The organism is Sphingorhabdus sp. (genome assembly GCF_035329025.1).
Taxonomy (GTDB): domain Bacteria; phylum Pseudomonadota; class Alphaproteobacteria; order Sphingomonadales; family Sphingomonadaceae; genus Sphingorhabdus_B.
This window is the reverse complement of the sequence record NZ_DAOLHN010000013.1, coordinates 1-57,671: the sequence shown is the minus strand read 5'-3', so window position 1 is coordinate 57,671 and position 57,671 is coordinate 1. Positions and strand designations below refer to the sequence as shown.

Sequence of the window (57,671 nt, the reverse complement as noted above, 5' to 3'; positions counted from 1 at the left end):
GCATGGCGACACACTATCACGCGACCTATGTCTATCCCTATTGGGCCCCGAGCCTGAATTTCATCGGCACCATCGGTGCGCACCGTTTCTATAGCTGGAAAGGCAGTGCCGGGCGCCCGTCTGCATTCTTCCGCAGCCATGCAGGCCGTGAACCTTTCCCGGGGCCGAAACCGCGCGCTTGGAACGCCGAAGTTACGCCCTTGCTCGATCCGATCGAATTGCAAAAACAATATGAACGCGAATTTGCGGCTGTTCGCCTAAAGGCCGAAGCCGAAGCTATCGCGGCGGCCAAAGCCGGACTGTCAGGCGGATCAAACGTTGCGGCGGCCTATTCCGACATAACGCCCTATCGCCCTGCCCAAGCTAAAAACTATAATGCTCCCGACTATTCGGCAGATGCCCACGCCAGGGGTGGTGATGATGCCTATGCCGGTGGCAAGCTGCCGACCAATGGCGATGTAAAAAGCGAGTATCAGGCAAGCGGCAGCTGGAAGAAGCAACCCAGCGGCATCTGATTTCAATAAGTCAGTCCAGTTTCTGGCTGATCCGCAAGGTCGCGCGCAAACCGCCTTCACTCCGATTTTCCAGAGTAACATCGCCGCCATGCGCCCGGGCAATGGCGCGCGCAATGGTCAATCCAAGGCCAGAACCACCAGACGCCCGGTTGCGCGAGCTTTCAGCCCGCGCAAAGGGTTCAAACAGGTCGGTCAGTTGTTCATGCGCAAGACCCGGTCCTTGGTCATCTATCGTAATCGACAACTGATTTCCGTCGCACACGGTCACAATCTGCGCCTTGCCGCCATATTGCAGCGCGTTGCCCATCAAATTGCGTAGCGCTCTGCGCAACAGGACAGGGCGGACTGCGGCACGGCATTTTTCCATGCTCTCGACTACCGTCAACGAGCCCTCGCCGTCCAGTTCGTCAGCCACCATTTCAACGAGTGCGCTGACGTCCGTGAGTACCAGCGCCTCAGCCGATTTGCCGAGGCGGGCGAGAATCAGGATATCGTCGAGAATGTGGACCATCTCGTCCACCGTCGCCGCCATTTTCGTGCGTTCATCCTCGTCCTCGACAGATTCGATACGCACACGCAGCGATGCCAGCGGCGTCTTCAGGTCGTGCCCAATCGCACCCAACATCACGTCCTTTTCGGTCAACATCGCATTCACACGCTGCTCGGCCGTATTGAAACTGTCGATCAAACTACGGATGTCGTCGGGACCTTGCGGCTCAAGCGGCGGCGCGCCGCTCGCCAACCCCGCATGCTCGAGACGCAGGTTGAGTTGACGCAGCGGTTTGGAAATCTGGCGAATGACGAGCAACAACGGGATCATCACGCCGAGGTAGATCAGCCCGGTCTCGATAAGAAGCGCCAGCGGTGGAAGAATGTTGCGCGTCCTTACCCGCGCGGCCGAGTGGAGCCAGTTACCATCGGCCAGCTTGACGCTGAGCAGAGCCACTTCTCCTCGACTGGAATTTGCACGCCATTTATGTTCAGGAGCACTACGATAAGTATGAGGCCTGGGTTTAAGATCGTCCGGCAGCGCAGAGGCCGGTCCAACAGACAAACGCACCGACTGGATTTCCGGATAGACAGATTGCAAATGCATGGCGAGGCGCTCAGCCAATTCTTCCGTGCTATGAAATCCCGGCGTATTCAGCGGCCCCTTCGCTCGAATGATCCTGACCGAGGGTCGACCTCCCAAACGATTAACCGGCTCAACCGAACCAAAATCAAGCCTGTTGGATGCGACTGCGACCATCAGGGAAGATGCCTCAACTACAGCCCGACCCTTGAGCATTTGGTATCGCATCGCAGTGTTAATTCCCTGCACCAGCAACAAGCCAAATGCAGTTATCAGTATGATCCTGCCGGTCATACTGCGCGGAAAAAAGCGAAGCCCCCCAAACATCGTCAACTCCGCTGGACTTCGACCGAGAAGCGGTAGCCACCGCCCCAGATCGTTTTGATATATTTGGGATCCTTGCTGTCTGGTTCTAGCTTGCGCCGCAACCGACTAACCTGATTGTCAATCGCACGATCAAACGGCCCGGCAATGCGGCCCTTGGTAAGGTCGAGTAGCTGGTCACGATTGAGCACCTGACCCGCCCGCTCCACCAGCGCCTCCAGCAGCCGGTACTCGCCCGATGACAAAGGCACGAGCGCGCCATGCGGATCGAACAATTGCTGCTCTGCAGTCTTCAGCTGCCAGCCATCAAACGCCCAGATGGTGCCCCCATTGCCGTTGGCAACCGGTGCGCCGTTGGTGCGACGGAGAGCGACCTTGATGCGCGCCACCAGTTCGCGGGGAGAGAATGGTTTGACGACATAATCGTCCGCACCGATTTCAAGGCCGACAATGCGGTCGGCCTCTTCAGAGCGTGCGGTAAGCAGTATCACCGGTGGCCCGCCATTTTCCGCAATGTAACGGGTAAGGCTCAAACCATCCTCACCCGGCATCATAATATCGAGCAGGACAACATCGATATCATAGCCTTTGAGCGCTTCGCGTGCACTCGCCGCATTGCCCGCCTCGGTCACGCGATAGCCCTGTTTCTCCAGATAGCGCGCCAACGGGTCACGGATCGACAGTTCGTCGTCGACCAACAGGATATGGGGGCGGGTCTTGGGCATCGGCTGTTACTATCGCGCCAATCTGCAAAGGGGAAGCTGGGCGGCATCATAGGGGTGAAGCCGCCCCGCCAGGGGGAAGGAAGCTTAGTTTGTGGCAGCAGATTTCATCTGTTCGCGCATCGCGCTGCGCATGGCACCATGCTCGGCATTCGAAATCTGTCCGTCCTTGTTGGTGTCTACTTTGGCGAAATGAGCATCAACCGCTGCGGTCATTTCCGCCTTGGTGATGGTCTTGTCGCCATTGGTGTCGGCCATTTTGAGCATCTTCATGCCGCCGCCATGACGGCCACCGTGATGGGCACGACCTTCGTGATGACGCCCCATCTTGCCTTCACCGCGTTCGCCACGTTCGCCACGTTCGCCACGTTCGTCACGTTCTGCCATGCGTGCAGCATGGGCGGCAGTGAATTCAGCTTCGCTGATGCTGCCATTCTTGTCAGTGTCCATTTCGCTAAACTTGGCCTTGTGCTTGGCTTCACGGTCGGCAGCATTGATCTGGCCGTCGGCGTTGACATCCATTTTGGTGAAATGGGTGTTTGCCATCGCGGTCACTTCAGCCTTGCTGAGCGAACCGTCACCATTGGCGTCGGCTTTGCCCATTGGGCCGGGCGCTGCAAAGGCAACCGCTGCGGCGATTGCGGCAGTCGCAACTGCGCCGCCGCCAATGAGGAATTTCTTTTTCATGTCACTTGACCTTCGTGTCTGTCCATAGAGCCGCTATGGCCGGTTGCCTGCTATTTAGGAAACAAAGGTCGCAGAACTATCCGACGCGCGCACGAATTTGTCGCAATTGGTAACGGCCGCAGAAGCGGCTGGGGTCGGCAGAACTGTTGGTAAAGTTGGAGCGGGTAAGGGGAATCGAACCCCTCTAGCTAGCTTGGAAGGCTAGTGCATTACCACTATGCTATACCCGCCCGCTCCGATGGCGGCGCTAATGCCATTGCGGCGCGCGCCGGTCAATAGATATGCAGCAAATGAAAAGCCCCGCAGCGATCGCGCGCTGCAGGGCTTTTCACCATATCGGTCTCAATGCTTTTTGTCGGCCCAGATGGTGCGGTACGACAGATAGCACAGTGCAGTGAAGATGATCAGGAAGATCAGCGACGCCCAGCCCGCAGTCTTGCGTGCTTCCATCTTCGGTTCGGCTGTCCAGGTCAGGAAGGCTGCAACGTCCTTTGCCATCTGGTCCTTGGTCGCCTTGGTGCCATCGTCGAAGGTCACCTGGTCGTCGCCGGTCAGCGGCGGGGCCATTGCAAGGTTCAGGTTGGCGAAATAAGGATTGTAATGCAGTCCGGTGCCCGGGCGGTTTTCCTTGGGCAGATTTGCCGGAACAGCCGCATAGCCCGTTAGCAGCGAATAGACATAAGCGGGGCCATTGTGGCGCGCCTTGGTCATCAGCGAAAGATCCGGCGGAAGCGCGTTGTTGTTGGCGGCACGCGCTGCAGTTTCATTCGCATAGGGCGAAGGAATCTTGTCCGAAGGCAGGCCCGGGCGAGTGGTTGGTTCACCGGTTTCCGGATTGATCGAGGGAACCTCGGTCTTCCAGCCTTTGGCAATCGCCTTTACTTCGTCTTCGCTATAGCCAAGGTCTTCGAAGTTGCGGAAAGCAACCTGATTGAGGCTGTGGCAAGCCGAGCAAACTTCGGCATACACCTTCAGGCCGCGCTGCAACTGCGCCTTGTCATAGGAACCGAAGGGGCCGTCATGTTTGAACGACACCTTTTTCGGATGTTTGTGGAATTGCGATTCTACAGTCGGCGCAACAGGCTCGGTAACTGCAGTATAGGCACCCGTGACGAACGAGATCAGCAGCATTCCGCTGAAGAACAAGCCGACCAGACCAGCGATAAGACGGACCATGATGCTATTCTTTCCCTGTTAGGCAGCAGCAGTTTCGAGCGGTTTGCCGGTGACCGCTTCGGTGATCGAGTTCGGCAGCGGCGCGGTCTTTTCAATTCGCGACACGATCGGCAGGATGATCAGGAAGTGCGCGAAATAATAGGCCGCGGCAAGCTGGCTGAGCATCACATAAGGTTCCTCAGCCGGCATCACGCCGCAATAGCCGAGGATCACGATGCACGGGATCAGACCAAACCAGAAGAACTTCCGGAACAGCGGACGATAATGGCCCGAGCGCACCGGCGAGGTATCAAGCCAGGGCAGGAAGAACAGCAGCAGGATCGAACCGAACATCGCAAGAACGCCCATCAACTTCGCCGGGATGATCACGATACCGGTAAAGGGGATCGCAAAGTCCACAGTGAAGGCGCGCAGGATCGCGTAAAACGGCCAGTAATACCATTCAGGAACGATGTGCGCAGGCGTCGACATTGGGTTCGCCGGAATATAATTGTCCGGATGGCCCAGCATGTTCGGCGCAAAGAAGGTGACGAGCACAAAGGCAATCAGGAACAGGCCAAGACCGAAACCGTCCTTTGCCGTGTAATAGGGATGGAAAGGAACTGTGTCGCTTTCCGCCTTCACCGCAACACCGGTGGGGTTTGACGAACCGGGGATGTGCAGCGCCCATACGTGCAGGATGATGGCACCCAGAATGACGAACGGCAGCAGATAGTGCAGCGAGAAGAAGCGGTTGAGCGCGGCCTGATCAGGCGCAAATCCGCCTAGCAGCCACTGGCGCAACGGCTCACCCACGACCGGAATGGCCGAGAAGAAACCGGTGATAACCTGCGCACCCCAGAAGCTCATCTGGCCCCAAGGAAGCACGTAGCCCATGAAGCCGGTGGCCATCATCAGCAGGAAGATTACAACGCCGAGCAACCACACCATTTCGCGCGGGGCCTTGTACGAACCATAGAAAAGCCCGCGGAATATGTGGATGTAGACCACAATGAAGAAGAAACTTGCGCCGTTCATGTGCGCATAGCGGATAAACCAGCCGCCATTCACGTCACGCATGATATGTTCGACGCTGTTAAAAGCGCCATCGATGCTGGCATAATAATGCATGGCGAGGATGATGCCGGTGATGATCTGGATCATCAACGCAACGCCCGAAAGCACACCGAAGTTCCAGAAATAGTTCAGGTTACGCGGAACCGGATAGCCGCCGCCGATGGCGTTATAAACAAAGCGGGGGAGCGGCAGGCGTTCATCGACCCACTGCATCACCGGATGCTGAGGCTTATATTCGTTGGCCCAGGGGAAACTCATTTCGGTGCGCTCCTCAACCGATTTTCACGACTGTGTCGGAAATGAATGCGAATTCGGGAACCTGCAGGTTCAGCGGTGCCGGACCCTTGCGGATGCGACCGGCGGTATCATAGTGCGAACCGTGGCAGGGGCAGAAATAGCCGCCAAATTCGCCCTTCACTTCACCCGCCGCAGCGCCCAGCGGCACGCAACCAAGATGCGTGCAGACGCCCATGGTGACCAGCCAGTTTTCCTTGCCCGGCTTGGTGCGTTCGGCCAGCGTCTGCGGATCGCGCAGCGTGCCGACGGCAACCTTGTTTGCATCAGCAACTTCGGCCGGGGTCAGGTTACGGATGAAAACCGGTTGCTTGCGCCAGCTGGTCTTGATCGCCTGACCGGGCTCGATTGCGGCCAGGTCAACCTCGATCGAGGCAAGCGCGCGGACATCGGCACTGGCCCCCATCTGGTTCAAAAGCGGCAAGGCAACTGCGGCGGCACCAACGCCTGCCCAGCTCACTGCGGCAATGTGAATGAAATCCCGACGGCGAACGCCATCTTCGGCAACTGTTTCTGTCATGCTTTCCGCCTGTTCGACCGTAGCCATGTTTCGCCCTCAAACTCCGCTTTGGAGCGGCAGACTGCCGCGCGGTTAACCCCTATATTCTTGTCATTCTTGCACAGTCTGGCTTGCAGGCCAACTGTGATTCCGCGGCCTCATAGACGCGTTGCGCCCGATTTGCCAACCGGGAAATTGGCCAATATGTGTCATTCGCCTGTGTATAAGTTGCAAAAAACGGAACCTGCCTTGAAAATTGCCCTCTACCAGCCCGACATCGCCGGAAATGTCGGCACGATTTTGCGCCTGAGTGCCTGCCTTGGTGTGCCCTGTGCAATCATCGAGCCGTGCGGCTTCCCCTTTTCGGACAAGGCGCTGAAACGGGCGGGCATGGATTATGCCGAAGCCGTCGAGGTAGAGCGTTTTGCCGACTGGCAGGCATTTGCCCAATCCGCAAAAGTCGAAGGCCGGCGAATAGCGCTGATGAGCAGCAAGGGCTCGACTTCGCTGTACGAAACCGAATTTCTACCCGGTGACATTTTGCTGTTCGGCTCGGAAAGCGCCGGCGTACCCAATGATGTGCATGCCGCATGCGACCTGCGCATACGGATTCCGATGCAAGCCGGATTTCGCTCCTTGAATGTTGCTGTTTCGGCTGGCATCGCGCTTTCGGAAGCCCTGCGCCAAACGGGGCAATTGCCTATGGAGAAGACGCCATGACGTTGACCCTCGACGTCCAGCAACAAACAGCACGCGAATGGTTCGAAACGCTGCGAAACCGCATTTGCGCGGAATTTGAGGCCATCGAGCGCGAGGCCGGATCCGATGCCAGCTTTGAATATCTGGCTTGGGAACGCACCGATCATGACGGCTCGCCCGGCGGCGGCGGCGTGCGTGGGGTGATGAAGGGTAAGGTCTTTGAAAAGGTCGGGGTCAATGTCTCAACCGTCGGCGGTGCCTTTAACCCCGATTTCGCCCAGACCATCCACGGTGCTGCGGAAGACCCCAATTTTTTTGCAACCGGTATCAGCTTGGTCGCGCATATGGCCAATCCGCATGTGCCGGCCGTGCACATGAACACCCGCTTCCTCGCGACCACCAAACGCTGGTTCGGTGGCGGGGCCGACCTTAACCCGCCCATCGCCTATGACGAGGACACCGAAGAGTTCCACGCCCGCCTGCGCGCCGCTTGCGCGCCTTATGGTCCGGATGTCTATGAACGTTACAAGCAGTGGGCCGACGATTATTTCTGGATTCCGCATCGCCAGGTGCATCGCGGCGTTGGCGGGATATTCTACGACCATCTCGAATGCGACAATGACACGATGTTCGAACGCAACTTCGCCTTCACCCGCGATGTTGGTGAGGCCTTTCTCGACATTTACCCCAAGATCGTCCGCAAGCGGATGGGGCAGGAATTTAGCGAGGCCGAAAAGCAGGCGCAGCGCATCTGGCGCGGTCGCTATGCAGAGTTCAACCTTGTCTATGACCGCGGAACCACCTTCGGCCTCAAGACCGGCGGTAACGTCGACGCGATTTTGATGAGCCTGCCGCCCGAAGTGGTTTGGGAATAGCGGCTTGGCCTACTCCCCGATTCCCGACGGCGATATAGCCGCCATCGTGACTTCGCTCGAGATGACGGCGCGCCCACCCTTGCGCCCCATGCCGGCGGGCGAATTGCGGCTCGAACGGTGGGAAGCCCCTGCCCTCGAAAAATACCGCCTGCTCTACCGCCGCGTGGGGGAGCCTTGGCTGTGGTTCTCACGACTGGTGATGGCGGATGAAGAGCTCGCAGCTATCATCCACAATCCCGATGTCATGATCTGGGCCGTGACCGACCGGCGCGGGATCGAAGTCGGGATTTTGGAACTCGACTTTCGCGAGGCGGGGCAATGCGAGCTCGCCTTTTTCGGCCTTATCCCTGCTCTCAATGGCAAAGGCCATGGGCGCTGGCTGATGGCGATGGCGCTGCAGGCCGCGTGGGCGCGCAAGGGTGTGGAGCGACTTTGGGTGCACACCTGCACGCTCGACGCACCCGGCGCGTTGGGTTTCTATATAAAGAGCGGCTTTTTCCCCTATCAGCGCCAGCTCGAAACCTTCCCAGACCCCCGCCTCTCCGGGCACCTGCCGCGCGAGGCTGCACCGCAAATTCCGATTATCGAGTAAACAATGCCCCCTTTAACAACACCGTAGTGCTGAGCTTGTCGAAGTACGCCCAAAGGTTTACGCGAAACTGGGAAGCGCCCTTCGACAAGCTCAGGGCTACGGTAAATTTTCGAACAAGGCTCTTTCATGCTCCACTATGAAGACATCGTCGTCGGCACCAAATCCAGCTATGGAAAATATGAGGTCACGCGCGAGGAAGTGATCGAATTCGCCACCAAATATGATCCGCAACCCTTTCACTTGAGCGACGAGGCGGCCGCACAAACCTATTTCGGCCGCCTGTCTGCAAGTGGCTGGCACACCGGCTCAATGGCAATGCGGATGATGGTCGACAACATGAAGGTGAACCAGCAGGCAGGGCTTGGCTCCCCCGGCATCGACGAACTGCGCTGGCTGAAACCGGTCTATCCCGGGGACACGCTGCGCGTCGAGCATGAAATCCTCTCCAAACGCCGCTCAAAATCGCGCCCCGAAATGGGTAGCTTTGTCGGTCGCACCACAGTGTTTAATCAGGACGATGTTGCGGTGATGGCGATGGTTTCGACCGGATTGATCCGGGTGCGGCGTCCGGAGATCATGGAAGATTGACAAATTTAGCGCAATTTTATATACGCTGCTTATGGCACAGATGAATGTCTCGCTACCGGAAGGCCTGAAAAGTTGGGCCGAAGCTCGCGTTTCCGAAGGGCTTTACAGCAGCACCAGCGACCTGATCCGCGATCTTTTACGCCGTGAGCAGGAATTTGTGACAAAGCGGGAACGGCTGCAGGCTGCCATCGACGAAGGCCTCGCCTCGCCTCCTACCGGCAAGAGCATCGAGGATATTGTCGAAGCGGGATTTGCGCGGCTTGCTTGAAATCGAAATCCTGGAACGTGCGCAGGACGATATTTTCAACATCATCGAATTTGGCTCGGCAGAACATGGCGAGGCGGAAGCGCGCGACTATGTGGGCAAGATTGCCGCGCGGATCAATTGGCTGAGCGCGAATCCCGGGTTGGGGCCGGTTCATAGCGAGTTGCGCGGCGGTGTCCGGTCATTCCGGCAGGGACAACACCGGATTTACTATCAGTCCAGCGCCAGAAAACTGACCGTGGTCCGGATATTGCATCTTTCTATGGATATCAGGATTCAGTTTGAGTGAGGCATGGCTTGGCGGTGTCTCGACATGTTCGCTGGGATCATTATAGAACTTTCAATCAGCGGACGCATGTAAGGCTGGCAATGGGCAACCCCGAACTTGACCTATTACGGCCAGCCGAGTTTGCCCGATTGCGTTCTGGAATAAGGTTTGAAAAACCGCACGTCTTACACTTAACTCGTTCCATACCTTCAAGTTCACCAACGACCGTCATCACTTTCTCCCAAACAATTTCTCGACATCCCCCAACGCCAATTTCACCCAAGTCGGTCGGCCATGATTGCACTGGCCCGAATGCGGGGTGACTTCCATTTCGCGCAGAAGTGCGTTCATTTCAGCAACGCTCAACACGCGGCCAGCCCTTACCGATCCGTGGCAGGCCATGGTTGCAGCGACCAAGTCGAGGCGTTCTTTGAGGCTGATCGCCTCATCATAGGCGGCCAAATCGTCGGCGAGGTCACGAACAAGGGCTTGAGCGTCCTGCGTCCCCAACAGCGCAGGCACGCTGCGCACCAACATCGCGGCAGGGCCGAAGCGTTCGATTTCCAGACCCAGATCGGCGAACTCGGCTAGCCGCGCTTCCAACCGGTCGCAGGCAGTTTCTTCGAGTTCGACCACTTCGGGCACCAGCAGGCCCTGCGTCGCCACCCTGCCCTGCGCCGTCGCCGCGCGCATCCGTTCGAGCACCAAACGTTCATGCGCGGCATGCTGGTCGACAATGACAAGGCCGTCCTCCGCCTCCGCCACGATATAGGTCGCCGCCACCTGTCCACGCGCCACGCCGAGCGGATGGCGGACAGCTTGGGGGACGGCTTCGGTCGATGGCTCGGCACGGCCCATCAACGGGGCCAGTTCTTCTCCCTGAATAGCCGCCAGATAGGCAAAGCTCGACCGCGCTTCAGATAGTCCGCCAAAAGCGGGGCGGCGGGCATAATTGCCCTGATAGGCGGTTGGCGGTGCGGCGAAGATATCGCCCTGCGCGGTGCGCACAGGTTCCTGCTGCCAGTTGGCCAGCGCGGCCTCTGCAGGGCGTTGCACACTGCGGAAGCCTGCCTGATCGATAGCATGGCGAAGGCCCGACACTATCATCCCGCGCACCAGCGCCGGGTCGCGAAAACGCACCTCGGTCTTTGCCGGGTGGACGTTCACATCAACCTCGTTGGGAGGCAAATCGAGGAACAGCGCGACCACGGCATGGCGATCACGCGCCAGCATTTCGGCATAGGCACCCCGCACCGCGCCGACCAGCAACCGGTCTTTCACCGGACGCCCGTTGACGAAGAGATATTGATGATCGGCAACCCCGCGATTGAAGGTGGGCAGAGAGGCAATGCCGCCCAAACTGATCCCTTCGCGCTGGAAATCGAGGGCGACGCTGTTCTCGGCCAGTTCAGGTGCGGTCAGCGCTGCCACCCGTTCGGGACGGCCCATATCCGGCTGCACCGAAAGCGTCCGCCGCCCATCATGTTCAAGCGTGAACCCAATATCGGGCCGCGCCATGGCCAGCCGCCGCACGGCATCGAGCGCAGCGGCATATTCGGCGCGCGGGCTGCGCAAAAATTTGCGCCGCGCGGGGATGTTGGCGAAAAGATTCTCGACCCGCACCCGCGTACCCGGCGGAATAGCGGCAGGCCCTTCCGAGACAAGTTGTCCATGATCGACGACGCGACTCCAGCCCTCTTCCCCACGCACCCGGCTTTCGACGCAGAATTTCGAAACGCTGGCAATCGACGGCAGGGCTTCGCCGCGAAAACCCATCGTCAGCACCTGATCGATATTGTCGTCGGGCAGTTTGGAGGTCGCGTGGCGTTCGAGCGCCAGTGCAATCTCGTCCGCTGTCATCCCGCAGCCATCGTCGGTCACCTCGACAAGGTCGAGGCCGCCCGCGCCCAACCGGATAGATATGTGCGACGCGCCCGCATCGATGGCGTTTTCGACCAGTTCCTTCAACGCACTGGCCGGTCTTTCCACCACTTCACCGGCTGCAATCCGGTTGATAAGCGTGTCGGGAAGCCTTCTTATTGACATCTGCGCGCACCTAGACCAAGCGCCGCGCTCAAGCGAATCCTTTCATGGTGAAGAAGCGCGATTTTGCTGTTTTGAAACACAGCAAATTCCTGTAGTGCGACGCGATTGCGCCGCGCCGTCATCAAAGGCATTTCAGCCCGCAATCCCACAAACCTCTTTCTGAGTGGAAGATTAGAGAATGTTCAAGCTTTTCCGGTTTGCCTCGCAAGACATGGCAATCGATCTCGGCACGGCGAATACCGTGGTCTATGTGCGCGGTCAGGGCATCGTCCTCAACGAGCCTTCGGTGGTCGCGATTGAAACAATCAATGGTATCAAACGCGTCAAGGCGGTTGGCGACGATGCAAAGCTGATGATGGGCAAAACCCCTGACAGCATCGAGGCAATCCGCCCCTTGCGCGACGGCGTCATCGCCGACATCGATGTGGCCGAGCAGATGATCAAGCACTTCATCCACAAGGTGCACGGCAAGCCCCGCATGTTCAGCTATCCCGAAATCGTGATCTGCGTTCCCTCGGGCTCGACCTCGGTCGAACGTCGCGCGATTCGCGACGCGGCTTCGAATGCCGGTGCCAGCGCGGTGTACCTGATTGAAGAGCCGATGGCAGCCGCAATTGGCGCCGACATGCCGGTGACCGAACCCATCGGTTCGATGGTCGTCGACATCGGCGGCGGCACGACGGAAGTCGCTGTCCTTTCGCTGCGCGGCCTTGCCTACACCACATCAGTGCGCACCGGCGGCGACAAAATGGACGAAGCCATCGTCTCCTATGTCCGCCGACATCACAACCTGCTGATCGGTGAAGCTACCGCCGAGCGCATCAAGAAAGATTTCGGCACCGCCCGCGCGCCTGCCGATGGCATTGGCCACACGATCCATATCAAGGGCCGTGACCTTGTGAACGGTGTTCCCAAGGAAATCTCGATCAACCAGGGCCAGATTGCCGAAGCCCTTTCCGAACCCATCGGCACGATCGTGGAAGGCGTGCGCATCGCGCTTGAAAACACTGCGCCCGAACTGGCTGCCGACATTGTCGATCAGGGCATCGTGCTCACCGGCGGTGGTGCATTGATGCAGGGTCTGGACGAGCATTTGCGCGACGAAACAGGCCTGCCTGTCACTGTTGCCGAAGATCCGTTGACCTGCGTCGCCATCGGCACCGGGCGCGCGATGGAAGACCCGGTCTTCCGCGGCGTCCTCCTGACCGCATAACGCAGGGACAAGGGGATGGCGCCGCCACGGCATCGGCGCCCGGGTTTTTCCCGAAGAGCGCAATATAGTCTGTTTGTTACTTATGTGCTGGCGATTGCCGGCGCGGTGGTGGCTGGCGTATTGCTGCTGATCTCGATTGCGGATCCGACCGGATTTGCCGCCTTGCGGGCCGGTGCCGCCGAAGTGACAGCGCCGGTCGCGCGGGGTTTCCACGCCGTGCGCCGCAGCATCGCCGGAATTGGCGAGAACACATCGGCCTATCTGGATGCGGCCTCACAAAATGCCGAACTGAAACGCCAGGTTGCCGCCAACCGCACCAAGCTGATTCAGGCCGACGCATTACGTGTGGAAAATCGCGAACTCAAAATTCTGCTCAATCTCAAGCAGGAAGAAGCGGACAATGTCGTAGCGATTGGCAATCTGGTCAGCAGCACCGCTTCGAGCAGTCGGCGCATCGCAATTTTATCCGTCGGGAGCAGCGATGGCGTCGCCGTCGGCTACCCCGTGCGGGCAGCGCGAGGGCTGATCGGTCGCGTGATCGAGACCAGCCCGAACACGGCAAAGATTTTGCTCCTGTCGGACGCCGAGAATGTGATCCCGGTCATTCGGGTGCCCGACGGACTGCCTGCGCTTGCGAGCGGTATGGGTGATGGCACGATCATGATTCGCCCCGTCGATCTGGGCGTGAACAATTTCAAGCGCGGCCAGATCGTTACCACGTCAGGCAGCGGCGGGCTCTATCCGCCCAATATTCCTTTCGCTACCGTCGTTCGTAAAACCAGCGATGGTGCGCTCGCCCGCCCGATTGCCAGCCCTGCCTCAAGCGAGCATGTGATCGTGTTGAAACCCTATCAGCAAGCGGCCAAAAAGGTGCTCGATGCCACGCTGCAGGCATTGCCGAAAAGCGAAGCCGACGAATGAACCAGTTGCTTGCAACAGGGCGCAAGCTGCTGGGCCCGAGCCGCGAATATGAAAGCCGCATCGATCGCGAGCAATCGCCCGCCCGCATGCTGCTTGTTCCAATCCTTTCAGTGATGGCGGGTTCAATGGCGACGTCGACTTTGCCATTGGTCGCAGGCACGCCACTACTCCCCCCCTTTGGTCTGCTCATCCTGCTTGCATGGCGCCTGATGCGGCCCGGCATGTGGCCCGCATGGATCGGTCTGCCGCTCGGGCTGTTCGACGATCTGTATAACGGTCAACCATTTGGCAGCTCGGCCTTTGTCTGGTCACTGTGCATGATTGCAATCGAACTGCTCGACTTGCGCGGTGTGTGGCGCGATCATTTGCGGGACTGGCTAATCGCATCGGCGCTGATTATGTTTGCGCTGCTTGCCGGGCTTGGCATCACCGAACTGGCCTATCAAGCGCCGGAGGTTTCCATCATCGTGCCGCAGATGTTCGTTTCGATTCTGTTTTACCCGCTTGCGGTAAGATTGTGCGCGCATCTCGATGGCTGGCGGCTGGCTACATGAACGACAAGCGCGGGCCGACAACCGGACAATTGGAATTCACCTTTTCCCGCCGCGCGCTTTTCATCGGCGGTGTGCAGGCAGCAGTCGGAGCGGTGGTCGCCACACGGATGGCCTATATCGCTGTCGCGGAGAATGAGAAATACAAGCTCGCGTCCGAAAGCAACCGCATCAACCTGACGCTCATCCCGCCACGGCGCGGCTGGTTCATCGACCGGATTGGCAAACCGATTGCAACCAATCGCGCGGATTTTCGCGTCGACATCATACCAGACCGTCTGCAAAATCGGGAACAGACGCTGGGTACGCTGACCCAGTTACTGGACCTGAAGCAGGAAGATCTGGAGCGGATCGAAAAGGAACTGAAAGAGGCGCAGGGCTTCCAACCGGTGCAGGTGGCAGCAGGACTTGATTATGAGAGCTTCGCACGAGTCAGTGTGCGCTTGCCAGACCTACCGGGCGTCAGCCCGAGACAAGGCTTTTCGCGCTTTTATCCCAGCGGGGCTGCAGTGGGCCATTTGCTCGGTTATGTTGGCACCGTCTCGGCCGAGGAATATCGGCTCGACAAAAACCCGCTGTTAATTACGCCCGGGTTCAAGGTTGGCAAGCAAGGCCTTGAAAAAACAATGGAAATGCGCCTGCGCGGCAAGCCCGGTGCCAAACGGACGGAAGTGACCGCGCGTGGCAAGATCGTCCGCGAGCTTTCCACCCGTTCCGACACGCCTGGCAAGCCTGTTCAGCTAACCATCGATATCGACTTGCACAATTATGCTGCACGCCGCCTGGGCGTTGAATCGGGATCGGTCGTGGTGATCGACTGCCTGACCGGCGATATTCTCGCTTTGGTCTCGATGCCTTGCTTTGATCCTAACAGTTTTTCCGAAGGCATTGGGCGCCTTGAATGGAAGATGCTGAATTCAGACGATCGCATACCCATGCTCAACAAGTCGCTCCAAGGGCTCTACCCTCCGGGTTCGACCCTGAAGCCGATGGCCGCCCTGGCGTTCCAACAGCAGGGAATCGATCCGGAGGAGAAAGTTGTCTGCGGCGGCGGTTACCGCCTTGGTAACCGCGTATTCAAATGCCTGGGCCGCCATGGCCCGATGGACATGCGCAGCGCGATCATGAAGAGTTGCAACACCTATTTCTATTCAATGGCCAACCGCGTCGGCTATGACGCGATCGCTCCTGTTGCCAAGCAACTAGGCTTGGGACAGGAATTCCCCCTTCCCTTTCAGTCACAACGTTACGGCACCGTTCCGGACAGCGCCTGGAAAAAGAAAAAATATGATCAGGAATGGAGCCGGTCCGACTCGCTCAACGCCGTAATTGGCCAAGGCTATGTCATCGCCAGCCCGTTCCAGCTCGCCGTGATGGCGGCGCGCATCGCGTCCGGCCGTATGCTGGAACCGGAAATCCTGCTGAAGAACCGCACCGCTGGCAAACATCTGCCGTTTCCTGAAGAACATCTGCAGGTCGCACGCGACGGAATGGACCTGGTAGTCAATGGTGCGGGAACGGCGGTACGAAGTCGGCTTGAAATCCCCGGTATCACCATGGGTGGCAAGACGGGAACCGCGCAGGTACGCGCAATCAAGGGCGGACAGCGCGGGCAAGGCGGGGCACGCCGGTTTCGCGACCACGGCCTGTTCGTTTGCTTCGCGCCCGTAGCACAACCACGCTACGCTGCTGCAGTTGTCATTGAACATGGCATGGGTGGCGCGCGCGCAGCGGCGCCGGTGGCAAAGGATGTCCTGACCTTTCTCTACGACCGTGAAAAGGCCATGGCCTCGCTCGAGGCGCTCGAAGCAGGCTGGGGCGGCGGCATTGATGAGCGCATGGCGCGCCAATATGCGGCCTTCCAGGCTGGACAGGGCGTTCCGGCTGCTGAACGGAGCGAGATGTGAACGGTATCGTTCCCGCCCCTATTGCCGCTTTACCCTGGCGTGTCATCTTCGTGCTATTCGGGCTCGCGACCTTTGGAACAGCGGTGCTTTATTCGGCAGCGGGCGGCAGCTTCAGCCCATGGGCGGGTAATCATTTTCTGCGTTTTTGCGTGCTGATGACGATGGCCGTGGTGATGTCGCGCCTGCCGCTCGATTTCTGGAAGAAGATCACTTTTCCGCTCTATATCGTGCTTTTGCTCATGCTGGTTGCGGTGGAATTGATCGGCTTTGCAGGCGGCGGGAGCCAGCGCTGGATCAATCTCGGGATCATCACTTTTCAGCCGTCCGAGCTGATGAAGCCGACTGTGGTGCTGGTTACGGCATGGTTTTTCGATCGTCTGCCACCGTCCAAAATCACAGGTTGGGACGCAATCTGGCCGGTTGCCATCATGCTGGTTGTCCCCAGCATTCTCGTCATCATCCAGCCCGATTTCGATGCGGCTTTGGCCTATATTTTCTGCGCGGCAGTGGTAGGCTTTCTTGCGGGCTGGCCTCTGATCTATTTCATCGGCGGCGGCGTTGCAGTCGCGATTCTTGCTCCTCTGGTATTTTTCTTCGGACTGCGGCCATATCAGCAGGACCGCGTTCTCATCTTCCTCAATCCAGAAAATGATCCGCTGGGCGCGGGCTATCACATCACCCAGTCGAAGATCGCGATCGGGTCGGGCGGGATTTTTGGCAAGGGTTTCGGAAACGGCACGCAAAGCCATCTCGACTATCTGCCCGAAGGCCATACCGACTTCATCTTTGCCACGATGGCGGAGGAATGGGGGCTATTAGGCGGCCTGATCATTATCGGGCTTTATGTGCTGCTGATGCGTTGGGGCCTGAAGGTCGCGATGGAAAGCACCAACCGCTATGGGCAGTTGGTCGCTGGCGGCCTCACTTGCACCATCTTCTTCTACATCATGATCAACCTGCTGATGGTCGTCGGCTTCGCTCCAGTCGCGGGGCTCCCTCTGCCCTTTGTCAGCCATGGCGGCTCCTCGATGCTGACGATGATGATCTGTGTCGGCATCATCATGTCGATTGAACGCCACCCAGGAAGGCGCGCGTTCAGCTAAGCGGACAATCCGCCGGATCGAGGCTTGACAATCACTCCGAATCCCGCCAAAGGCGCCCCTCCAGACCGGTGCGAAGGGATCTGCCCCGCACCTGAAATGGGGACGCTTAGCTCAGTTGGTAGAGCAGCTGACTCTTAATCAGCGGGTCGTGGGTTCGAACCCCTCAGCGTCTACCATTTCCACTATTTTCGGAAATCGCGAACGAAGGATAGCTGACACTACCCTTCTGCCGGCTTGCGCGCGAACAGGCCGAAACCTGCGATGATTGCGTAGCACAAGGCGGGCAAGATAAGCGCGGTTGCAAGGCTGCCCGTTGCATCGGCGATCACACCAGTGATGAGCGGGATGACCGCGCCGCCAAAGATGGCGATATTGATGATGCCCGATCCGTCTGCGGCACGCGAACCAAGCTTTTCGCAGGCGAGCGTAAAGATCGTCGGGAACATGATCGAATTCATCAAGCCAATGGCAAGCAGCGAATAGCCAGAAACTGCACCGGTCGTGCTCGTCGAGATAAGGATCAACGTGATTGCCCCGGCCGATACTGTCGCGAGAACAAGACCCGGGCTAACAACCCGCAATATGGCCGAACCGATGAAGCGACCAATCATCGCACCGCCCCAATAAAGACCGATCAGCTTGCCAGCGGCCTGTTCTTCAAGGCCAAGGACATGCGCCTGCATCAGATAGTTGACGATCAGCGAGCCGATAGCGACTTCCGCGCCGACATAGAGGAAGATGCAAGCAGCGCCATAGCCGAAGCGCGGGCGCTTAAGCAGCTGGAACCCACCCAGCAGGCTGCTCGGTTCATGCTTCTCACCCTGCAATTTGTTGCGGAACATCCAGACCACGCCAGCGACGATTGCGAGCGCTACGGCCAGACCCAGATAGCCATTGACGATCGCCTGTGTTTCCGCCGTGCGATAGGCATCAAGCTCAGCGCCCGAAAGCTGGTCGGCGCTGACCGAGGCCAGGCTGCCGAGGATCAGTATCGCGCCGAAATAAGGGAAAACCGTGGTGCCAAGCGAGTTGAACGCTTGCGCAAAAGTCAGGCGGCTATGTGCCGTCTCTGCCTTGCCGAGCAGGCTGATCAGCGGGTTGGAGACGACTTGCACAATCACGACGCCGCTTGCGAGGACGAAGAGTGCGAAAAGGAAGACGCCATAGGTCGCGGTCTGGCTTGCCGGGATGAACAACAAACATCCTGCCATCATTGTGAGCAAACCGGCAACCGCTCCGCGCATATAGCCGATGCGCTTGACCAGCGCCGCACCGGGAAGCCCGATAACCAGATAGGCGGTGAAGAAGCAGAACTGCACCAGCATCGCTTGCGTATAGTTGAGCGTGAAGAGTTCCTTCAGCTTCGGGATAATCACATCATTGAGCGAGGTGATGCCACCAAAGATGAAGAACAGCGCCATCACGAACAGGCACAGCTCGGGCGCATCGATGTGCTGGCCCTCGCTTTCGACCGGATTGCTGTCGCTGCTGCTCGCTGCTTGCGGCGCTAATGCCATAGTCCCTCTCCACTATATATTTGTTCTAGTGAACGTTCATATTGCGCATATCAGGCTGCGTCACCGTGTTTTCGTATGCATCCCGCTTTTCACGCAACTTTGTGCAATTCGCGATTTGCGCTGGCCTATATCGCGCGACAGATTTATCGACGGAACAAACCATGTCAGACATTGCTACCCTGCCCGACCTTCTCGAAAGATGCCGCGAAATTTGTGCGCAGCATGGCAATCGTCCGGATGCTTTGATCGAGATATTGCACGCGGTGCAGGCCGAGCGTGGCTATCTGGCCGACGATGCTCTCAAGGGAATAGCCCATGCGCTCAATATCTCGCGCGCCGAAATTTACGGCGTCGTCACCTTCTATCACGATTTCCGGCGTGAACCACCACCCCGGCATGTCGTCAAGCTATGCCGCGCAGAAGCGTGTCAGGCAGTCGGATCGGAGGAACTGGCGCGCCATGTAGAGGCGCGACTGACCGACAGCCCGTCCATAGCCGTCGAAGCGGTATATTGTCTCGGCAACTGCGCGCTCGGCCCTGCTGCGCTGGTTGACGGAAAATTGAAGGCGCGGCTCACTCCCGCTTCCCTCGATGCCATCTTTGCCGATCTGGAACCACAGGCATGACCGCTATTCGCATCTTCGTGCCCATCGATGCGGCGGCGCAATCGGTTGGCGCAAATGAGGTTGCTGCTGCAATTGCTTCCGAAGCTGGCAAACGCGGCATCCATATCGAACTGGTGCGCAACGGGTCGCGCGGGATGTTGTGGCTCGAACCGCTGGTGGAAGTTGCGACGGATTCAGGGCGGATCGCTTACGGACCCGTTAGCGTCGCCGATGTCGCGTCGCTGTTTGAAGCAGGCTTCCTGTCGGGCGGGCCACACGCGCTGTGCCATGGCCCGACCGAAGCAATTCCCTATTTCGCAAAGCAGGAACGGCTGAGTTTCGCCCGCTGCGGTATTATCGATCCGCTCAACCTCGCCGACTATGAAGCGCATGGCGGGCTGGCAGGATTGCGCCGCGCGCTGACGATGGCGCCGCGAGACGTTGTCGCCGAAATAACCGAGTCCGGCCTGCGCGGACGCGGCGGGGCGGGCTTTCCCACCGGCATCAAATGGAAGACCGCATTGGAGCAACCGGCAGGCCAAAAATATGTCTGCGCCAATGCCGACGAAGGCGACAGCGGCACTTTTGCTGACCGGATGCTGATGGAGGGGGACCCCTTTGCTCTGATCGAAGGCATGGCAATCGCCGGGCACGCCATTGGCGCCGATACCGGCTATATTTATATCCGCTCGGAATATCCGCACGCCGTCGCAACGATGCGCCGCGCCGCCGAGATTTGGCATGCGGCCGCACTATCTGATTTTCGTGTTGAAATCCGCGTCGGCGGCGGGGCCTATATTTGCGGCGAGGAATCCTCGATGCTGGAAAGCATTGAGGGCAAGCGCGGCCAGGTTCGCGCCAAACCGCCTATCCCTGCCATTTCAGGCCTGTTCGGAAGGCCCACTGTGGTCAACAATGTCCTCACGCTGGCAGCGGTCGACGACATATTGGCAAAGGGCGCAGCGTATTACCGAGACTTCGGCATGGGCCGCTCGCGCGGAACGCAGGCATTCCAGCTCGCCGGTGATGTGGCGCGCGGCGGGCTGGTCGAAATGGCTTTTGGCGTGACGTTGCGCGAGCTGGTGGAAGATTTCGGCGACGGCACTCGTTCGGGCAAACCGTTACGTGCGGTGCAGGCGGGTGGGCCGTTGGGGGCTTACATTCCAGCCTCTGCACTCGATGTCGAAATGGATTATGAAGCACTGGCGGCTGCAGGCGCCATGCTCGGCCATGGCGGCATCGTGCTGTTCAACGATAGCGTCGATATGGCGAAACAGGCACGTTTCGCTTTTGAATTTTGCGCAATCGAATCCTGCGGCAAATGTACACCGTGCCGCATCGGCGCGGTGCGCGGCAAGGAAGTGATGGACAAGGTGATTGCTGGCGAGGATCGCGCAAGCAATCTGGCGCTGGTCGAGGATTTGTGCGAAATTATGACCGATGGCTCGCTCTGCGCGATGGGCGGGCTGACCCCGATGCCGGTGCTGAGCGCGCTGCGCCATTTCCCCGAAGATTTCGGGCGGGAATAGAGGAGAGAGGCGTTGGCGATCCTCAAGGAAAAAGATTTCGGTACACCCGCTGCCACCTCTGCGCAGATGGTTCAGATCGAGATTGATGGCTTCCCGGTGAGCGTTCCGGAAGGCACGTCGATCATGCGCGCGGCCAATAGCCTCGACCTGCCGATCCCCAAATTATGCGCGACCGACAGCCTGAAGGCGTTCGGTTCGTGCCGCCTGTGTCTGGTCGAGATAGAAGGCCGCAAGGGCACGCCTGCATCCTGCACCACGCTTGCCGAGGAAGGCATGAAGGTTCGCACGCAAAGCGACCGGTTGGCCAAGCTCCGCAAGGGTGTGATGGAGCTATATATCTCCGACCATCCGCTCGACTGCCTGACGTGCAGCGACAATGGCGATTGCGAATTGCAGGATATGGCGGGTGCGGTGGGTCTGCGCGAGGTCCGTTATGGACATGAGGGGGAAAACCACACCCGGTCCGAAAAGGACGAGAGCAATCCCTATTTCACCTATGACATGTCCAAATGCATCGTCTGCTCCCGCTGTGTGCGGGCATGCGACGAGGTGCAGGGCACGCTGGCGCTGACCATCGAAGGGCGCGGTTTTGATTCGCGCGTCGCGGTGTCGCTGGGCGAGAATTTCTTCGACAGCGAATGCGTTTCGTGCGGTGCCTGCGTGCAGGCCTGCCCCACCGCGACGTTGCAGGAAAAGAGCGTCATCGAACTTGGCGTGCCCGACCGGACGGTGCTGACAACCTGCGCTTATTGCGGGGTCGGCTGCTCGTTCAAGGCGGAACTGAAGGGCGATCAGGTCGTCCGCATGGTACCTTTTAAGGATGGCAAGGCCAATCATGGGCATAGCTGCGTCAAGGGCCGCTTCGCCTTTGGCTATGCGACCCATCCCGACCGCATCACCAAGCCAATGATCCGCGAGGCAATCACCGATCCCTGGCGCGAGGTCAGTTGGGATGAGGCGATCGGTTTTGCAGCTGAGCGGCTGAAAGCAGCGCAGGCCCAATATGGCCGCAAAGCTATCGGCGCGATCACCTCGTCACGCTGCACCGCCGAGGAGATCTGGGTGGTGCAGAAACTGGTGCGCACCGCCTTTGCCAACAACAATGTCGATACCTGCGCACGCGTCTGCCATTCGCCGACCGGCTATGGCCTCAAACAGACCTATGGCACGTCGGCGGGTACGCAGGATTTTGACAGCGTGATGGATGCCGACGTCATCCTTGTCATCGGCGCCAACCCGACCGATGCGCATCCGGTCTTTGCCTCGCAAATGAAGCGGCGCTTGCGTCAGGGTGCGAAGCTGATCGTTGCCGACCCGCGCTCGATCGACCTTGTCCGATCGCCGCGTATCGAGGCAGCGTATCACCTACCCCTTTTGCCTGGCACCAATGTCGCATTGATCAACGCGATGGCGCATGTGATCGCAACCGAAGGCTTGCTCGATGAGGCCTTCATCAAGGACCGGTGCGACCTGCCGTCTTTCGGCGAGTGGCTCGATTTCATCCGCGGCGAAGAGAATGCACCGGACAATATAGAGGCGATTACTGGCATTCCGGCGACAGATATCCGCGCCGCGGCCCGTCTGTATGCGACCGGTGGCAATGCCGCGATTTATTATGGATTAGGTGTCACCGAACACAGCCAAGGATCGACCATGGTGATGGGCATGGCGAACCTTGCCATGGCAACCGGCAATATCGGCCGGCGCGGCGTGGGCGTGAACCCGCTGCGCGGGCAGAATAATGTGCAGGGCTCGTGCGACATGGGCAGCTTCCCGCACGAACTGCCCGACTATCGGCCGGTCAGCGACGATGCTGTGCGCAAGGTGTTTGAGGATGCCTGGGGCGTGTCGATGGATGCCGAACCCGGCTATCGCATCCCCAACATGTTCGATGAGGCCTGCGCAGGCACCTATAAAGGCATGTACATTCAGGGTGAGGATGTCGCCCAATCGGACCCCAATACCAAGCATGTCGAGGCCGCGCTGTCGGCGCTCGATATCTTAATTGTCCAGGACCTGTTCCTCAACGAAACCGCGCGGTTCGCGCATGTCTTCCTGCCCGGCACGTCCTTCCTGGAAAAGGATGGCACCTTCATCAACGCCGAACGGCGCGTGAACCGCGTGCGCCCGGCAATGAAGGAAAAGACCGGCAAGGCGGAATGGCAGATCACGCAGGAACTGGCGCAGGCGGTTGGCTATCCGATGCAGTATGAAAATGCTGCGCAGATCATGGACGAGATTGCCCAGCTCGCCCCCTCCTTCGCCAGTATCTCGTTCGAAATGCTGGACAAGGTCGGGTCAGTTCAATGGCCGTGCAACGATGCCGCGCCCGACGGTACGCCGATCATGCACGTTGACGGTTTCGTGCGCGGCAAGGGGCAGTTCGTCACCACCGAATATGTGCCGACCGAGGAGAAGACCAACCGCAAATTCCCGCTGATCCTGACAACGGGCCGCATCCTCAGCCAGTATAATGTCGGCGCGCAAACCCGGCGCACCCACAATGTCGACTGGTGGGAGGAAGATGTACTCGAAATCCATCCCTCCGACGCCGAAATGCGCGGCGTTCGCGAAGGGCAATGGGTGTCGGTGCGGTCGCGCAAGGGCGAGACGGTGGTGCGGGCGAAACTGTCCGAACGGATGCAGCCAGGCGTGGTCTATACGACCTTCCACCATCCCGAAACGGGCGCGAATGTGATCACCACCGAGCTGTCCGACTGGGCCACCAGTTGCCCGGAATATAAGGTTACCGCTGTCGAAGTTACGCCCGCCAACCATAAATCCGAATGGCAACAGGACTATGCCGCGCACGCCGACGAAATGCGGCGGATCGCACGGGTTCCGGCGGAATAGTGTTTCTTGTCAGCGTCACAGGCACGCCGCCCGCCGCCGAACATAATGTCGGCCTGAGCAACGGCACGCATTGGTCAGTACCGGAGGAAACGCCGGTCGCCTTCGTTTTTGGAGGCTGCAACTATGCAGTGATGCTGGCGACCCCAGCCGACCTGACAGACTTTGCCGTCGGTTTTTCACTGACAGAGGGTATCATCGATAGCCCTGCGGATATCATAGCGCTCGATATTCACCACTTGACCCAAGGCAGCGACCTGCGCTTGCGGTTGAACGAGCGCTGCCAGCAGCGGCTGAACTTGCGCCAGCGCCGCCGTACGCTTCCGGGCAATGCCGGATGTGGCCTGTGCGGGATCGAAAATGCCCAAGAGTTTTTCCAGCCGCTGAAACCGGTTTCGGCCACGGTGGTGCCACTCGAAGAAGCAGCTGTCGAACGTGCATTTAGCGAACTCCCTTCGCACCAGCCACTGAACGCCGCCACGCGCACCGTGCACGCAGCCGCTTGGTCCGACATTGAAGGCAACATTGTACTGGCTCGTGAGGATGTCGGACGACACAATGCGCTGGATAAATTATTGGGCGCTCTCGCATTTCAACATACCGATTTCACATCGGGCTTTGTTGTTATGTCGAGCCGCTGCTCCTACGAGATTGTCCAGAAAGCTGCACGCTTGGGCGTTACGGCAATTGCGTCCATCTCCGCACCGACGGCCTTTGCGATTCGCAAATCGCGCGAGGCCAATATCGCCATCCATGTCCGTGATGGGACCGGAACAGCCGCGATTTCCTAACGCATAAGCCTGCCTGTACAACTATCTTGCAATCGATTGCAAATGTGCATAGGCTGGCGGTGAGAGAGAGGGACTATTCGTGACAGCCATGCAAAAGCCGCACCTTTCGGTCGCGCAGATACTGCAAATGAATCTGGGCTTTTTGGGGCTGCAATTCAGCTTCGGACTTCAACAGGCGAACATGTCCCCCATCTGGGGCTATCTGGGCGCGGAGGAATCGAACTTTGCCTGGCTGGGCATTGCGGGACCGCTGACCGGTCTGATCGTCCAGCCAATTATCGGCTCGATGAGCGACCGCACCAGTTCCCGCTGGGGGCGACGCACGCCCTATTTCCTGATCGGTGCAGTGATGTGTTGTATTGGTCTGTTCTTCATGCCGCTGTCGGCGAGCATATTGATGGCCTTCTCGCTGCTCTTCCTGCTTGACGTCGGAAACAATGTGACGATGGAACCCTATCGCGCTTATGTGAATGACCGGCTGAATGCCAACCAACGCAGCTTCGGCTTTTTGAGCCAGAGCGCTTTCACCGGGCTGGCGCAATGCCTGGCCTATCTTAGCCCGACCATCCTCGTTTTCATCTTCGGCCTCAGCCGGGATGCGACGTCGGAGGGCAATATCCCGACCTTCACTCTGGTGTCTTTCTGGATCGGGGCTACGCTTTCGATCGGGACCATCCTTTGGTCGATCTTGCGCGTGCCAGAACTGCCGTTGTCCGAAGTCGAAAAGGATCGCATCGCTGCGCTTCCCAAAACCATGAGCGCGACATTGCGTGAAATTTGGGATGCGATGCGTGACATGCCCAATGCGATGCGCGCCATGGCGGTGATGAGCTTGTTTCAATGGTATGCGATGTCGGGCTATTGGGGTTATGTCACCAACTCGATCTCGCGTTCGGTCTATGGAACGGCGGACGCAAGCACGGCGGCCTATCGCGAGGCTGTGCTGACTAACGGACAGGTCGGTGCATTCTTCAACCTGATTGCCTTCATCTCAGCCCTCGCAATGGCCCCGCTGGCAAGGAAGGTCGGCGCTGGACGGTTGCATGCTGTGTGCCTGACACTCGCAGGTTTGGCTATGTTGGCCATGCCGCACAAAAGCGACAAATCGCTGTTGTTCGTCGCGGCCGTCGGCATTGGCCTTGGCTGGGGCAGCATCATGGGCAATCCCTACATCATCCTAGCGGATACAATTCCGCCCGAACGGACCGGGGTCTATATGGGCATCTTCAACATGTTCATCTGCGTACCGATGCTGGTTTTCGCCGGCACGATGACCTTTGCTTATGAACCGCTGCTTGGTGGAGACGCTCGCAATGTCCTGATTGTCTCGGGCATCTGCATGCTGCTGGCGGCAATAGCGGTTTACCGCATCAAGGAAGGTCGAGCACAACCTGCCCATCTGGCCTGAACGCAGTCCAAAACAGGTCAACTCAACTCGTTTATGCAATCGATTGTTGTAATCAAGAAGCATAGCGATTATGGCAAACGCGAAGACACCGGGAGTGGATAAATTGCAAGTTTCTCTGGCAGACATTTCGACGTCGCATTGGTGCGCCCGGCATGTCGCGGCGATTGACGATTTCAGCGATCAGACAATTCCGCAAGCGCCTGCAAATCTACCCCGGACGCTGCTCGACGGCCTGTATCTCTGGGACATGTGGCCGCTGCAACTTCCCGATGGCAGCACGGCCAAGCCGGATGGCTGGACCATATGGTTCATCCTGTCCTCGCCTGCCATTCCCGACCCGGACCTGCGCCACGGTCTTGCGCGTATCCGCCTTGTTATCGAAAAGGATGGCGAGTGGCGCGATTGTGGCAATGCGCTGCCCGATGGCTACAACCCGGGCAGCCGCGAATGGGCCGGAACGTCAGTTTTTGATCCCGAAACCGGCATGGTCACATTGTTCTACACTGCCGCCGGATATCCCGGCGAAGACCCGATCACCTTTGCACAACGTCTGTTCCAGACAAGTGGCGCTCTGGAGGTAAAAGACGGTATCGCTGCAATCACAGGTTGGAGCGAGCCGGCGGAATCCGTGGAGTCTGACGGGCGTCACTATATGATCGTCAACCAGAAGGAAGGCGTTCCCGGTTTCATCAAAGGCTTTCGCGATCCAGCCCACTTTCGCGATCCGGCGACGGAGCGCGATTACCTTCTCTTCACGGGCTCTATCCCGAACGCCAATAGCGACTGGAATGGTTGTATCGGCATTGCCGAAGCAACAGGCTCCGGTTTTTCAGGATGGCAGTTGCTGCCACCGTTGATCACGGCGGATGGCCTGAACAATGAACAGGAACGTCCGCATGTTATTGCGCAAGGCGGGCTCTATTATCTCTTCTGGTCCACGCAGCGGAAGGTGTTTGAACCGAACGGCCCCAATGGCCCCAACGGACTTTATGGCATGGTCGCCCCCAGCCTGTTTGGCCCCTATGAACCGCTCAACGGCACCGGCCTTGTGGCTGCCAATCCCGACAGCGAGCCGTTCCAATATTATAGCTGGTGGGTGATGGACGATTTGCAGGTCGCGAGCTTCGTCGATCTGGTTGGCGTCGGTACCGGCCCGATAGTCGACGATGCAGCTTGGCGGCGCGCGCATTTTGGTGGCGTCCCTGCCCCACGCTTCCGCATTTGCCTTGACGGCAACCGTGCTTGGGTCGACCAAGGCTGACTATGGCAGCCTATGGATTGATCGAAGCTGGCGGAACCAAGTTCGTACTGGGCATCGCCGATGCCGATTGCACTATACGCGCGACGCACCGCATCCCAACGACCACGCCTGATGAAACCATCGGTACGGCTGTTGATTGGTTCAAGGCGCAGGGTGAGCCACTCACCGCCATCGGCATCGGCTCGTTCGGCCCGCTCCAATTGGACAGGTCAGCAAGCAACTGGGGCCACATCACCCGCACGCCCAAACCGCATTGGGCCAATACCGATCTGGTAACGCCATTTGCCGAAAGGCTATCCTGCCCTGTAGCCATCGAGACCGATGTCAACGCAGCGGCACTGGCAGAAGCAAAATGGGGTGCCGGTGTAAATTGCAACTCGCTACTCTATCTTACCATCGGGACGGGTATCGGTGGAGGCTTTGTCAGCGGCGGTCGATTGCTGCACGGCCTGTCGCACCCCGAAATGGGCCATGTCCGCATGCCGCGCCATCCCGATGATACCGAATTCAAAGGCAGTTGCCCCTTTCACGGCGATTGCCTCGAAGGCCTTGCCAGCGGACCGGCAATCATCGCGCGCTGGGGGCGCTCGCTTTCCGAGCTCGAAGCCGGCCATCCGGGCCAAGCCATCATCGCCTGGTATCTGGCGCAGGCCATAGTCACCTTCCAGGCTGTCATGGAGCCGGAGCGCATCGTATTGGGTGGTGGCGTAACAGGTACAAAAGGACTGCTCGACCTTGTCCGTACCGAAGCAAAAGCTGCTTCTGCGGGCTATTTTGCCGGTGATCCGGAAAAAGTGATAGTTGCGCCCGGGCTGGGTGAACGGTCCGGCTTGCTCGGCGCGCTGGCCGTTGCGCTCAGCTCGACATCCTGACAACCAGCTGCGGTTCCATCACTACCGATTGCGTATCTTCGCCCGCGATGCGGCGCAGCAGCATGTCGACCAAATGGTGGGCACCTGTTGTCAGATCCTGGCTTACAGTCGAAAGACGCGGAACAGTCTGTTCGCAAATGGCAAGACCGTCATAGCCTATAACCCGGACATCGCCCGGAACCGCAAGGCCGAATTCGGACAATGCCCGCAGCGCGCTCATCGCGATGACGTCGGATGCCGCGACAATCCCTTGCGGCCGTTCGCTGACCGATCCCAGAAAGCGGGCAATATCAGGATGCGCGGCCTCAGCGACCAGATGTGCGGGTAAGACCGAAAGATTTTCGGAAAGCCCGGCTTCCGCCATGGCATCACGACACCCTTCCAAGCGCTGCCCGATTTCGAGCGCCTTGGGGTCGCCAAAAAAGGCCAGTCTGCTACACCCACGATCCATCAGATGTTTGGCCGCGATATAGCCGCCCTTGCGGTTATCCGATCCAACCGAGCAATGCACTTGCCCCTCGGTATAACCACCCCAGACCACCAATGGACGGTAGCGAGCGGCCACCCTGTCAAGCGTTGCGGCCTGATCGGACTGGCCGATAACGATAAGGCCATCGGCACGCCCCGAATCGACAAAGCGTTCGAGCCAGTTGCCATCGGTCGGGATCACGCGCGACAGGACAAGATCATAACCCTTTTCGGTCAACTCGTCAGCGAGCAGGCCGAGCATGGTGATGAAGAAAGGATCCGAAATATGCTGGCCAGTTTCATGGCCCAGCGGGATCAGCACCCCGATGGCACCGGTGCGTTGAATACGCAAATTGCGCGCCATGATATTCGGCCGAAACCCATGCTCGTCGGCCAGCGCCTGGATTTTCTCCCGCGTTTTCTTGCTGATAAGTTCGGACCCGGCGAGCGCGCGCGAAACCGTGCCGGTCGATACTCCGGCGAGTTCGGCGATATCCTTGATTGTCCGAACCTTGACCATGATTGGCTGACACCCCTCTCGCATTCCATCCTTGCCGGATAACAGCATAGAATTGCAAGGCGAATTTGCGGCATTTTTGCAACGCCAATTACAAAATACAATCGATTGCATTTTTTCATTGCAATCGATTGTTATTGTTGTATCCACCGCATGCGATCGTCGGCCAAAAAAGGCCTGCGGCGATAGGATAGGATCGATACTGGGAGGTGTTATGCGCAAGGCATATCTAAGGACATTTGCATCTGCAGCGACTCTGGGGTTGGCACTGGCCGCTCCTGCAATGGCGCAGGATGAATCAGCACCGGCTGAAGAAGAAGCCGGCATGCTCGACGAAATCGTTGTCACGGCTTCTGGCCGCGACCAGACGAAGATTGAAAGCTCAATCTCGGTCACCAGCGTCAGCGCGCAGATGATTCAGGACTTCCAGCCGAGCTCCGAAGCCGAAGTCTTCAAGCTCCTCCCCGGCATTCAGGTTCCCGGCACCTCGGGCCCCGGCGGTAACTCGAACATCGCGGTCCGCGGCCTTCCCGTGGCAACCGGTGGCGCGCCGTTTGTACAGCTTCAAGAGGACGGTCTACCTGTCGTCCTGTTCGGTGACATCCAGTTCGGTAATAACGACTATTTCACCAAGTTCGACCCGACCGTCGCCAATGTCGAAGCCGTTCGCGGCGGTTCGGCCACGACTTTTGCGTCGCAGGCACCGGGTGCGGTTATCAACTATATCAGCAACTATGGCCGCGAAGAGGGTGGCTATGTCGAGCTCAAAAAAGGCATCGACTATAACGAAACCCAGCTCAACTTCCGCTATGGCGGTTCGCTCACCGACAGCATGAATTTCCACGTTGGCGGCTTTTTCAAAAAGGGCCGTGGCCCGCTTGATGCCGGCTACAACACCAGCGAAAGCCTTCAGGTCAAAGCAAACCTCACCAAGGAATTTGATGACGGCAAAGGCTATTTCCGCCTGCTGTTCAAATATGCCGACACGCAAGAACCCAACTATACCGGCGCCCCTGCCCTCGCCCGCATTAGCGGCGGCAAGGTCACTTCGGTTGGCCCCTGGCCCGGCTTTGATGGCCGCAAGGACACCAACTATTCGAAGTATAATCAAAGCTTCCTGATCTACAACCGCGATGGCAATCTTGAGCGGGTCGACATGGATGGCATCACCACCAAGCAGAAGTCGATCGGTGGCCAGTTCCACTACGAATTCTCGGATAACTTCACCGTCGACAACAACTTCCGCTGGTCAGACATCAGCGGCGGCTTCGCTTCGCCCTTCCTTGGTGTTGCAACCCGCGCGAGCGTCCTTGGTTCGACCGTCAACGGCCGCACCGTTGCCGCGATCCGCTATGCAAGTGGGCCCAATGCGGGCCAGCTCTACACCGGCCAATATGTCGACAATAACGTCAACGTAAAAACCAACATCCGCGATCTTGGCAGCCTGGTGAATGACCTCACCCTTGCTGGCAAATTCGACACCGGCTTTGCCGAGCTGACTGCGCGCGTCGGTTATTTCTACATGGACCAGGACATTGCGATGGACTGGCACGTCAACAAATCGCTGCGCGAACTCAGCGGCAACAGCCCCTCACAGCTTGATCTGTATGACAGCGCAACGCTGACAGGCGTAGCCAACAAGATCACGCAAGAAGGTATCTCGGGTTACAACAACAACTGGGGCAGCTGCTGCGCCCGCGACTATGACCTGTCGTACACCAACACTGCGCCTTACATGCAGTTGGTTCTCGACAATGATGACTTCAACCTCGACGGCAGCGTTCGTTTTGAACGGGTGAAGGCAGCGGGCTACACAATTGGTGGCGGTTCGGAGTTCAACATCAACTCCAACGGCGTTCTCATCCCGACGATGACCGCCAATGGCGCGCGCGAAATCCTCGATTACAGCCGCAGCTACACCAGCTGGACCGTGGGCGGCTTGTGGAAGGTTTCGCCTGACCTGTCGCTCTTTGGTCGCACCTCAAAAGGTGGCCGTTTCAACAGCGACCGCCAGACGGTCAGCGGCAAATTCAATGCTGATGGCAGCCTCTGCACCCGTGCACAGGCAACCGCGCTCGCCTGCACCGACGGTGTTACGCCTTCGGTCGACTTCGTCACCCAGCACGAAATTGGCGTGAAGAACCGTGGCTCGATCGGCGGCGGTCGCTACTCGGTTGAATTCACCCTGCTGAAGGGCGATTTCAAGCGCAGCGACTTTGAACCGACCACCACTGGCATCTGCCCGGGCGGCGGCTGTGTCATTGACAACAGCTTCAAGACCAAGGGTGCGGAATTCTTCGCGACGCTGAACTTCGGTGATTTCAACTTCATCGCCAACGCAACCTACACCAAGGCGAAGCAGAAGTTCACTTCAACGCGCAACGGTACGCAGGTGGCAGGTTCGGCCAATTTCGGACGCGCGCTCGGCATCCCCGATCTCAGCTACTCGCTGACCGGTTCTTACGACTTTGCCGATATCGCAACACTGGGTGTGACTGCGGTTGGCCAATCGGGCACCTTTGACGGTACGCTCGAATATCCCGGCAAGACGGTCTTCAACACCAATTTGAAGGTCCGTCCGATGGAAAATCTCGAACTCGGCCTCAACGTCTATAACCTGTTCAACACCTATGACGCGCGCGGCAATGGTGTGGGCGTATTCCAGACGGGTACGCCTGCAGGCATCACCGGCACGCCGGTGATCGGTCAGACATTCACGGGTTCGCTGCGCTTCAGCTTCTGATCGGGGGAATGGAGGCGCGCCGGGTCGCATCGGGCGCGCTTTCGACCGTTCAAGCTTAACTCTCGCAGATTGCCTCCACGGTCTGCAGAGACATATGGGGATTGCAGCGGTTCAGCCCTTGCAATCCCCTTTTTTATTGGCGCACCGCGCGCATTTTTGAGATGAGACGGATGTGACACAACCGGACAAGGCGATACGCGAGATTTTGATCGTTGGCGGCGGCTCTGCCGGCTGGATGACGGCGGCAGCTCTGTCCAATGTGCTCACGCAAGGCTGCACCATCACGCTGATCGAATCCGAGGAGATCGGCACTGTTGGTGTCGGCGAGGCGACAATTCCGCCCATCCGCACCTTTAACCAGATGCTGGGCATCGACGAACGCGAATTCGTCCGCGAGACGCAAGGGTCGTTCAAACTCGGTATCGAATTTGTCGATTGGGGCAGCCTCGGCAACCGCTATTTCCACCCTTTCGGCCCGCATGGAAAACCCTACGACATATTGTCGGTGCACCAGCAATGGTTGCGCGATCGCGATGCGGGTGAAACAAGCAATTTCGACGATCTGAGTATGGCTTGGCATATGGCAAAGGCGGGTCGTTTCAACCTGCCCAGCCCCGACCAGCGTAACGTGTTGTCGACCTTTGACTATGCCTATCATTTCGATGCCGGACGCTATGCGCGCTTTCTGCGTGGCTATTCGGAGCAACGCGGCGTGAAACGGGTCGAGGGCAAGATTGCCGATGTCCGGTTGAACGGCGAAACCGGGTTTGTCGAGGGCGTCACGTTGGAGGATGGTCGCAAACTCGATGCCGAGCTTTTCATCGATTGCTCGGGCTTTCGCGGGCTGCTCATCGAAGGCGCGTTGCAGACAGGCTATGAGGATTGGACGCATTGGCTGCCCTGCGATCGCGCGGTCGCCATGCCCTGTGCCAAGAACGGCGAGCCCACGCCCTATACCCGGTCGACAGCGCGCAAGGCGGGCTGGCAATGGCGCATCCCGCTGCAGCACCGCACCGGCAATGGCTATGTCTATTCAAGCAAGTTCCTGTCCGACGATGCGGCGCTTGAAACTTTGTTGGCGAACCTTGATGGCGAACCGCTAGCGGACCCGAACCAGCTGCGTTTCGTCACCGGAATGCGGCGCAGATTCTGGAACCGGAATGTCATCGCCATCGGTCTTTCGAGCGGATTCATGGAACCACTGGAATCGACCAGCCTGCATCTGATCCAGGCCGGGATTTCAAAGCTGCTCGCGCTATTTCCCGATCGCGATTTCGATCCGTTGCTAATCGACGAATACAATCACATCGCAATCACCGAATTTGAACGTATCCGGGATTTCCTGATCCTGCATTACAAACTGACCGAAAGGGATGACAGCGAACTGTGGCGTTATTGCGCAGCGATGGACATTCCCGCTACGCTGCAGTTCAAAATTGACCATTTCCGCCGCTATGGCCGACACATTGCGCGCGACATGGATCTGTTCGGCGCTCCCAGCTGGCATGCGGTACATATCGGTCAGGGCAATATCCCGCAGGCCAGCGATCCGATCGGTGCCTATCGCAACGATGAAGGCCGCGAATGGCTGCGCAAATTGCGCGCGGCAATGGCGGCTGCGGCGGTGCAACAGCCGACGCACCAGCAATTTATCGACCAGCATTGCAAGGCCCCGGCGGTTTGAACAACCTAGTGCAGCGGGCTGCCGAGTTGCGCGCGACGCAGCATATGGAAGAAGCGCTGGATACAATCCGAAAAGCCGTCACTCTCAATCCCGATGATCCGCGCGCGGCTTTCGGGCTGGCGCAGATAAGCTTCGAATGCTGGCAGCCTGCGGCCGATCTGTTCGCCAAGGCACGGCAACTTGTGCCTGCAAACGCCGACATCATCCGCAACCACGCGCTCGCCTTGGCGGCAGAGGGCGAGACCAGCAGTGCGCAACTGCTGCTTGAGGAAACATTGGCAGCCACTCCCGGCTGGGTTGAGGGGCACCGCATCCTTGCCGTGCAGCGCATTACCGAAGGGGATGGAACGGATTTCGACCGTAGCTTTGTAATCGCTGCCAAGGCCGAGCCGCAAAATGTCGCTCTCTATATGGCCTGGTTCCAGTTGCACGCCCAGCGCAAGGATTGGGAACGCGCCGCGAATGTCCTGCGCGGTGCCCAAGGCCGGTTGCCGGGCAATCGCACGCTTGAACTTGCCGCTTTATATCTTGCCAGTGAATCCGGCGACGCGCGGAATGATCGCACACTGTTCGATACGGTAGCCGACGTGGCCGATCCCGGCATCGATCTGTGCAGGGTGCGCCACCATTTACGCGCAGGCGATCCGAATAGGGCAATGGCCATTGCCGAGCGCCATCTGACGGGACCAACAGCCCGCATGTTCTGGCCCTACCTCGCGTTGTGCTGGCGGCTGCTGGACGATCCGCGCGCTGCCTGGCTCGATGGCGCACCGATTTTTGCCACGGCACTCGATCTTGAATTTTCGCCGTCTGAACTCGACGAACTGGCAGAGGTTTTGCGCGGTTTGCACCGGCTAAAGGCCCCCTACCCCGATCAGTCGGTGCGTGGCGGAACGCAAACCGACCGGCAGCTTTTCTTCCACCCCCACCCCGCCATCCAGAAAACCCGACAAAAGGTGTCAGCGGCCGTGCAGTCCTTTATCGACGCATTGCCAGCGCAGGACGCAGACCATCCATTGCTCGGCCCGCTACGCAACCAACCCCTGCTGTTCGAAGGCAGTTGGTCTGTGCGATTGGCAGGCGATGGCTATCATGCCGCGCACACCCATGTGATGGGCTGGATAAGTTCGGCGCTCTATATCGTGGTGCCCGAACCGGATGTCGCAGGCCCTGCTCCCGCCGGCCATCTGGCGCTCGGTGCTCCACCGCCGGAGTTAAAGCTGGGCCTGCCGCCCTACAGGCATATCGAGCCCAAACCGGGCCGCCTTGCCCTCTTCCCGTCAACGCTGTGGCACGGCACCGAACCCTTTGCCGAAGGCGAGCGGATGACCATCGCGGTCGACATACGAATTCCCCCGATAATCAAGGCTTTTTAGCATACGTATACCAACCTTTGCACGGTTGAATGTCGCCCGCTTTGCCGCAATGAATGGTGTCATAAACAGGCTCGCAAAAGCAGGCCGCGAGAGAGGAAACCCCGTATGCAGAAGAAAGCAGCTCAGGCAGCCGTGGTGGCATTGCTTGCCCATGGCGCAGTGCAAGGTGCCCCGTTGGCCACCGGTAGTTCGCCCGATGGATCGATCACCGTCAGCGTCGAACTGGATAGCGATGGCCGTGCCAATTACAGCATCAGCCGCAAGGGCAAGCTGTTGATCGCGCCTTCAAAGCTGGGTTTCATTCTGACCGACAGTTACGACATGGTGCGTGGCTTCAAATTCGACAGCGCCGAGAACAAACCGACCGTGGACGAGAAATGGGAGCAGCCCTGGGGCGAGCGCCGTTTCGTGCGCAACCATTATAACGACCTGATCGTGCGTTTCCGCCAGCCGACCTATCTGAAACGCGCAATGAATGTGCGTTTCCGCATTTTCGATAATGGCGTCGGCTTCCGCTATGAAATTCCCGAGCAGGAAAATCTCAAGACGATGAACATCGCCGATGAGGTGACGGAGTTTTCGATTGCCAGCCCCGGCACCGCCTGGTGGATCACCGGCGGCGAGTGGAACCGTTATGAGCAGATATACCAAAAGACGCCGATTGACGCGGTATCGACCGCGCATACGCCGATCACGATGCGGCTCGACGATGGCACACATCTGTCGTTCCACGAAGCGGCGCTGGTCGACTATTCGGCCTTCTGGTTCAAGCGGGCTGAGAAGCAGACTTTCCGTACCACACTTTCACCTTCGTCAAAGGGCCCGCGTGTCACCCGGGAAACGCCCTTTGCCACACCCTGGCGCGCGATCCGCATCGGCGATAGTGCCGCAAGCCTTGTCGAGAATGATCTGGAACTCAACCTGAACGAGCCCAACAAGCTGGGCGATGTCAGCTGGTTCCGTCCGCAAAAATATGTCGGTATCTGGTGGGGCATGATTTCCGGCAAGTGGAGCTGGGCTGAAGGCCCGAACCATGGCGCCACCACCGAGCGCACCAAGGAACATATCGATTTCGCGGCCAAGCACGGCTTTGGCGGCGTGCTGGTCGAAGGCTGGAACAAGGGCTGGAATGGCGAATGGTTCGGCCATGGCGATGAATTCAGCTTCACCGAGGCAGTTTCCGATTTCGACCTCAAAGTAGTCACCGACTATGCGCGCAAGAAAGGCGTCAAGCTGATCGGGCATCATGAGACCGGCGGCAATATCGATGTCTATGAGGCGCAACTGGAAGACGCGATGAAGCTGTATGGCGAACTCGGCGTCGATATTGTCAAGACCGGCTATGTCGCCGATGCTGGCGGTATCATTGCGCCCGGCGACACACCCGGCGAGGTGCGCAAGGAATGGCACGATGGCCAGCGCCAGGTGCAGCACCATCTGAAAGTCGTCGAGACAGCAGCCAAATACAAGGTCGCGGTCAACCCGCATGAACCGGTGAAAGACACCGGCCTGCGCCGCACCTATCCCAACTGGGTTGCCCGCGAAGGCGCGCGCGGCATGGAGTATAACGCCTGGGGCCAGTTCGCGAACGGGCCGGAGCATGAGCCGACCCTCGTCTACACCCGCATGCTTTCCGGGCCGATGGATTTCACCCCCGGCGTGCTCTCGCTCTCGAGCCCGACAGGCAACGCCCTTGCCTCCACCCGTGCGAAGCAGCTTGGCCTCTATCTCGCCATCTATTCGCCGATCCAGATGGCGGCGGACTTTATCGAAAACCTTGCCAACTATCCCAAGGAGCTGGATTTCATTTCAAAGGTGCCCGCCGACTGGGCGGAATCGAAACTGATTGCGGGCGAAGTGGGCGAATATGCGATTTTTGCGCGCAAGGATCGCAACAGCGCCAGTTGGTACACCGGCGGCGTCAACGATGCGACCGCGCGCATGGTCGATCTCGACCTGTCCTTCCTCGAACCGGGTAAAAGCTATCGCGCGACCATCTACAAGGATGGCCCCGATGCAACCTACCTCACCGAAGCACGGCACAATATCGCCTATGAAACCAAGACCGTGAAGGCGGGCGACAAGTTGCAGGTCTGGCTCGCCCCCGGCGGCGGCTTTGCGGCGCGGCTGGAGTTGGTGAAGTAAGCGCCGGGAAAAGCCCCTCCCCTGAAGAGGAGGGGAGAAGACCCAATCGACCTATCGCGCGCCGAAACCCGCCCACCGAAAGATTTTGTTAACCCTGTCCGTTTAGCCTTGTCCTCGAACCGCCCAAGGGCGATATTTCGGGGGTAAGGCAAGATGCAGGGCTGGATGAAAGATTTCGCCGAACAGCTTCACCGCAAGAGCATTTGGGCGATTGCTTCGCTGGAGCATGGCATTGGCCGGTTGATGATAGCCTGGGTCGTGATTGCCGGTGCCTTATGTGCCCTGCGCATCGCCTTCGCGGCATCGCCCATCGACGGGCCCGCTGCGTTGCTGCAGACATTACTGCCTTATGTTCTCGTCATTGGCGCACCAGTCACCGCCTGCCTGATCGGCAACGCGCTGTTCCCGCGCGGCGCGCTTTTCGAACAGCCACAGATCCGGCTGGCCCGTTATGGCAAATGGCAACCGGTCGATTGCCTGACCGCGCGCCAGCACAGATTGTTCGGGCCGACAGGCATGATGGCCTCGCTGGTGATCGGCATGATGATCAACGTGCCGGTGCGCAGCCTGGAATTCCTCGCCGCCGTCCCCGCGATGAACGGCCATGCGCCGCTGTGGGGCCAGATGTTGTTCGCCGCGATGACGATGGATGTGGTGGTGATGAACTTCCTCTACATGCTTGCCTTCATGATGGCGCTGCGCAGCGTCCCCTGGTTCCCGCGCTTTTTGCTGATGGTCTGGGGTGTCGATATCGTCTCGCAAGTGAGCATCGCGCATTTCGTGAGCCATGCCCCGAGCCTTCCGGTCCCGGTCGGGGATGCCATGGGGGATTTGCTGAGCGGCAATGTGAAGAAAGTATTGATCAGCGTTGCAATCTGGTTGCCCTATCTGCTGCTGTCGCAGCGTGTGAACCTCACTTATCGGGGGCGTCTGGCAGCCTGACAGGCGCGAATGCCAGCGCGGCCGCAACAGCGAGCATCATCAACGGATAGTTGTAGTAAAGCGCCGCGTCATGCAGCGAGTAAATCAGCGTCGCCAAAACCAGGCCAAAGGCGGCAACCCGGTTCAGAGAGTCAAACTTCAGCTTTGCCATCCTTACAACGGGCAATATCGCGGCGGCCAGCAGTGCGCAGCCAAGGAAGCCGATTGAAATCAAGGCTTGCAATATGACATTGTGCGGCTGCCGATAGTCGGGGAAGCCCTTGAAATCTATCAGCTGAAACTGGTCGAGACCCCAGCCAAATACCGGTCTCTCGAACACTTTTCCGGCAACTTCAATCCACATCGAGATACGACCAGACGACAAGTCACGTCCGGGTTCGGAAACGGGCGAGAATCGGAAAATGCCGTAGGCATAATAAGGTGGGGTTGGCACAATGAGGCTGGCAATTGCGCCAACGATCATGGCTGCTGCAGCGAATTTGAAGATCTGAGTTCGATATTGTGGGGCAAACAAGACTATGAGGGCGATGCCGCCTGAAGTAGCGAATATGGCTCCTCTCGACCCTGACCAAAAGGCAAGAAATAAAGCGACAGACGCAAGCGCGAACGGCAAGGCCATTTGCGAAGCTCTCGGTCGCTCCTCTCCGCCTTCGGGTAGCGATGCCAAGGCCATGAAAAACCCGCTGACCACGAAGAAACCAACCCAACGGACATTCGTCACGCCGGGCACATGCGTCTTCCACTGATCGCCAACGGGGATGAAGTATAAGAAGGACAAACCCCAGATGGCACAATAGGCAAAGACCCCGATAGCGATCCATCGGGCCAATATCCTTCGATGTTCGATTGAAAATCTTGCGATCAGTTCAAAGATGGTTAGAGCAAAAACGACATGCACGAAGAAGGCAATGAGCGCGATGGGAATGCGGATAGGATCCTCGACCCCCATGTAAAGCGGGATGGTGCAAAGCAAGGCCAAAATTGAAAGTGCCGCCCGGGAAATCCTCGGAAGCCGTCTCCACTCTCGGAAAATCGAAATGCCATTCTCCATCGCTATGACGATGATGACCAGTTGGAGCAGTGTCGGCGCGACCGACAGGCTGCGGATCGCGCCGCGATACAAAGAGATTTCCGGTCCGAATTCCCAAGGCAGAATGGTCATGAAGACTGGGCACGCTGCGATAGCTAAAAAGATGCCGATTTGTGACGCTGTAAGCTTTGCCTGTTGCACGCATCCCCCTTTGAACTTGTCGAATTAATTGCTGTGCCTCTAGCGCATCTCTTACATTCGAACGCACAGCTTTCTATCGCTTTTTTAATCACGAAGGCTCTCTCGATCGATCAGCCAGATCGAGCGAGAAATGGTTTCTTCAAGACGCCAATCACCGTCAAAGTAAAAATTGTGATGGGGAAATTGTAGAATAATATTCCATCATACAGCGAGTAAACCATCAATGCGAACAGCATGGCGAGGTGAAATCTTGCCGACGGTGAATTACTAAAATTGAATCTGGAAAACATCATTGGAACAGCGATTAGCAAAGAGAATATGATCCCAGAAATACCGGCGACAAAAGTCATCTGCAAAATCGAATTGTGTGGATGCGCGAGGGCCCCTTCTCCGAGTGGATTGAACTTCAGATACTGCCCCAAACCCCATCCCAATATGGGCCGTTCGCAAATGCTATCGAATGTCGCGAGCCAGATTTGAAGCCGACCTGAGCTGGCATCGTCAAGAGTTGCGGAATTGACGTCGGATATACCAAATGCAGAAAATAGTCCGAACATGGGAATGGGCAAAGGCAACAACGATACGATCATCAAAGCGGGAACGCCCGTCATCAATGCAAAGCCCGCAATGGCTTTGCGCTTTTCGGGCACAATCGCGAATATCGATATCGTCAGCAACAACAACGCCAGTGTCGGTCCCCGAGATCCTGTCCAAAAGACTACAACCAATCCGGCAATAGAAGGCACAAGTGCTGCAACCGACACCCAATTTTGGGCGTGACGATTTGGCGCAGCCATAAAACTATGCAGGCCTGCACCATAGGCCACAAACCCGAGGAATGCGACGTGCCGGATGTTGTGGAATCCCGGAAACGGGCCGTACCATTTGGCAGGTTCGATGTGGTTAGACAGTATGTAAGTTGCGAAAACAACAAAATACATAAGTACGCCAAAACCTATCGCCAGCCACATTTTTCTTTGAAAATCATCGGTTGCGTAGCTGCTTCGATGCGCCATTGAGAGAAAAAGCAGTGCTATTGCTCCAAGACTCAACACACCTATCGCCGCGGAAAGATGATCATTTCCCGTCCGAAAAGTCGCAAACAAAACCAACGGAGTCCATGACAAGAACGCGATGCGCGACAGCAGCGGCAATCCCTGCCAGCCCTTAACTACCGAGCCGCCTTCCCGCAGCACAATAAATATAATTGCAAAAAGGATCAGCGGAACAATCAAAGAGTGAAATTGAACAAATATCTGCCATCCTGCCGGGTAAGGCGAAAAAGACAGTGGTGCGAGTGCCATCATCAGTGGCAGGGATCCGATACAAAAAGCGATGGCCGTACTGCCATTCCAATACGCCGTGGGCTTTGTTTCCTTGATCATGGGGCGATGCTATCGTGCGAAACGCAAATGTAAACATATCTTAAAACGCAATAATTTTGGGAACCTGCAGTCGGTCAGAGAAGCCATGTCCAACGACAAAGCGTAATGAAATTTGAACCCATATGGCCTATTGAATAGTCGCCTAACATCGAACAGACTTTTGACGGGCGGCAAACAGGGGAATTCGTAAATGCTGCATCTCAATCTTGCGCTGCATGGATTCATCACTGCCTGCAAGGCAGACGCACTGACGCTATCGGTCGGCGGTCTGTTCATATTGGCATCACTCGCCGCAATGGCCAGCATCGGGATTTACGGCTTCCCCTTGGATGGAAGTTTTTCCCTGCTGCTTACATTTGCGGCCACTGCGGTTTTTTTTGGCGGATCTTTTTTGCTGATCGCACTTCTCCGCGAACGGCCGGAAAGTCCGATTGGATTCACGCGAAAATTTTTGGCGCATCATGCCTCTTGGGAACGGCTGATGCGGCATGTGCCGCTGATCCTGCTGGTCTCGCTGTTCCTCCCCGCTTTTTCAGGCATTAAGGGTTCCATCTCGCTCTTTGCAACCTATAGCTGGGACGGGTTCTGGATAGAGGCTGACCGAATGATCCACGGGATGGATGCTTGGCGCCTGATCCACCCCATCGTCGGCTACCCCTTTGTCACTTTCATCCTCAGCGCACTTTACATTGTCTGGTTGCCGATGCTGCTGATTGCTCTGGTCTATTTTTCGTTTCTCACGAACAGGCCTATATTAAGGGCGCAGTTTTTGCTGACCTATTTTTCGTGCTGGGCCATATTGGGCAGTCTGTGCGCTATAGCTTTTGCCTCGGTCGGCCCCTGCTTCGTTCACCCACTTGTCGGACGGCAGGACTTTCTGCCACTAATGGAATATCTCGACTATGCCGACAGCCAATGGCCGATCTGGGTGATCCATATCCAGGACAGACTGGCGGCGCAACTGGCAGAGGGCAGCCGCGAACTGGGTGCCGGAATCACCGCGATGCCATCGATGCATGTCAGCATGGCCTTTCTTTATTGGCTGGCTGCGCGTAAAGTGAACCGCTGGCTCGGCTGGGTGATGTTTGCCTATATGCTCTCGATATTGGTTGCCTCGGTGCACCTCGCCTATCACTACGCCGTTGATGGCTACCTCTCGATAATCCTGACGCTGTTGATCTGGAAAATATGCGGGCATTTGGCCGCACGCGCGCACCCGTTGCAAAAAGAGGTAGAACCACCGGTTTCCGCCACTTCAAACGAATTCCAGTTGGCAATTAACTAAAGTTATATATCTTTGGTAAAGTATTGTGATTCGGTGATTTTTTTGCCGTGATTTGTTGTAAAAATACCGCATGGTTAACAAATTCTTAAAATAAACTACTGTTAAAATTGCGTAAATTTTAGCTGTTGACCCTTGGGTCCGATTCACCGGATTGTAGAGGCATCAAGGGTGGACCAAAGCGAAAGAGCCGGCGCGATGCTGGCAATAATATAACAGGGTCGCGACGGTTCAATCACTACCCCCCTTGGTAATCCACGATCCGGCAGCAAGCCGGGCGCGGAGACTCTCAAACTATGTAAGGGGTAGTATTATGCGTAAATTTGTAACTTCGTTCCTGCGTGACGATAGCGGCGCTTCGGCAGCTGAATATGCTCTCATCCTTGCCATCGTCGGTGCCGGCATTGCCGTTGCTGCGATCGCTCTGGGTGGTGCCATTGGCGGCGCACTGAACGACGCCAAGACCTGCATCAGCACCAATGGCAAAACCTGCAGCTAAAACTGCGGAACTAAAATGAGATTCTTCCCGCCCTGTTAAACGGGCGGGAGGTTTCCCAAAGAAAACACGGTTAAAATAAAGGGGTAATATCATGCGTAATTTTGTGACTTCGTTCCTGCGTGACGACAGCGGCGCTTCGGCAGCTGAATATGCGCTCATCCTCGCGATCATCGGTGCCGGCATTGCCGTCGCTGCAATCGCTCTGGGCGGCGCAATCAGCGGTGCTCTGAACGACGCCAAGACCTGCATCAGCACCAATGGCAAAACCTGCAGCTAAATAAAGTTGCAATTTGAATGAAAAGTTACTCCCCGCCCGGTGCCCGGGCGGGAAGTTTCAAGGGGCTCCTCAACAGGATGCCATAGGTAAAACAAATTCGGGTGGGGGGTCGCATGGCGAACCGGAACTGGATCATAATTGCGATAGCGGCGATCATAGGGATCGTTGCCGTCATTCTTGCAAACAGTTATCTGACTGGCGTTGAAAACCAGCAGGAACGCAGCGCCGAAGAAAATCGCATGGTTCAGGTGGCTGTCGCCCGTGTTCCCATGGCTTATGGAACCACGCTGACTGCGGAAAACATCCGCATGGTCGCATGGCCCGCAACATCAGTGCCACCGGGCGCCTTCCAATCCACCAGAGCGCTTCTCGGGCAGGAGGCGCGCGTCGTGCTGCGCCCGATCGAGGCGGGTGAACCCATTCTTCCCGGCAAGGTTACCGGCCCAGGTGGCCGCGCGAGCATTTCCGCCCTGATCGACGAAGACATGCGCGCTGTTGCCGTCCGCATCAGCGATGTTTCAGGCGTCGCAGGGTTCGTCCTTCCCAACGATACCGTGGATGTGTTGCTGACCCGCACGCCGAAAACCGAAGCCGAAGGCCAAATCGATCCGATCACCGATGTGCTGCTGCAAAATGTGCGCGTCATCGCGATCGATCAGGGCGCCGATGAAAAGAACAACCAGCCCGTAGTCGGCAAGACCGCAACGCTGCTGGTCGATCAGCAGGGCGCGCAAAAACTGGCGCTTGCCTCGACCGTCGGCTCGCTCTCACTGGCACTCCGCAATGCCGCAAACCAGGACGTCTTCATGGCGCAGACGGTCGGCACACGCGATCTCGGTCAAGGCAGCGTCTCGCCCAGTTTTTACAATCAACCGCGCGGTAGCACCGCAACTGTAGCATCCAGCCCCTACCCAATCCCTGCCATGCAAGCAGCGGCAGTTGGGCAGGCGCGCAACGCAGCAGCGCCGGTTCGTCGCAAACCCGCCAATTCGGTCGAGGTAGAGATTGTGCGCGGTACGGCCAGTTCTTCCTACGATGTTTCGCGCCACAGGGGGTATTGAGCGCATGAAAAAGCTAAGCTTCATCTTTGGCACTGCTCTCGCACTGTCACTCTCCGCCGCCCCCGCCGCTTTGGCCCAGGGCTATCAGAGTTCCTCGGATGCCGGGCTGCACGCAGGCCAACTCGACGTTCCACTGAACAAGAGCCAGGTGCTGACGGTCGATCGGCCGTTCGGTAAGGCGATGATTGGAAGCGAAGAGATCGCCGACATCATGCCAATCACCAATCGCTCGCTCTATGTTCTCGGCAAGAAAATGGGCACTACCAGCCTGACGGTCTATGACAATGCAAACAATGTAATCTCGGTGGTCGATATTGCCGTTGGTCCGGACATCGTGTCTCTGCGCCGCCAACTTTCGGAACTGATCCCGGGCGAGCCCATCGGTGCCAAGATTTCAAACAATTCAGTCATACTGACAGGCATTGTTTCAAATGGCCCGGCAATTGACCGCGCTGTCCAGCTCGCCAAAAGCTATGCCGGTGACAATGTAATCAACATGATGTCGGTCGGTGCCAGCCAGCAGGTGATGCTGGAGGTGCGCTTCTCCGAAATCTCGCGCCAGACAGGCAAGCAGATTGGTTTGAGCGGCTTTGGCTTCAGCGATGGTGGCACTTTTGGTGCGGCCATTGGCAACGGTGCCGGACTGGTTCCTGATCCGACATCAGGTAACGGTGTGCTGCGACTCGATTCCATCACCGGTGCCTTTGGCGTGTTTCGCAAGGCGTTTGACGTTGCCGGGCTGAACATCGACGCTGTGCTTGATGCGCTGGAGCGCAAGGGTTTGGTGAAGACCCTCGCCAATCCGACATTGGTGGCGCTTTCAGGCGAAACCGCGTCCTTCCTGGCGGGCGGTGAATTTCCTGTTCCTGTGTCGCAAGGTAACAGCGGTGGCGCAGGAGGAGGCGGCGGCAATAGCGGCAGCATAACCGTTGAGTTCAAACCCTTCGGCGTCAGCCTGGCCTTCACGCCCACGGTGCTTGCCGATGGCGTTATCAATCTGGCGGTTGAACCCGAAGTCAGTTCGATTGATCCCACCGCATCGATCACCGTTAACGGGCTAGTCATCCCCGGACTGCAAACGCGGCGCGCCAACACGGTGCTGGAACTCCGCGACGGGGAGAGCTTTGCCCTCGCCGGCCTCATCCGAAAGGATTTCCAGACGACGGTGCGGCAGGTTCCGCTTTTGGGTTCCATTCCCATCATCGGCTCGCTGTTCCGATCGTCGGGTTTCCAAAAGGGTGAGACCGAACTGGTTATCGTTGTGACTCCGCGTCTGGTCCAGCCGATCAAGGCTGGTGCACCAGTGGCGCTGCCAACCGATCGGGTACAGAACCCCAATGAACTCGACCTGTTCCTGATGGGACGCACCGACAAGGCAGTGGGCATCAATCCGCTTGATCCCAACGCACCGCCACCAGAGGCACCCAAGACGGAAGGCGCCGACTATGACTATTGATCGTAAAATGCTGTGCTCTGCGCTGGCTCTCGCGCTGCTTGCAGGCTGCACGCCGAATGATACCGGTATTGGCGATGCCGCGCGTGCCAATTATGCCGCGCAGATCGTGGAACCTGAGCCACAATATGCCGAAGCGATGACCGCTAGTGGCGACCAAGCGATGGCTGCTCAGGAACGGTATCGCAAAGGCGCTGTGAAACAACCGGTCGCGGAGAAGACAACCAGCGGAATTTCCAGTTCGGGTGGCAGCTCTTCAGGTGGCAATTAAGGCGTAAGACGTAAGGAGATGGAAGGTGATACGGTCGATAGGGAAGAGACTTTGGCGTGAAGAAAGCGGGGCTGTCGCCTCCGTTTACGCCTTGGCTTTACCTGCGTTGGTCGCGATCGGTGGCATAGCCTTTGATTATGCCCGACTGGCTGCCATGGACACAGAGCTGCAAAATGCAGCGGATCAGGCAGCCCTCGCCTCTGTAACGCAATTGGACGGAAAAGCCGGGGCATGCTCCCGTGCATCCGCCGCTGCGGTTTCGCATCTTGCCAACCGGACGGTATATTCCAATGTGGGCGGCACCCCGGACATTACGGTGACCGGTGAAGCGACGTGCGACGCAACCGGCAAGATCAAATTCTGGCAAAACAAAGCAAAGACAACGGCGGCGACCACCGACGCCAATGCCCGTTTTGTTGAAGTTACGGTCAACGCCCGCACCGCGCGCTATGCGTTGACCCCGATTGTCGGTGTTTTCAATTCTGGCGCAATCGATGCAACCGCTATGGCTGGACTGGGCTCCTCGGTGTGCAAAGTCCCGCCGATCATGATCTGCAGCCCGGATCCTTCTGTACCTTTCAATGCCGATGGCAGAGTCGGTCAAGGTGTTGTTGCGACCGGCCACAGCCCGGGCAGCGGCAGCACCAAAAACAATGCCAATCAAGGCGGAGATGCCGGGACAGGCAGCAACAATACTTGGGCTCCGGGCGACTTCGGATTCTTGCAGGTGAACGATCCCGACGCCAATAACCGCAATGCAGCTCTGTTAAGGGCGCTCGCTTACGTGAATCCCCCGATTGATTGCGTCCAAATCGATGAAAACAGGGTAAGCACCGGAAATCCGCAAGGATTGTACGACGCAATCAACACCAGATTCGGGATATACGATTTTAACAATAATGGCGGCGGGAATGTACTTGCGTCTTGTGAAGGCGGAAATTGCCCACCTGCTCCCAATGTACGCATGGACTACGTGCGGCAGGGCAATGGAAACAACAGTTGCAAAATCAAGCGCGGTCAAGGCGGAAACGGGTTTAGCCTGCCGGACAGCGGTAGCGAGTTTAAACCAGCCAATCCGGGCGGGGCCTACAACCCGGTTACCGCACTACATTCCAATTCCAATGCCATCGCAGCCATGGGGCTTCCCCGAGATAATTGTCACTATACCAGCTTCAACACTGGCTCGACCACTCCGGGATTTTGCCCTGGTGGTAACGGGCGTTTCGGAAGTGGCGAGTGGGCGCGACAGGATTATTTCACCAAATATCATAACTCAAACCGCCCCACCAACTGGCAGTCAATCAGTCGCTACCAAACCTATTTGTGGGAACTTGCGGGAAACATGCCGACTGGAGGTGCGCCAACATGTGGCTTACCAGCCGGCGATGTCAATCGACGCATTCTGACGGTTGCAGTGGTCAGCAACTGCGCCAGTTTGAATGGTGCCTCACAACCTGTCGTAATCGACGAATGGGTTGATGTTTTCCTCGTGGAGCCAGCCAGCGATGACACTTTGCGCTGGAACGCCTTTAAAGACGCAATCTATATGGAAATCATCGGCAAATCGACAGTTGCGGGTGCCGGTGTTTTTGGCAATCAGACGGTGCGCCGTGATGTGCCGTATCTGGTGGAATGAGCCATGCGTTCGCTCTTTCTGATCCGTACTGAAAATAGTGGCGCTGCAGCAGCCGAAATGGCGCTGCTCGTTCCGCTGCTTTCGATACTGATGTTCGGTTCATTCGAAATGGGCAATTTTTTCTGGAACGAACATAGGGTGGTCAAGGCCGTTCGTGATGGCGCACGCTTTGCCGGACGACAGCCGTTCGCCAAATTTGCTTGCGGCACCGCGACCCTTGCGGACACGGCTTTGGAAACCCAGATCAAAAACCTCACGCGCACTGGTACCGTCGATGGAACTGGAGCCGCGAAGGTTTATGGCTGGGCCAACACCCATGTTACCGTCAGTGTGGATTGTCCTGCCACCGCTCTCAATACTGGCATCTATACTGGTTTGTCCAATGCGCCACGTGTAACCGTGTCAACCACGGTACCTTACAGATCTATCCTGCAAAATCTTGGCTTTAACACGACAGGTCTCAATTTGAGAGCGCAAGCACAAGCTGCGGTGATGGGACTATGAAGTTGCTCTCGCGCCTCGCCCATGATGAAACCGGTGGCCCCGCAGCCGAGTTTGCGCTGGTCTTGCCGGTTGCTTTGCTTTTTCTCGCCGGCATCATTGATGTCGGGCGCTATATGTGGGAAACTAACCGTGCAGAAAAAGCAACGCAAATGGGTGCTCGTTTCGCCATCGCGACCGATTTCGTTCCTGGCGGCACCTCTGAAAACGGGCTCTACAAATACAGTTTTGCGGTTTCGAGCGGAATAACTCAAGGCATACCCGTTTCCGCATCGGATTTTCCAGGAGTTAGGTGCGATAGCAATGGTACTGCGGTTACGTGTACTTGCAAAGGAACATGCGCTTTCGATGTGACTGGCGATAATGCCGTATTCTCACGAATTGTTGCTCGAATGCAGGCGTTCAAATCCGATATTGGACCAGCCAACGTCGTATTGAACTATGACCATTCTAATCTTGGCTTTTCAGGTGATCCGGCTGGCGCAGATGTTGCTCCAATAGTAACGGTAGGGTTGCGAAATATGAATTTCGTTCCATTAACGACGATGCTGTTTGGCGGCGCTACGACAATGGCGGGCGCTTCTACTTCCAACAATTCCCCACTTGGTCATCTAACTTATTCGCTGACCATGGAAGATGGCCAAGGCACCTATTCGAATTAGGATGGAAATTTAGATGGGCGTTTCTGAATATATAACTTTCACTTCGGAGGATTGGGTTTTGGACCTGAAATCGCGTTCTGTTTTGCTGGTCCTTTCCGAAGCCGAAATGACGAGTGCCCAATTTGACGATGTGGCAATCGGGCAAGCTCAGGTCCTGCTCGCAACAATGGCACCCGACGCACGCGTCGACGAAGCCCAGTTGGATGCCGCAACAATATTGATCCTCGAAATCCGCCCGGATATGCCCAAATCGCTCGATCGGTTGAAGAAAATCAGGGCCTCACATCCCGACCTTCCGATTATCGCCGCGATCCGCGATTCAAATCTGACTCTGGTCCGTATGCTGCTGAAGCAGGGTGTGCGCGACGTCGTCGCATTGCCTTTGGCACAATCGGAACTGGCATCGATCATCGCCGAAATCTGCGCAGAACTCGATGCCAGCCGCGCTGCTGAAGTACAGCAAGGGCAGCTGATTTCAGTGCTCAAAAGCATTGGCGGCGTGGGTGCCACGACCGTTGCCACACACCTTGCCGGCGAACTGGCGCAGAGCAATCGTGGCAAAGGTGTGTGCCTGATCGACCTTGATCTGCAATTTGGCGACGCGGGTGCTTATCTTGGGCTTTCGTCCCAACTTTCAATTGCCGATCTGATTGCAGCGGGAGCCCGTATCGATCGCGAACTGCTCCGTTCGGTCGTGTCGAAAAGCGACAATGGCCTGCACGTCATCCCGGCCCCCATCGATATCATGCCGCTGGAAGCTGCCAATTCGGAACAGATGCTTCGCATCATCGAACTGGCACGTGAGGAATATGATCATGTAATCCTCGACCTGCCGTCCAACTGGACGAACTGGACTTTGTCGCTCGTCGCATTGTCGGACGTTGTATTTTTGGTGGCCGAATTGTCTGTGGCCAGCCTGCGCCAGGCAAAGCGCCAGCTGCAATTGCTCGCCAATCAGGATATCAACCACGACAATATCCACGTCATCGCCAACCGGGTAGAAAAGCGGATGTTCCGCACGATAAATCTCGATGACGCCTCACACGCGCTCGGGCATCCGATAGAATATAGCATCCACAATGATTATCCGCTGGTTCGTGCCGCACATGATCAGGGTGTGTTGATCAATGCCATCCGGGCACGCAGCAAAATCGGCGCAGATATTGCCGCGATGCTGCCACTGCTCACGAAAGAAACGGACGCCTGACGATGTGGCAGATAAAGAAAGCCGACGTTCTGGATACGAACTCTGCCGCGAATGAAAGCGCGAAAAAGGCTCTGGAACGTCATGCAGCAGACACGGACTATATCGATCTTAAGGTTGAGCTGCATCGTCGGCTGATCGATCTGATCAATCTGTCCGCGCTGGAAACGATGACCAGGCCGCAGATCGAAACCGAGATCGGCGAACTGGTACACGAACAGCTTGCCCAGCAAAAACATGCACTCAACCATGAGGAACGCAAACAGCTCGTCGCCGACATTCTTGACGAGCTTCTCGGCCTGGGCCCCCTAGAGCCCCTTTTGCAAGACAACAGCATTACCGACATATTGGTGAACGGCCCTGAGGTCGTGTTCGTTGAACGCAAGGGTGTGCTTGAACGTGTCGAGACGCGCTTCAAGGATGACAAGCATCTGCTGCGCATCATCCAGAAAATCGTCAGCGCGGTTGGTCGCCGCGTCGATGAATCGTCGCCCTTTGTCGACGCCCGTTTGCCCGATGGCTCACGCGTCAACGCGATTGTTCCGCCACTGGCGGTCGATGGCTCGCTGCTCTCAATCCGTAAATTTGCCAAAATCCCTATCAATATGGAAAAGCTCAGCGAGTTGGGCAGTGTTCCCACGCCAATCGCCGAGGTGTTGAAAGGTGTGGTTCGCGCGCGGCGCAATGTGCTGATTTCGGGTGGCACCGGCTCGGGTAAAACAACGTTGCTCAACGCGATGTCTGCCTTCATCGATGAACGCGAACGCATTGTCACCATTGAAGATTCTGCGGAACTTCAACTGCAGCAAAGCCATGTAGCGCGGCTCGAAACCCGCCCGCCCAATATCGAAGGCAAAGGCGAAGTTACGCAGCGCGACCTGGTGAAAAACGCCCTGCGTATGCGCCCCGATCGTATCATCGTCGGCGAAGTCCGCGCCGGGGAGGCGTTCGACATGTTGCAGGCAATGAATACCGGCCATGATGGATCAATGACCACCGTTCACGCCAACACGCCGCGCGACGCGCTTTCGCGTATCGAGCAGATGATCGGGATGAGCGGTATCGATATTTCGCCGCGTTCAGCACGTGCACAGATCGCTTCGGCGCTTAACGTCGTTGTCCAGATTGGGCGCTTGTCGGACGGTCGTCGCCGCCTTTTGAGCCTGTCCGAAATTGTCGGCATGGAAGGTGAAACCATTACCATGCAGGAAATCTTCCGTTTCCGTATGCAAGGTCGGGACGAAAACAATATGGTCATAGGCCACTTCGAAGCAACGGGTATCCGCCCGAAACTGCTCGAAGATCTTGCCGCGCATGGTGTCTCGCTCAACTCGGATCTGTTCCGCCCAGACAAGAGGATCGAATAATGGATCCCGTTGTCCTTCGGGTATTGGCGTTGATCGTCATTTTCGCGTCCGTTTTCCTGGTTTCGGAACGGGTGATTGCGACCCTCCGGCAGCGGCAAAGGGGCTCGCGCGCGATTAACAAACGCCTGAAAATGATCGAAGGTGGGCTGGATCGCGAAATCGTCACATCACGCCTCCGCAAATCTGCACCGGGCAGCTTTAGCGATATGTCCGGCATAATCGGCACAATTGGTCGCTCGATCGAACGCGCTGTCGTTGCATCAGGCGTGCCCTTTCCACCGCACCAGATCATGCTGGGCATGGCAATCGCATCAACGACGGTGGCTGGGCTTATACTTCTGAGTGCTGGCATCGCAGGCTTTGCCATCGGACTCGGCGTTATCCAGCTTTCCATCGCATTGGGGCTATGTTTTGGTGGCGCCATTCCGATGATGATTCTTTCGCATCTGGCTTCAAAACGGCGCAAAAGGATGCAAGAACAGTTTCCCGTAGCCCTTGATATCTTTGTGCGTGGCCTGCGATCCGGGCACCCGATTGCATCGGCATTAGACCTTTTGACCAAAGAAATGGAAGACCCACTGGGCACCGAATTCGGTCTTGTGGTCGACGAAGTATCCTACGGTGCTGACATGCGTGATGCCTTGCAGAATATGGCTGATCGTTGGGGAATCGACGATATCCAGATGTTCGTGGTTTCGCTGTCCGTGCAGAATGAAACCGGTGGTAATTTGGCCGAAATCCTCGCCAATCTGTCGGCCGTCATCCGTGATCGTCACACTATGTACATGAAGGTGCGTGCGCTAAGTTCGGAAGGTCGGATGACGGCGCTGATTCTTACTGCCCTGCCCATCATGACGTTTAGCGGACTGTTTCTGATAAACCCGTCCTTCTACATCGACGTGGCACAGGATCCGATTTTTCCGATTGGCTTCATCGGGCTGATCGTTCTCTACATCATCGGCTTCATATCCATACGCCGACTGATTGATCTTAAGGTTTGAAATGCTAGCCAACCTTGCCCTTTCGACGACTATGCGGATCGCCCTGTTGGTGCTGATCTTCCTTTTCGTGGTTGTCCTTGTCACGCTTGCTTCAAACTATCTCCTGAACCGCTCGGCGGTGCGTGGAAGGCTTGAAGAGCTTGGTTCCGGAAATCGCGGCACAACCCAAGGCGCCAGTCTGCGGCGCGACCGGATCGCAGTTGGCTGGGCAAAATTGACAGACCGTATTGAAAAAGCGGGTATTTCCCTGGTTGACTCCCAGGGAGACAAGTTACGGGCACAACTGATGGCGGCAGGATATACCTCGCCGACTGCGCCAAAGCTGTTCACTCTTATCCGAATGATCACGCTTTTCCTGCTGCCCGGTTTGCTACTGCTCTATATTTTCGTGAGCGGCATCGAAGTATCGGCATTAAAGCTATATATTTTCGGCGTCCTGCTGGCCGTGTTCGGACTGTACGTTCCCAATCTTTTTATCTCGGCAAAAGCAGATCGCCGTCGCGAGGCTATGGTCAATGGCTTTCCGGACTGCCTCGATCTTACACTGGTTTGCGTAGAAGCTGGTCTTGGCATGGAAGCAGCATTTGATCGCGTGGGCAGAGAAATGGTTCACTCGCATCCATTGATTGCCGAACTTTTGTCCATGGTCACGCTGGAGCTTCGCGCAGGCGCCTCTCGTGAGCAGGCATTACGGAAAATGGCTGATCGATCGCAAGTCGACGAGATCAAATCTTTTGCAACATTGTTGATTCAATCCGACAAACTCGGATCGAGTATCGGTGAAACACTCAGGGTTTATGCCAATGAAATGCGAGAAAAGCGGCGGTTAAGAGCCGAAGAAAAAGCACATCGATTGCCCGTTCTGCTTTCAGTCCCATTGGTTGCCTGCATGCTGCCAGTCATGATCGGCGTGCTGATGCTTCCAGCATTTATCAGGGTTATCCGGCAAGTTGCGCCAGCTTTGGCGGGAGGATGAAGATGAAACGTCACCAGTTCGAAATCGCAGGCTCTGTCGCAGCTTTCATATTGCTTGGCGGCTGCTCCGCATTCCAACCACAGGCAAAGCTGGAGATCCGGAGCGTGGAATCTGCCCAGCGCGGCTCTGAAATCTCCGATCCTCTGGCCGAAGGCCGCGGGTTGTTGGCGCTTGGACAGAATGCAAATGCCATATCCGCATTCCGGAATGCATTGCGGGAAAACCCAAATAGCGGCGATGCCTATAACGGCCTTGCTATCGCCTATGACCGGATTGGCAGACAGGATCTGGCCCAACGTTACTTCGAACTTGCCGTTTCGGTTGAGCCGGAAAATGTCCGTTACCGTGGGAATCTGGCCCGCCTGTTCGAACGCACTGGGCAGCTTAAGTTGGCCATGGGCTTGATCGAAGTGCCTGTGCGCCATGGCGAGTCTGTTCCCGAGGTAGAAAAGGCGAAACGAGTTTCAATTGCTCCATTGAAACCGCCACAATTTGTCGCGGTCGTGCAGGAAGTTAAAACGCTTTCGCCTCCCTCGCCTGTCGAAATCGCCCTTCCGGCGCTTGCTGAGTTGGAGGTTGCCAGTCCTCTTGTCCTGACGCCCGAGACGCAGGTGGCTCCTTCTGATCCCCAGACAAGGGCCGCCCCCGTAAAGGCAGCTATCGTACCTGCAGTCTACCGGCCGACAGCAGCGATGACGATCCGTCCGGCTGCCATTGAGACTCGTAACCTGCCGAAACCCGGCCCCCGACGCGATCCGTTCATGCCTACCGAGCGGCAGCCAGCAGATTTGCCGAGGCAGGCCGTCATGCCGTTCCAGCGCGAAGGCATCCGCCTTGAACGCATTTCGCTGGGTGAAGTCCGTTTGGTCACCAAAGCCTCGACACCCAAGCTTGCTTGGAGAAAGGCTGACGATTTTAACAGCTTCGGCGTGCGCCTCGCCACCTGGCTTCCCGCAGCGATTGCAGTCGAACGGCAAGGTGATGCAGTCCGATTGGCCGAAAGCCCGACATTGAAAGAGGCCATCGCTCGCGCCCAAATTGAAAAGGCCATCGACAACGTTACTGCAGATTCTACTGAAATCGCCGAGATACAAACATTCACTTATGCATTCTTTCACGACGAAAGTCTGGAAGAGGTCTCGCTGGCTGCATTGTGAGCTTTGCGATGCAGCGTTGCATCGGACTTTTGGCGATCCTTTTGTTGACCCCGACTTCGGTCACTGCAGAGGAAGTACGCCTTGATCGGATAGAAGCCGAAAGTCAGCTTGCTCAAATAGAGCTGGCAATATCCGCAGGGCGGGCAACCCAAGCCGGATCAATGCTGCAATGGCTTGAGGGCAGACTTCCAGAAGCGTTACAGGCACGCCGGATGCTCCTTCTAGCTGAAATGCATATGGCGGCGGGCGACAGCAATGCTGCGCAGCAAGCGCTGGAAAAAGTGCCTTCTGATGAAAGCGATCACTGCCGTTATGGCGGCGTAGCAGGCTGGCTTGCCTATCAGAAAAGCGATTGGAACCTCGCGATTACAATGCTGGCCAAATCGGTAGAGGCTTGCCCGGAAGACCCCGGTCGCTGGAACCTTCTTGGTCTGGCACTGGTCCGAAAGAGCGAAACTTCTGCCGCACTGGAAGCTTTCAACCAAGCGTTGGTTCTGGCACCGAACAATCCGTCATTGTTGAACAATCGTGCGCTGGCTTATGCCTATGCTGGCAAGACGGGTGCGGCATTGGCCGATCTGGAACGCGCGGCTGCGATCGGCAATGATCTTGGAATAACGGCCAATCTGGCTGCCTTGCGCGCAAATGCGGGATTGGAAGCTCCGCTGGAAGCTACGCAAGACCCGCAAACCCAGACTGTCATTTTGGCCAACGCCGGCGATGGGGCCAGAGCGGCAGATCGAAATGAAGCCGCGCGCGCTTATTACGCTCAGGCCATCTTGCAGAGCGAACGATTTGACAGCGAGTTATGGACGCGGGCCAATTTTCCAGAGTCCAAAATTCAAGCTGTTTCTAAAAATAGGAATACAACACCATGATTGAATACGGTATTCTGGCTGCAGCTGTTTTCGTGCTTCTTGGTGCTGCCTATTCGGATTTGAAGCAGTTCAAAATCCCGAACCTTATGCCTGTCCTACTGATTGCACTTTATGGATGTCATGTCGCAATAGTCGGTTTGTCCGCTTTCAGCTGGTGGCATGTCGCCCATTTCGCCATTGCCTTAATCGTCGGTATGGGCTTGTTTGCGATGAAATGGTTCGGCGGCGGAGACGCGAAGCTCTATGCTGCCGTCGCCTTATGGTTCCCGTTGCAGCAGGGGCATAAACTGCTGTTCATGGTGGGGATTGCAGGTTTGGTTCTGGCCATTTTGTTCATTTTGACCCGCCGTTTCACCAAAAATGCAGACGGCAAAAAACGCACTGACCGACGGATCCCTTATGGCGTTGCGATAGCTTTTGGCGCGATAGCTTGCTGGCTGATGCAGGCGTCGGACCAACCAGCAATGATGAATGTAGAAGATTTGGACAACAGCGGTCTGCCCTCGCTGTGAGGTTCCAGTCTTAGGTTGCACAAATACGCACCCAAAGCACATCCTCACCTTTCATCGGTGGCAGCGGTAGCCCTGCATTTGCCAACCAATCCCCGTTATATGTAGTAGCCGGTCCTCGCTCCGCTTCAGCGGTGTAAAGTCGGCCCGGATCCAGCATCGGTAACCGAAGCTGGGGCGCAAAGCGCAGGCTTTGTGGCGACGTACGGATGACCTGAACCATCAAATCCGTAGGGTCTCCAAAGGCCAGCCAGCTAATACCATCGGCCGCCTCACCACGCCAGCACCGGCCATTGTGAACCAGATCGCGACTGTCCTTGTAAGCGGTTATACCCGCCGATAGCCGGGCCAAATCTTTCTCGTCCAACTTCCTCAGATCAAGCTCGATGCCATAATGCCCTGCCCTCGCCACGCCGGACCGGAAGCGCATCGATTGGCTTCGCCCCGTGCTGTGGGCTGGGGACGCGCCAACATGCGCGCCCATCAGTTCGGGTGGCATGAATTGCAGAAAACCCCGTTGGATCGACACTCGCGACACCGCATCGATATTGTCGCTGGTCCAGAAGCGATGCGTATGCGCAACAATTCCTGCATCGATACGGCCTCCACCACCTGCGCAGGCCTCTATTTCCATATCGGGGAAGGCTTCACGAAAGCGCTCGAACAACGCATAGGCTCCGAGCACCTGATGGCGGTATCTTGGAATGTCGCCAGCATGCGCCAGATCGCGGTTATGGTCCCATTTCAGATAGGAAATCGGTAAAGCACGCAACAGCGCCGATATCTGGTCAAACAGATAATCACGGACCTCGGGCCTACCCATATCAAGGACAAGCTGGTTTCGCGCAGCCAGCAACGGTCGCCCTGCAATGTGCAAGGCCCAGTCCGGATGGGCGCGGAACAGTTCGCTGTCCGGGTTGACCATTTCGGGTTCAACCCAAAGCCCGAACTCCATACCCAGCCCGACCACATGCGATGCGAGCGGTTCCAGTCCATCCGGATACTTGTCGGCATCTGGCCACCAGTCGCCCAGCGAGCTGGTGTCATCGTTCCGCCTGTGGAACCAGCCATCGTCCAGCACAAAGCGTTCCACACCGATGGTGGCAGCCGCATCAGCAAGCTCCTTCAAAGCACCCAGGTCGTGGTCGAAGTAAAAGCCTTCCCAAGTGTTGAGATGGACGGGACGCGGCTTCATTCGCCCGTCAGGCCAATCGATGCGTTTGCGGATTGCGCGGTGGAAGGCCCATGCGACGCCGTTGGCTCCTTCCCCGCTGCAGGTCGCAAGCAGTTCTGGAGTAGAGATGGTCTCGCCGCTGTCCAGCCGGACCTCACCCGGGGCCAGCCATTCGCCCATCTGCCAATGCCAGCGCCCGTCATCGAGCCATTCGATCTGCTGAACATGATTGCCCGACCAGGCAAGCTGCGCACCATAGGCCACTCCGCCTGCGCATTCGACGACTGCGCCCGGAAAACAATCGTGCGAGGTCAGCCCACGACGATTTTCGCGCCGCCACAAGGATCGCGACACCCGATCCTCGATGGGCACAAACTCGCCATTATGCCGCCCACCGAAGGACCGCACGATTTCTGCATTATCTGGCAAAGGTACATTGCCAGCCGCCAGCCACTGAACATCGAGCGGGCCGGTACCGTCGTTTCGAAGTGAAGTCGAAAGCGCCAGCACATCGGTTTCGGGGTCCAGAACCACCGTAATGGAGGCCGCGATCTTCGCCACCTCGTCTGAAAAATGAAAGACAACCCCATTGTCGACAGGCTCAACCTTGCAGCCTGTTATGGCTTGCGCCCAATCGGCACCATTTCGATGCGCGAGCAGCGCGGATTGGCCGAACCACCCCATGCCGGCGCCGGGGAAAATGGACAAGGGCTGATCAAAATGCAGCGAAAAACTGGGCTCCGGTCGCGTGCCCCGCAACGACCCGACAGGCATTGCCCCATCCGCCAGTCGCGGCCCCCAATAGCGCCACAGCGGAGCTTCGTCTGGATTGGTTTCCCAAATAGCGGTGCAACCCGCGCTGTCGAGCCTGATGAAGTCGGTCATGGCCAGCAGTCATGCGCCCCCAACCACAAATCCGCAAGGCGTTTAACAATCGATTGCATCGCAGCAATGTGTTTAATCGTATGCCGTTGATGGCATATAAAAAAAGCGATGCATGCTTTGGCGAATAGTGGTGCCTCGGGGCGGATTCGAACCACCGACACGCGGATTTTCAATCCGCTGC

At 57.4% G+C, this 57,671-nt stretch carries 53 protein-coding genes and 2 tRNA genes (1 of these 55 running past the window's edge); 41 read left to right on the top strand and 14 right to left on the bottom strand.

Annotation, left to right across the window (positions count from 1 at the left end; translation table 11 throughout):
- Window positions 1-515 carry the final stretch of a cell wall hydrolase gene (locus PKC81_RS05375; RefSeq protein WP_324333867.1) on the top strand. 700 nt of this gene lie to the left of the window's left edge, so only the last 515 of its 1,215 coding nucleotides appear in the window; its start codon lies beyond the left edge, outside the window; it ends in the stop codon at window positions 513-515.
- A gap of 10 nt (window positions 516-525) precedes the next feature.
- On the opposite strand, the gene PKC81_RS05370 is transcribed toward PKC81_RS05375, so the two are convergent.
- The 7 genes from PKC81_RS05370 to petA all read right to left on the bottom strand — a co-directional run bounded on the left by PKC81_RS05370 (window position 526) and on the right by petA (window position 6,366).
- The gene (locus PKC81_RS05370) at window positions 526-1,461 is read right to left on the bottom strand and encodes an ATP-binding protein (protein WP_324333866.1); all 936 of its coding nucleotides are present in this window, start codon (window positions 1,459-1,461) and stop codon (window positions 526-528) included.
- A 455-nt stretch (window positions 1,462-1,916) separates the two neighbouring features.
- A complete protein-coding gene (locus PKC81_RS05365) occupies window positions 1,917-2,636 on the bottom strand; it encodes a response regulator transcription factor (protein WP_324333863.1) in 720 nt (239 codons plus the stop codon).
- A gap of 84 nt (window positions 2,637-2,720) precedes the next feature.
- Window positions 2,721-3,320, bottom strand: a complete 600-nt coding sequence (locus PKC81_RS05360; protein WP_324333861.1) for a hypothetical protein — start codon at window positions 3,318-3,320, stop codon at window positions 2,721-2,723.
- A 156-nt stretch (window positions 3,321-3,476) separates the two neighbouring features.
- Window positions 3,477-3,550 (bottom strand) — tRNA-Gly (locus PKC81_RS05355).
- A gap of 112 nt (window positions 3,551-3,662) precedes the next feature.
- Complete coding sequence (locus PKC81_RS05350; protein WP_324333859.1) at window positions 3,663-4,496, bottom strand: cytochrome c1; 834 nt, start codon at window positions 4,494-4,496, stop codon at window positions 3,663-3,665.
- Between the two features lie 18 nt (window positions 4,497-4,514).
- Window positions 4,515-5,810, bottom strand: a complete 1,296-nt coding sequence (locus PKC81_RS05345) for a cytochrome b/b6 (protein ID WP_324333857.1) — start codon at window positions 5,808-5,810, stop codon at window positions 4,515-4,517.
- A gap of 13 nt (window positions 5,811-5,823) precedes the next feature.
- Window positions 5,824-6,366, bottom strand: a complete 543-nt coding sequence (petA, locus tag PKC81_RS05340; protein WP_324333855.1) for a ubiquinol-cytochrome c reductase iron-sulfur subunit — start codon at window positions 6,364-6,366, stop codon at window positions 5,824-5,826.
- 228 nt (window positions 6,367-6,594) lie between these two features.
- Here petA and PKC81_RS05335 point away from each other — a divergent pair, with 228 nt between their 5' ends.
- The 6 genes from PKC81_RS05335 to PKC81_RS05310 all read left to right on the top strand — a co-directional run bounded on the left by PKC81_RS05335 (window position 6,595) and on the right by PKC81_RS05310 (window position 9,653).
- Window positions 6,595-7,065, top strand: coding sequence for a tRNA (cytidine(34)-2'-O)-methyltransferase (locus PKC81_RS05335; RefSeq protein WP_324333853.1), 471 nt, complete (start codon window positions 6,595-6,597; stop codon window positions 7,063-7,065).
- Window positions 7,062-7,919: an oxygen-dependent coproporphyrinogen oxidase gene (gene hemF, locus PKC81_RS05330; protein WP_324333851.1), complete on the top strand. Its 858-nt coding sequence runs from the start codon at window positions 7,062-7,064 to the stop codon at window positions 7,917-7,919. The genes PKC81_RS05335 and hemF overlap by 4 nt, the downstream gene beginning before the upstream one ends.
- A 4-nt stretch (window positions 7,920-7,923) precedes the next feature.
- On the top strand, window positions 7,924-8,511 hold the full coding sequence (locus tag PKC81_RS05325; RefSeq protein WP_324333849.1) for a GNAT family N-acetyltransferase: 588 nt from the start codon (window positions 7,924-7,926) through the stop codon (window positions 8,509-8,511).
- A gap of 126 nt (window positions 8,512-8,637) precedes the next feature.
- The gene (locus PKC81_RS05320; RefSeq protein ID WP_324333847.1) at window positions 8,638-9,099 is read left to right on the top strand and encodes a MaoC family dehydratase; all 462 of its coding nucleotides are present in this window, start codon (window positions 8,638-8,640) and stop codon (window positions 9,097-9,099) included.
- Between the two features lie 31 nt (window positions 9,100-9,130).
- Window positions 9,131-9,367: a type II toxin-antitoxin system ParD family antitoxin gene (locus tag PKC81_RS05315; protein ID WP_324333845.1), complete on the top strand. Its 237-nt coding sequence runs from the start codon at window positions 9,131-9,133 to the stop codon at window positions 9,365-9,367.
- Entirely contained in the window at window positions 9,336-9,653 is a 318-nt protein-coding gene (locus PKC81_RS05310; RefSeq protein WP_324333843.1) for a type II toxin-antitoxin system RelE/ParE family toxin, read from the top strand. Before PKC81_RS05315 ends, PKC81_RS05310 begins: the two co-directional genes overlap by 32 nt.
- A 210-nt stretch (window positions 9,654-9,863) precedes the next feature.
- Here PKC81_RS05310 and mutL read toward each other — a convergent pair whose 3' ends face one another.
- Window positions 9,864-11,678: a DNA mismatch repair endonuclease MutL gene (gene mutL, locus PKC81_RS05305; RefSeq protein ID WP_324333841.1), complete on the bottom strand. Its 1,815-nt coding sequence runs from the start codon at window positions 11,676-11,678 to the stop codon at window positions 9,864-9,866.
- Window positions 11,679-11,856: 178 nt separating this feature from the next.
- On the opposite strand from mutL, the gene PKC81_RS05300 reads away from it, so the two are divergent.
- From PKC81_RS05300 to PKC81_RS05275, 6 genes are all read left to right on the top strand, one after another.
- Entirely contained in the window at window positions 11,857-12,891 is a 1,035-nt protein-coding gene (locus tag PKC81_RS05300; protein WP_298598190.1) for a rod shape-determining protein, read from the top strand.
- A 15-nt stretch (window positions 12,892-12,906) separates the two neighbouring features.
- A complete protein-coding gene (mreC, locus tag PKC81_RS05295) occupies window positions 12,907-13,812 on the top strand; it encodes a rod shape-determining protein MreC (protein ID WP_324333838.1) in 906 nt (301 codons plus the stop codon).
- On the top strand, window positions 13,809-14,366 hold the full coding sequence (gene mreD, locus PKC81_RS05290) for a rod shape-determining protein MreD (RefSeq protein ID WP_324333836.1): 558 nt from the start codon (window positions 13,809-13,811) through the stop codon (window positions 14,364-14,366). The genes mreC and mreD overlap by 4 nt, the downstream gene beginning before the upstream one ends.
- Window positions 14,363-16,270, top strand: coding sequence for a penicillin-binding protein 2 (gene mrdA, locus PKC81_RS05285; RefSeq protein WP_324333834.1), 1,908 nt, complete (start codon window positions 14,363-14,365; stop codon window positions 16,268-16,270). Before mreD ends, mrdA begins: the two co-directional genes overlap by 4 nt.
- Complete coding sequence (rodA, locus tag PKC81_RS05280) at window positions 16,267-17,373, top strand: rod shape-determining protein RodA (RefSeq protein WP_324333832.1); 1,107 nt, start codon at window positions 16,267-16,269, stop codon at window positions 17,371-17,373. Before mrdA ends, rodA begins: the two co-directional genes overlap by 4 nt.
- A gap of 100 nt (window positions 17,374-17,473) precedes the next feature.
- Window positions 17,474-17,549, top strand: a tRNA-Lys gene (locus PKC81_RS05275).
- Window positions 17,550-17,591: 42 nt separating this feature from the next.
- On the opposite strand, the gene PKC81_RS05270 is transcribed toward PKC81_RS05275, so the two are convergent.
- Complete coding sequence (locus PKC81_RS05270; protein WP_324333830.1) at window positions 17,592-18,890, bottom strand: sugar MFS transporter; 1,299 nt, start codon at window positions 18,888-18,890, stop codon at window positions 17,592-17,594.
- 161 nt (window positions 18,891-19,051) lie between these two features.
- Between PKC81_RS05270 and PKC81_RS05265 the strand changes: the two genes are divergently transcribed.
- From PKC81_RS05265 to PKC81_RS05235, 7 genes are all read left to right on the top strand, one after another.
- Window positions 19,052-19,516 carry an NAD(P)H-dependent oxidoreductase subunit E gene (locus PKC81_RS05265; RefSeq protein ID WP_324333828.1) on the top strand — a complete coding sequence of 155 codons (465 nt, stop codon included), beginning with the start codon at window positions 19,052-19,054 and terminating at the stop codon, window positions 19,514-19,516.
- A complete protein-coding gene (locus PKC81_RS05260; RefSeq protein ID WP_324333825.1) occupies window positions 19,513-21,024 on the top strand; it encodes an NADH-ubiquinone oxidoreductase-F iron-sulfur binding region domain-containing protein in 1,512 nt (503 codons plus the stop codon). Before PKC81_RS05265 ends, PKC81_RS05260 begins: the two co-directional genes overlap by 4 nt.
- 12 nt (window positions 21,025-21,036) lie before the next feature.
- Entirely contained in the window at window positions 21,037-23,877 is a 2,841-nt protein-coding gene (gene fdhF / locus PKC81_RS05255; protein WP_324333823.1) for a formate dehydrogenase subunit alpha, read from the top strand.
- Window positions 23,877-24,665: a formate dehydrogenase accessory sulfurtransferase FdhD gene (fdhD, locus tag PKC81_RS05250; RefSeq protein ID WP_324333821.1), complete on the top strand. Its 789-nt coding sequence runs from the start codon at window positions 23,877-23,879 to the stop codon at window positions 24,663-24,665. Before fdhF ends, fdhD begins: the two co-directional genes overlap by 1 nt.
- Before the next feature lie 88 nt (window positions 24,666-24,753).
- Entirely contained in the window at window positions 24,754-26,073 is a 1,320-nt protein-coding gene (locus PKC81_RS05245; protein ID WP_324333819.1) for an MFS transporter, read from the top strand.
- Window positions 26,074-26,176: 103 nt separating this feature from the next.
- Window positions 26,177-27,334, top strand: a complete 1,158-nt coding sequence (locus tag PKC81_RS05240; protein WP_324333817.1) for a glycoside hydrolase family 68 protein — start codon at window positions 26,177-26,179, stop codon at window positions 27,332-27,334.
- A gap of 2 nt (window positions 27,335-27,336) precedes the next feature.
- Window positions 27,337-28,206: an ROK family protein gene (locus tag PKC81_RS05235; RefSeq protein ID WP_324333815.1), complete on the top strand. Its 870-nt coding sequence runs from the start codon at window positions 27,337-27,339 to the stop codon at window positions 28,204-28,206.
- Here the strand turns inward: PKC81_RS05235 and PKC81_RS05230 are convergent.
- The gene (locus PKC81_RS05230) at window positions 28,190-29,242 is read right to left on the bottom strand and encodes a LacI family DNA-binding transcriptional regulator (protein WP_324333813.1); all 1,053 of its coding nucleotides are present in this window, start codon (window positions 29,240-29,242) and stop codon (window positions 28,190-28,192) included. The two genes, PKC81_RS05235 and PKC81_RS05230, sit on opposite strands and share 17 nt — an antisense overlap.
- A 163-nt stretch (window positions 29,243-29,405) precedes the next feature.
- Between PKC81_RS05230 and PKC81_RS05225 the strand changes: the two genes are divergently transcribed.
- The 5 genes from PKC81_RS05225 (at window position 29,406) to PKC81_RS05205 (ending at window position 38,081) form a co-directional block, all read left to right on the top strand.
- Window positions 29,406-31,934 carry a TonB-dependent receptor gene (locus PKC81_RS05225; RefSeq protein ID WP_324333811.1) on the top strand — a complete coding sequence of 843 codons (2,529 nt, stop codon included), beginning with the start codon at window positions 29,406-29,408 and terminating at the stop codon, window positions 31,932-31,934.
- A gap of 172 nt (window positions 31,935-32,106) precedes the next feature.
- On the top strand, window positions 32,107-33,618 hold the full coding sequence (locus tag PKC81_RS05220; RefSeq protein WP_324333809.1) for a tryptophan halogenase family protein: 1,512 nt from the start codon (window positions 32,107-32,109) through the stop codon (window positions 33,616-33,618).
- Window positions 33,519-34,994 (top strand): putative 2OG-Fe(II) oxygenase, encoded by a 1,476-nt coding sequence (locus PKC81_RS05215; RefSeq protein WP_324333807.1) that lies wholly within the window; start codon window positions 33,519-33,521, stop codon window positions 34,992-34,994. Before PKC81_RS05220 ends, PKC81_RS05215 begins: the two co-directional genes overlap by 100 nt.
- Window positions 34,995-35,099: 105 nt before the next feature.
- Entirely contained in the window at window positions 35,100-37,139 is a 2,040-nt protein-coding gene (locus tag PKC81_RS05210) for a glycoside hydrolase family 97 protein (RefSeq protein WP_324333805.1), read from the top strand.
- Between the two features lie 165 nt (window positions 37,140-37,304).
- A complete protein-coding gene (locus PKC81_RS05205) occupies window positions 37,305-38,081 on the top strand; it encodes a DUF2569 domain-containing protein (RefSeq protein WP_324333803.1) in 777 nt (258 codons plus the stop codon).
- Here PKC81_RS05205 and PKC81_RS05200 read toward each other — a convergent pair.
- Together PKC81_RS05200 and PKC81_RS05195 are read right to left on the bottom strand one after the other, a co-directional pair.
- Window positions 38,053-39,243, bottom strand: coding sequence for an O-antigen ligase family protein (locus PKC81_RS05200; protein WP_324333801.1), 1,191 nt, complete (start codon window positions 39,241-39,243; stop codon window positions 38,053-38,055). The two genes, PKC81_RS05205 and PKC81_RS05200, sit on opposite strands and share 29 nt — an antisense overlap.
- 179 nt (window positions 39,244-39,422) lie before the next feature.
- Window positions 39,423-40,697: an O-antigen ligase family protein gene (locus tag PKC81_RS05195; RefSeq protein ID WP_324333799.1), complete on the bottom strand. Its 1,275-nt coding sequence runs from the start codon at window positions 40,695-40,697 to the stop codon at window positions 39,423-39,425.
- A 190-nt stretch (window positions 40,698-40,887) separates the two neighbouring features.
- Here PKC81_RS05195 and PKC81_RS05190 point away from each other — a divergent pair, with 190 nt between their 5' ends.
- The 16 genes from PKC81_RS05190 to PKC81_RS05115 all read left to right on the top strand — a co-directional run bounded on the left by PKC81_RS05190 (window position 40,888) and on the right by PKC81_RS05115 (window position 55,434).
- Entirely contained in the window at window positions 40,888-41,982 is a 1,095-nt protein-coding gene (locus PKC81_RS05190) for a phosphatase PAP2 family protein (protein WP_324333797.1), read from the top strand.
- A gap of 310 nt (window positions 41,983-42,292) precedes the next feature.
- Complete coding sequence (locus tag PKC81_RS05185) at window positions 42,293-42,478, top strand: Flp family type IVb pilin (protein ID WP_324333795.1); 186 nt, start codon at window positions 42,293-42,295, stop codon at window positions 42,476-42,478.
- Window positions 42,479-42,569: 91 nt separating this feature from the next.
- Window positions 42,570-42,755 (top strand): Flp family type IVb pilin, encoded by a 186-nt coding sequence (locus PKC81_RS05180; RefSeq protein ID WP_324333794.1) that lies wholly within the window; start codon window positions 42,570-42,572, stop codon window positions 42,753-42,755.
- A 113-nt stretch (window positions 42,756-42,868) separates the two neighbouring features.
- Window positions 42,869-43,816 (top strand): Flp pilus assembly protein CpaB, encoded by a 948-nt coding sequence (cpaB, locus tag PKC81_RS05175; RefSeq protein WP_324333793.1) that lies wholly within the window; start codon window positions 42,869-42,871, stop codon window positions 43,814-43,816.
- A gap of 4 nt (window positions 43,817-43,820) precedes the next feature.
- Entirely contained in the window at window positions 43,821-45,272 is a 1,452-nt protein-coding gene (locus tag PKC81_RS05170) for a type II and III secretion system protein family protein (protein ID WP_324333792.1), read from the top strand.
- The gene (locus PKC81_RS05165; RefSeq protein ID WP_324333790.1) at window positions 45,262-45,540 is read left to right on the top strand and encodes a hypothetical protein; all 279 of its coding nucleotides are present in this window, start codon (window positions 45,262-45,264) and stop codon (window positions 45,538-45,540) included. The genes PKC81_RS05170 and PKC81_RS05165 overlap by 11 nt, the downstream gene beginning before the upstream one ends.
- A 25-nt stretch (window positions 45,541-45,565) precedes the next feature.
- Window positions 45,566-47,176 (top strand): TadE/TadG family type IV pilus assembly protein, encoded by a 1,611-nt coding sequence (locus PKC81_RS05160; RefSeq protein ID WP_324333788.1) that lies wholly within the window; start codon window positions 45,566-45,568, stop codon window positions 47,174-47,176.
- 3 nt (window positions 47,177-47,179) lie between these two features.
- The gene (locus PKC81_RS05155; protein WP_324333786.1) at window positions 47,180-47,680 is read left to right on the top strand and encodes a TadE/TadG family type IV pilus assembly protein; all 501 of its coding nucleotides are present in this window, start codon (window positions 47,180-47,182) and stop codon (window positions 47,678-47,680) included.
- Complete coding sequence (locus PKC81_RS05150) at window positions 47,677-48,339, top strand: TadE family protein (RefSeq protein ID WP_324333784.1); 663 nt, start codon at window positions 47,677-47,679, stop codon at window positions 48,337-48,339. The genes PKC81_RS05155 and PKC81_RS05150 overlap by 4 nt, the downstream gene beginning before the upstream one ends.
- Window positions 48,340-48,352: 13 nt before the next feature.
- On the top strand, window positions 48,353-49,546 hold the full coding sequence (locus PKC81_RS05145; protein WP_324333782.1) for an AAA family ATPase: 1,194 nt from the start codon (window positions 48,353-48,355) through the stop codon (window positions 49,544-49,546).
- A 2-nt stretch (window positions 49,547-49,548) separates the two neighbouring features.
- Window positions 49,549-50,910 (top strand): CpaF family protein, encoded by a 1,362-nt coding sequence (locus PKC81_RS05140; protein WP_324333780.1) that lies wholly within the window; start codon window positions 49,549-49,551, stop codon window positions 50,908-50,910.
- Window positions 50,910-51,911 (top strand): type II secretion system F family protein, encoded by a 1,002-nt coding sequence (locus PKC81_RS05135; protein ID WP_324333778.1) that lies wholly within the window; start codon window positions 50,910-50,912, stop codon window positions 51,909-51,911. Before PKC81_RS05140 ends, PKC81_RS05135 begins: the two co-directional genes overlap by 1 nt.
- Window positions 51,912-51,942: 31 nt before the next feature.
- On the top strand, window positions 51,943-52,887 hold the full coding sequence (locus PKC81_RS05130) for a type II secretion system F family protein (protein WP_324333776.1): 945 nt from the start codon (window positions 51,943-51,945) through the stop codon (window positions 52,885-52,887).
- Between the two features lie 2 nt (window positions 52,888-52,889).
- Window positions 52,890-54,044: a tetratricopeptide repeat protein gene (locus PKC81_RS05125; protein ID WP_324333775.1), complete on the top strand. Its 1,155-nt coding sequence runs from the start codon at window positions 52,890-52,892 to the stop codon at window positions 54,042-54,044.
- Window positions 54,045-54,052: 8 nt separating this feature from the next.
- Window positions 54,053-54,922 carry a tetratricopeptide repeat protein gene (locus PKC81_RS05120; protein ID WP_324333773.1) on the top strand — a complete coding sequence of 290 codons (870 nt, stop codon included), beginning with the start codon at window positions 54,053-54,055 and terminating at the stop codon, window positions 54,920-54,922.
- Entirely contained in the window at window positions 54,919-55,434 is a 516-nt protein-coding gene (locus PKC81_RS05115) for a prepilin peptidase (protein ID WP_324333771.1), read from the top strand. The genes PKC81_RS05120 and PKC81_RS05115 overlap by 4 nt, the downstream gene beginning before the upstream one ends.
- A 10-nt stretch (window positions 55,435-55,444) precedes the next feature.
- On the opposite strand, the gene PKC81_RS05110 is transcribed toward PKC81_RS05115, so the two are convergent.
- Window positions 55,445-57,490: an alpha-galactosidase gene (locus PKC81_RS05110; protein ID WP_324333769.1), complete on the bottom strand. Its 2,046-nt coding sequence runs from the start codon at window positions 57,488-57,490 to the stop codon at window positions 55,445-55,447.
- The coding region (locus PKC81_RS05105; RefSeq protein ID WP_324333767.1) for a hypothetical protein at window positions 57,487-57,671 on the bottom strand (185 nt) is incomplete at its 5' end. The genes PKC81_RS05105 and PKC81_RS05110, both read right to left, overlap by 4 nt.

What these genes read in the sequence shown, in the direction of transcription:
- mrdA (WP_324333834.1), top strand. Translation starts at nt 14,363, where the DNA reads ATGAACGACAAGCGCGGGCCGACAACCGGACAATTGGAATTCACCTTT.
- PKC81_RS05150 (WP_324333784.1), top strand. Translation starts at nt 47,677, where the DNA reads ATGAAGTTGCTCTCGCGCCTCGCCCATGATGAAACCGGTGGCCCCGCA.
- PKC81_RS05265 (WP_324333828.1), top strand. Translation starts at nt 19,052, where the DNA reads ATGTCAGACATTGCTACCCTGCCCGACCTTCTCGAAAGATGCCGCGAA.
- PKC81_RS05245 (WP_324333819.1), top strand. Translation starts at nt 24,754, where the DNA reads ATGCAAAAGCCGCACCTTTCGGTCGCGCAGATACTGCAAATGAATCTG.
- mutL (WP_324333841.1), bottom strand. Translation starts at nt 11,678, where the DNA reads ATGTCAATAAGAAGGCTTCCCGACACGCTTATCAACCGGATTGCAGCC.
- hemF (WP_324333851.1), top strand. Translation starts at nt 7,062, where the DNA reads ATGACGTTGACCCTCGACGTCCAGCAACAAACAGCACGCGAATGGTTC.
- PKC81_RS05140 (WP_324333780.1), top strand. Translation starts at nt 49,549, where the DNA reads ATGTGGCAGATAAAGAAAGCCGACGTTCTGGATACGAACTCTGCCGCG.
- PKC81_RS05270 (WP_324333830.1), bottom strand. Translation starts at nt 18,890, where the DNA reads ATGGCATTAGCGCCGCAAGCAGCGAGCAGCAGCGACAGCAATCCGGTC.
- PKC81_RS05185 (WP_324333795.1), top strand. Translation starts at nt 42,293, where the DNA reads ATGCGTAAATTTGTAACTTCGTTCCTGCGTGACGATAGCGGCGCTTCG.
- PKC81_RS05200 (WP_324333801.1), bottom strand. Translation starts at nt 39,243, where the DNA reads ATGACCATTCTGCCTTGGGAATTCGGACCGGAAATCTCTTTGTATCGC.
- PKC81_RS05125 (WP_324333775.1), top strand. Translation starts at nt 52,890, where the DNA reads ATGAAACGTCACCAGTTCGAAATCGCAGGCTCTGTCGCAGCTTTCATA.
- PKC81_RS05135 (WP_324333778.1), top strand. Translation starts at nt 50,910, where the DNA reads ATGGATCCCGTTGTCCTTCGGGTATTGGCGTTGATCGTCATTTTCGCG.
- PKC81_RS05110 (WP_324333769.1), bottom strand. Translation starts at nt 57,490, where the DNA reads ATGACCGACTTCATCAGGCTCGACAGCGCGGGTTGCACCGCTATTTGG.
- mreC (WP_324333838.1), top strand. Translation starts at nt 12,907, where the DNA reads ATGGCGCCGCCACGGCATCGGCGCCCGGGTTTTTCCCGAAGAGCGCAA.
- PKC81_RS05115 (WP_324333771.1), top strand. Translation starts at nt 54,919, where the DNA reads ATGATTGAATACGGTATTCTGGCTGCAGCTGTTTTCGTGCTTCTTGGT.
- PKC81_RS05155 (WP_324333786.1), top strand. Translation starts at nt 47,180, where the DNA reads ATGCGTTCGCTCTTTCTGATCCGTACTGAAAATAGTGGCGCTGCAGCA.
- PKC81_RS05230 (WP_324333813.1), bottom strand. Translation starts at nt 29,242, where the DNA reads ATGCTGTTATCCGGCAAGGATGGAATGCGAGAGGGGTGTCAGCCAATC.
- PKC81_RS05210 (WP_324333805.1), top strand. Translation starts at nt 35,100, where the DNA reads ATGCAGAAGAAAGCAGCTCAGGCAGCCGTGGTGGCATTGCTTGCCCAT.
- PKC81_RS05320 (WP_324333847.1), top strand. Translation starts at nt 8,638, where the DNA reads ATGCTCCACTATGAAGACATCGTCGTCGGCACCAAATCCAGCTATGGA.
- PKC81_RS05365 (WP_324333863.1), bottom strand. Translation starts at nt 2,636, where the DNA reads ATGCCCAAGACCCGCCCCCATATCCTGTTGGTCGACGACGAACTGTCG.
- PKC81_RS05130 (WP_324333776.1), top strand. Translation starts at nt 51,943, where the DNA reads ATGCGGATCGCCCTGTTGGTGCTGATCTTCCTTTTCGTGGTTGTCCTT.
- PKC81_RS05215 (WP_324333807.1), top strand. Translation starts at nt 33,519, where the DNA reads ATGGCTGCGCAAATTGCGCGCGGCAATGGCGGCTGCGGCGGTGCAACA.
- PKC81_RS05170 (WP_324333792.1), top strand. Translation starts at nt 43,821, where the DNA reads ATGAAAAAGCTAAGCTTCATCTTTGGCACTGCTCTCGCACTGTCACTC.
- PKC81_RS05195 (WP_324333799.1), bottom strand. Translation starts at nt 40,697, where the DNA reads ATGATCAAGGAAACAAAGCCCACGGCGTATTGGAATGGCAGTACGGCC.
- PKC81_RS05345 (WP_324333857.1), bottom strand. Translation starts at nt 5,810, where the DNA reads ATGAGTTTCCCCTGGGCCAACGAATATAAGCCTCAGCATCCGGTGATG.
- PKC81_RS05300 (WP_298598190.1), top strand. Translation starts at nt 11,857, where the DNA reads ATGTTCAAGCTTTTCCGGTTTGCCTCGCAAGACATGGCAATCGATCTC.
- PKC81_RS05260 (WP_324333825.1), top strand. Translation starts at nt 19,513, where the DNA reads ATGACCGCTATTCGCATCTTCGTGCCCATCGATGCGGCGGCGCAATCG.
- PKC81_RS05180 (WP_324333794.1), top strand. Translation starts at nt 42,570, where the DNA reads ATGCGTAATTTTGTGACTTCGTTCCTGCGTGACGACAGCGGCGCTTCG.
- PKC81_RS05360 (WP_324333861.1), bottom strand. Translation starts at nt 3,320, where the DNA reads ATGAAAAAGAAATTCCTCATTGGCGGCGGCGCAGTTGCGACTGCCGCA.
- PKC81_RS05205 (WP_324333803.1), top strand. Translation starts at nt 37,305, where the DNA reads ATGAAAGATTTCGCCGAACAGCTTCACCGCAAGAGCATTTGGGCGATT.
- mreD (WP_324333836.1), top strand. Translation starts at nt 13,809, where the DNA reads ATGAACCAGTTGCTTGCAACAGGGCGCAAGCTGCTGGGCCCGAGCCGC.
- cpaB (WP_324333793.1), top strand. Translation starts at nt 42,869, where the DNA reads ATGGCGAACCGGAACTGGATCATAATTGCGATAGCGGCGATCATAGGG.
- petA (WP_324333855.1), bottom strand. Translation starts at nt 6,366, where the DNA reads ATGACAGAAACAGTTGCCGAAGATGGCGTTCGCCGTCGGGATTTCATT.
- PKC81_RS05315 (WP_324333845.1), top strand. Translation starts at nt 9,131, where the DNA reads ATGGCACAGATGAATGTCTCGCTACCGGAAGGCCTGAAAAGTTGGGCC.
- PKC81_RS05235 (WP_324333815.1), top strand. Translation starts at nt 27,337, where the DNA reads ATGGCAGCCTATGGATTGATCGAAGCTGGCGGAACCAAGTTCGTACTG.
- PKC81_RS05145 (WP_324333782.1), top strand. Translation starts at nt 48,353, where the DNA reads ATGGGCGTTTCTGAATATATAACTTTCACTTCGGAGGATTGGGTTTTG.
- PKC81_RS05165 (WP_324333790.1), top strand. Translation starts at nt 45,262, where the DNA reads ATGACTATTGATCGTAAAATGCTGTGCTCTGCGCTGGCTCTCGCGCTG.
- PKC81_RS05190 (WP_324333797.1), top strand. Translation starts at nt 40,888, where the DNA reads ATGCTGCATCTCAATCTTGCGCTGCATGGATTCATCACTGCCTGCAAG.
- PKC81_RS05225 (WP_324333811.1), top strand. Translation starts at nt 29,406, where the DNA reads ATGCGCAAGGCATATCTAAGGACATTTGCATCTGCAGCGACTCTGGGG.
- PKC81_RS05350 (WP_324333859.1), bottom strand. Translation starts at nt 4,496, where the DNA reads ATGGTCCGTCTTATCGCTGGTCTGGTCGGCTTGTTCTTCAGCGGAATG.
- PKC81_RS05120 (WP_324333773.1), top strand. Translation starts at nt 54,053, where the DNA reads ATGCAGCGTTGCATCGGACTTTTGGCGATCCTTTTGTTGACCCCGACT.